Annotated in this window: 48 protein-coding genes (1 of these 48 running past the window's edge); 17 read left to right on the top strand and 31 right to left on the bottom strand. The window is 71.8% G+C overall.

The window, feature by feature from the left end:
- The 7 genes from AB0J58_RS25345 to AB0J58_RS25315 all read right to left on the bottom strand — a co-directional run.
- On the bottom strand, positions 1-548 hold the start of the coding sequence (locus tag AB0J58_RS25345) for an MmgE/PrpD family protein (RefSeq protein ID WP_364219617.1). 838 nt of this gene lie to the left of the window's left edge; 548 of the gene's 1386 nt are visible here — the first part of the coding sequence; its start codon is at positions 546-548; its stop codon lies off the left edge, out of view.
- Entirely contained in the window at positions 545-1765 is a 1221-nt protein-coding gene (locus AB0J58_RS25340) for a CoA transferase (RefSeq protein WP_364219614.1), read from the bottom strand. Before AB0J58_RS25340 ends, AB0J58_RS25345 begins: the two co-directional genes overlap by 4 nt.
- Positions 1762-2796 carry an LLM class flavin-dependent oxidoreductase gene (locus AB0J58_RS25335; protein WP_343963640.1) on the bottom strand — a complete coding sequence of 345 codons (1035 nt, stop codon included), beginning with the start codon at positions 2794-2796 and terminating at the stop codon, positions 1762-1764. The genes AB0J58_RS25340 and AB0J58_RS25335 overlap by 4 nt, the downstream gene beginning before the upstream one ends.
- Positions 2793-3329, bottom strand: a complete 537-nt coding sequence (locus AB0J58_RS25330) for a MaoC family dehydratase (protein WP_364219611.1) — start codon at positions 3327-3329, stop codon at positions 2793-2795. The genes AB0J58_RS25335 and AB0J58_RS25330 overlap by 4 nt, the downstream gene beginning before the upstream one ends.
- Positions 3330-3670: 341 nt before the next feature.
- Positions 3671-4444, bottom strand: coding sequence for a FadR/GntR family transcriptional regulator (locus AB0J58_RS25325; RefSeq protein WP_364219608.1), 774 nt, complete (start codon positions 4442-4444; stop codon positions 3671-3673).
- Between the two features lie 346 nt (positions 4445-4790).
- Positions 4791-6206, bottom strand: coding sequence for an MmgE/PrpD family protein (locus AB0J58_RS25320; RefSeq protein ID WP_364219605.1), 1416 nt, complete (start codon positions 6204-6206; stop codon positions 4791-4793).
- On the bottom strand, positions 6203-7027 hold the full coding sequence (locus AB0J58_RS25315; RefSeq protein WP_364219602.1) for a cyclase family protein: 825 nt from the start codon (positions 7025-7027) through the stop codon (positions 6203-6205). The genes AB0J58_RS25320 and AB0J58_RS25315 overlap by 4 nt, the downstream gene beginning before the upstream one ends.
- Before the next feature lie 158 nt (positions 7028-7185).
- On the opposite strand from AB0J58_RS25315, the gene AB0J58_RS25310 reads away from it, so the two are divergent.
- From AB0J58_RS25310 to AB0J58_RS25300, 3 genes are all read left to right on the top strand, one after another.
- Positions 7186-8013, top strand: a complete 828-nt coding sequence (locus AB0J58_RS25310; RefSeq protein ID WP_364219599.1) for an IclR family transcriptional regulator — start codon at positions 7186-7188, stop codon at positions 8011-8013.
- A gap of 30 nt (positions 8014-8043) precedes the next feature.
- Positions 8044-9483, top strand: a complete 1440-nt coding sequence (locus AB0J58_RS25305; protein ID WP_364219596.1) for a dihydroorotase family protein — start codon at positions 8044-8046, stop codon at positions 9481-9483.
- A 111-nt stretch (positions 9484-9594) separates the two neighbouring features.
- Entirely contained in the window at positions 9595-10614 is a 1020-nt protein-coding gene (locus tag AB0J58_RS25300; RefSeq protein WP_364219650.1) for a carbohydrate kinase, read from the top strand.
- A gap of 111 nt (positions 10615-10725) precedes the next feature.
- Here the strand turns inward: AB0J58_RS25300 and AB0J58_RS25295 are convergent, their stop codons facing one another.
- A complete protein-coding gene (locus AB0J58_RS25295; protein ID WP_343963622.1) occupies positions 10726-11046 on the bottom strand; it encodes a plasmid stabilization protein in 321 nt (106 codons plus the stop codon).
- 263 nt (positions 11047-11309) lie between these two features.
- On the opposite strand from AB0J58_RS25295, the gene AB0J58_RS25290 reads away from it, so the two are divergent.
- The 3 genes from AB0J58_RS25290 to AB0J58_RS25280 all read left to right on the top strand — a co-directional run bounded on the left by AB0J58_RS25290 (position 11310) and on the right by AB0J58_RS25280 (position 15444).
- Positions 11310-12149, top strand: a complete 840-nt coding sequence (locus AB0J58_RS25290; RefSeq protein WP_364219593.1) for a PIG-L family deacetylase — start codon at positions 11310-11312, stop codon at positions 12147-12149.
- A 215-nt stretch (positions 12150-12364) separates the two neighbouring features.
- Positions 12365-14461 (top strand): Gfo/Idh/MocA family oxidoreductase, encoded by a 2097-nt coding sequence (locus AB0J58_RS25285; RefSeq protein WP_364219590.1) that lies wholly within the window; start codon positions 12365-12367, stop codon positions 14459-14461.
- A 38-nt stretch (positions 14462-14499) separates the two neighbouring features.
- Complete coding sequence (locus AB0J58_RS25280; RefSeq protein WP_364219587.1) at positions 14500-15444, top strand: radical SAM protein; 945 nt, start codon at positions 14500-14502, stop codon at positions 15442-15444.
- 3 nt (positions 15445-15447) lie between these two features.
- Here AB0J58_RS25280 and AB0J58_RS25275 read toward each other — a convergent pair whose 3' ends face one another.
- Both AB0J58_RS25275 and AB0J58_RS25270 read right to left on the bottom strand, forming a co-directional pair.
- A complete protein-coding gene (locus AB0J58_RS25275; RefSeq protein ID WP_364219584.1) occupies positions 15448-19440 on the bottom strand; it encodes a trypsin-like peptidase domain-containing protein in 3993 nt (1330 codons plus the stop codon).
- Positions 19441-19455: 15 nt separating this feature from the next.
- Positions 19456-20142: a hypothetical protein gene (locus AB0J58_RS25270; protein WP_364219581.1), complete on the bottom strand. Its 687-nt coding sequence runs from the start codon at positions 20140-20142 to the stop codon at positions 19456-19458.
- 50 nt (positions 20143-20192) lie between these two features.
- Between AB0J58_RS25270 and AB0J58_RS25265 the strand changes: the two genes are divergently transcribed.
- The 3 genes from AB0J58_RS25265 to AB0J58_RS25255 all read left to right on the top strand — a co-directional run bounded on the left by AB0J58_RS25265 (position 20193) and on the right by AB0J58_RS25255 (position 22233).
- Positions 20193-20930, top strand: a complete 738-nt coding sequence (locus tag AB0J58_RS25265; protein ID WP_364219578.1) for a PIG-L family deacetylase — start codon at positions 20193-20195, stop codon at positions 20928-20930.
- 75 nt (positions 20931-21005) lie between these two features.
- A complete protein-coding gene (locus AB0J58_RS25260; protein ID WP_364219575.1) occupies positions 21006-21776 on the top strand; it encodes a hypothetical protein in 771 nt (256 codons plus the stop codon).
- Between the two features lie 28 nt (positions 21777-21804).
- Positions 21805-22233: a CU044_2847 family protein gene (locus AB0J58_RS25255; protein WP_364219572.1), complete on the top strand. Its 429-nt coding sequence runs from the start codon at positions 21805-21807 to the stop codon at positions 22231-22233.
- Between the two features lie 9 nt (positions 22234-22242).
- Here the strand turns inward: AB0J58_RS25255 and AB0J58_RS25250 are convergent, their stop codons facing one another.
- Genes AB0J58_RS25250 through AB0J58_RS25240 form a run of 3 tightly spaced genes read right to left on the bottom strand, consistent with a single transcriptional unit; the run spans position 22243 to position 29610 of the window.
- The gene (locus AB0J58_RS25250; RefSeq protein ID WP_364219569.1) at positions 22243-27360 is read right to left on the bottom strand and encodes an amino acid adenylation domain-containing protein; all 5118 of its coding nucleotides are present in this window, start codon (positions 27358-27360) and stop codon (positions 22243-22245) included.
- Positions 27350-29077, bottom strand: a complete 1728-nt coding sequence (locus AB0J58_RS25245) for a hypothetical protein (protein WP_364219566.1) — start codon at positions 29075-29077, stop codon at positions 27350-27352. Before AB0J58_RS25245 ends, AB0J58_RS25250 begins: the two co-directional genes overlap by 11 nt.
- Positions 29074-29610: a hypothetical protein gene (locus AB0J58_RS25240; protein WP_364219563.1), complete on the bottom strand. Its 537-nt coding sequence runs from the start codon at positions 29608-29610 to the stop codon at positions 29074-29076. Before AB0J58_RS25240 ends, AB0J58_RS25245 begins: the two co-directional genes overlap by 4 nt.
- A gap of 170 nt (positions 29611-29780) precedes the next feature.
- On the opposite strand from AB0J58_RS25240, the gene AB0J58_RS25235 reads away from it, so the two are divergent.
- The 3 genes from AB0J58_RS25235 to AB0J58_RS25225 all read left to right on the top strand — a co-directional run bounded on the left by AB0J58_RS25235 (position 29781) and on the right by AB0J58_RS25225 (position 33423).
- Positions 29781-31055 carry a diaminobutyrate--2-oxoglutarate transaminase gene (locus AB0J58_RS25235; protein WP_364219560.1) on the top strand — a complete coding sequence of 425 codons (1275 nt, stop codon included), beginning with the start codon at positions 29781-29783 and terminating at the stop codon, positions 31053-31055.
- Between the two features lie 103 nt (positions 31056-31158).
- Positions 31159-32787: a penicillin-binding transpeptidase domain-containing protein gene (locus tag AB0J58_RS25230; protein ID WP_364219557.1), complete on the top strand. Its 1629-nt coding sequence runs from the start codon at positions 31159-31161 to the stop codon at positions 32785-32787.
- Between the two features lie 45 nt (positions 32788-32832).
- Entirely contained in the window at positions 32833-33423 is a 591-nt protein-coding gene (locus tag AB0J58_RS25225; protein WP_343963609.1) for a phosphoribosylanthranilate isomerase, read from the top strand.
- A gap of 84 nt (positions 33424-33507) precedes the next feature.
- Here the strand turns inward: AB0J58_RS25225 and AB0J58_RS25220 are convergent, their stop codons facing one another.
- The 15 genes from AB0J58_RS25220 to AB0J58_RS25150 form a co-directional block, all read right to left on the bottom strand.
- Positions 33508-34560, bottom strand: a complete 1053-nt coding sequence (locus tag AB0J58_RS25220; protein ID WP_364219554.1) for an LLM class F420-dependent oxidoreductase — start codon at positions 34558-34560, stop codon at positions 33508-33510.
- On the bottom strand, positions 34557-36227 hold the full coding sequence (locus tag AB0J58_RS25215; RefSeq protein ID WP_364219551.1) for a thiamine pyrophosphate-dependent enzyme: 1671 nt from the start codon (positions 36225-36227) through the stop codon (positions 34557-34559). Before AB0J58_RS25215 ends, AB0J58_RS25220 begins: the two co-directional genes overlap by 4 nt.
- A gap of 110 nt (positions 36228-36337) precedes the next feature.
- The gene (locus tag AB0J58_RS25210) at positions 36338-37285 is read right to left on the bottom strand and encodes an acyl-CoA dehydrogenase family protein (protein ID WP_364219548.1); all 948 of its coding nucleotides are present in this window, start codon (positions 37283-37285) and stop codon (positions 36338-36340) included.
- Positions 37285-38457, bottom strand: a complete 1173-nt coding sequence (locus tag AB0J58_RS25205; protein WP_364219545.1) for an acyl-CoA dehydrogenase family protein — start codon at positions 38455-38457, stop codon at positions 37285-37287. Before AB0J58_RS25205 ends, AB0J58_RS25210 begins: the two co-directional genes overlap by 1 nt.
- The gene (locus AB0J58_RS25200) at positions 38454-39491 is read right to left on the bottom strand and encodes an acyl-CoA dehydrogenase family protein (RefSeq protein ID WP_364219542.1); all 1038 of its coding nucleotides are present in this window, start codon (positions 39489-39491) and stop codon (positions 38454-38456) included. The genes AB0J58_RS25205 and AB0J58_RS25200 overlap by 4 nt, the downstream gene beginning before the upstream one ends.
- Positions 39488-40654, bottom strand: a complete 1167-nt coding sequence (locus AB0J58_RS25195) for an acyl-CoA dehydrogenase family protein (protein ID WP_364219539.1) — start codon at positions 40652-40654, stop codon at positions 39488-39490. The genes AB0J58_RS25200 and AB0J58_RS25195 overlap by 4 nt, the downstream gene beginning before the upstream one ends.
- Positions 40641-41441, bottom strand: a complete 801-nt coding sequence (locus AB0J58_RS25190; protein WP_364219536.1) for an SDR family oxidoreductase — start codon at positions 41439-41441, stop codon at positions 40641-40643. The genes AB0J58_RS25195 and AB0J58_RS25190 overlap by 14 nt, the downstream gene beginning before the upstream one ends.
- The gene (locus tag AB0J58_RS25185) at positions 41442-43028 is read right to left on the bottom strand and encodes an AMP-binding protein (RefSeq protein ID WP_364219533.1); all 1587 of its coding nucleotides are present in this window, start codon (positions 43026-43028) and stop codon (positions 41442-41444) included.
- Positions 43025-43849, bottom strand: coding sequence for an ATP-binding cassette domain-containing protein (locus AB0J58_RS25180; RefSeq protein ID WP_343963590.1), 825 nt, complete (start codon positions 43847-43849; stop codon positions 43025-43027). Before AB0J58_RS25180 ends, AB0J58_RS25185 begins: the two co-directional genes overlap by 4 nt.
- Positions 43850-43854: 5 nt before the next feature.
- On the bottom strand, positions 43855-44595 hold the full coding sequence (locus AB0J58_RS25175) for an ABC transporter ATP-binding protein (protein WP_364219530.1): 741 nt from the start codon (positions 44593-44595) through the stop codon (positions 43855-43857).
- A complete protein-coding gene (locus tag AB0J58_RS25170) occupies positions 44592-45641 on the bottom strand; it encodes a branched-chain amino acid ABC transporter permease (RefSeq protein ID WP_364219527.1) in 1050 nt (349 codons plus the stop codon). Before AB0J58_RS25170 ends, AB0J58_RS25175 begins: the two co-directional genes overlap by 4 nt.
- The gene (locus AB0J58_RS25165) at positions 45638-46507 is read right to left on the bottom strand and encodes a branched-chain amino acid ABC transporter permease (RefSeq protein ID WP_364219524.1); all 870 of its coding nucleotides are present in this window, start codon (positions 46505-46507) and stop codon (positions 45638-45640) included. Before AB0J58_RS25165 ends, AB0J58_RS25170 begins: the two co-directional genes overlap by 4 nt.
- 31 nt (positions 46508-46538) lie before the next feature.
- Positions 46539-47738, bottom strand: coding sequence for an ABC transporter substrate-binding protein (locus AB0J58_RS25160; protein WP_343963582.1), 1200 nt, complete (start codon positions 47736-47738; stop codon positions 46539-46541).
- Positions 47735-48538, bottom strand: coding sequence for an enoyl-CoA hydratase/isomerase family protein (locus AB0J58_RS25155; RefSeq protein WP_364219521.1), 804 nt, complete (start codon positions 48536-48538; stop codon positions 47735-47737). Before AB0J58_RS25155 ends, AB0J58_RS25160 begins: the two co-directional genes overlap by 4 nt.
- Positions 48539-48600: 62 nt before the next feature.
- Positions 48601-50106: a class I adenylate-forming enzyme family protein gene (locus tag AB0J58_RS25150; RefSeq protein WP_364219518.1), complete on the bottom strand. Its 1506-nt coding sequence runs from the start codon at positions 50104-50106 to the stop codon at positions 48601-48603.
- Between the two features lie 125 nt (positions 50107-50231).
- On the opposite strand from AB0J58_RS25150, the gene AB0J58_RS25145 reads away from it, so the two are divergent.
- The 4 genes from AB0J58_RS25145 to AB0J58_RS25130 are packed head-to-tail and all read left to right on the top strand — an operon-like array spanning position 50232 to position 53955.
- Positions 50232-51050 (top strand): GntR family transcriptional regulator, encoded by an 819-nt coding sequence (locus tag AB0J58_RS25145; RefSeq protein WP_364219515.1) that lies wholly within the window; start codon positions 50232-50234, stop codon positions 51048-51050.
- A gap of 48 nt (positions 51051-51098) precedes the next feature.
- Positions 51099-51917 (top strand): enoyl-CoA hydratase/isomerase family protein, encoded by an 819-nt coding sequence (locus AB0J58_RS25140; RefSeq protein WP_364219512.1) that lies wholly within the window; start codon positions 51099-51101, stop codon positions 51915-51917.
- Positions 51914-52996 (top strand): CaiB/BaiF CoA-transferase family protein, encoded by a 1083-nt coding sequence (locus tag AB0J58_RS25135; protein ID WP_364219509.1) that lies wholly within the window; start codon positions 51914-51916, stop codon positions 52994-52996. The genes AB0J58_RS25140 and AB0J58_RS25135 overlap by 4 nt, the downstream gene beginning before the upstream one ends.
- 5 nt (positions 52997-53001) lie before the next feature.
- Positions 53002-53955 carry an LLM class flavin-dependent oxidoreductase gene (locus AB0J58_RS25130; protein WP_364219506.1) on the top strand — a complete coding sequence of 318 codons (954 nt, stop codon included), beginning with the start codon at positions 53002-53004 and terminating at the stop codon, positions 53953-53955.
- 28 nt (positions 53956-53983) lie between these two features.
- On the opposite strand, the gene AB0J58_RS25125 is transcribed toward AB0J58_RS25130, so the two are convergent.
- Together AB0J58_RS25125 and AB0J58_RS25120 are read right to left on the bottom strand one after the other, a co-directional pair.
- Positions 53984-55093 carry a CaiB/BaiF CoA-transferase family protein gene (locus tag AB0J58_RS25125; RefSeq protein WP_364219503.1) on the bottom strand — a complete coding sequence of 370 codons (1110 nt, stop codon included), beginning with the start codon at positions 55091-55093 and terminating at the stop codon, positions 53984-53986.
- On the bottom strand, positions 55090-55686 hold the full coding sequence (locus tag AB0J58_RS25120) for a TetR/AcrR family transcriptional regulator (protein WP_364219500.1): 597 nt from the start codon (positions 55684-55686) through the stop codon (positions 55090-55092). The genes AB0J58_RS25125 and AB0J58_RS25120 overlap by 4 nt, the downstream gene beginning before the upstream one ends.
- A gap of 70 nt (positions 55687-55756) precedes the next feature.
- Between AB0J58_RS25120 and AB0J58_RS25115 the strand changes: the two genes are divergently transcribed.
- A complete protein-coding gene (locus tag AB0J58_RS25115) occupies positions 55757-56938 on the top strand; it encodes an acyl-CoA dehydrogenase family protein (RefSeq protein WP_364219497.1) in 1182 nt (393 codons plus the stop codon).
- Here AB0J58_RS25115 and AB0J58_RS25110 read toward each other — a convergent pair.
- The coding region (locus AB0J58_RS25110; protein WP_364219494.1) for a cytochrome c oxidase assembly protein at positions 56910-57671 on the bottom strand (762 nt) is incomplete at its 5' end. The two genes, AB0J58_RS25115 and AB0J58_RS25110, sit on opposite strands and share 29 nt — an antisense overlap.

Below are 57671 nucleotides of genomic sequence, written 5' to 3'. Positions count from 1 at the left end.
TGGCTGCCCGCGATGCCCAGCGCGTCGGTGGTCCGGGCGACGTCCAGGCCGAGCAGCCGCGCGGCGACCAGAGCCGAGGAGAAGACGCCCGCGACCATCGTCGCGTGCAGGCCGCGCGCGTGGAATCCGTGCGGGGCGGCGGCGGCCACCCGGCAGGCGGTCTCGTACCCCGCCACGGCGGCGGTGAGCACCTCCCGGCCTGACGCGCCGACCTGCTCGCCGACGGCGAACGCCGCGGGCAGGACGACGGCGGTGGCGTGCACGAGGCCGCCGGCGTGGGTGTCGTCGAAGTCGAGGGCGTGCACGAGCGTGCCGTTGGCGAGGGCCGCGGCGGGCGCCGAGAGCCGGTGGCCGGTGCCGAGGACCGTCGCCTCGGCGGGGCCGCCGAGGTCTCGCGCCACGGTCAGCGCGGGGGCCGCGGCTCCGGTCCGGTAGGCGCCGAGCGCGGTGCCGACCCCGTCGAGCAGGTGCCGGGTGGCGGCCTGGCGGACCGATGCGGGAACGTCGGTCAGACCGAGCGCCCAGGCGGCCAGCTCCCGAGCGATCATCGGGTGGCCGCCCCGGTCACCTCGCCGAACGCGCCCTGGGCCGTCAGCTCGTCGATCGTCGCCTCGTCGTATCCCACGATGTCACGGACCACCAGGTCGAAGTCCTCGTTGCGGAGCGGGGCACGGCGGTAGGTCGGCGGCTCGCTGCCGACCCGCACCGGTGAGGCGACCTGTTCGACCGTGCCGAACCGGGGGTGCTCGGTGGTGACGCGCAACCCGCGCGCCCTGGTGTGCTCCTCCGCCAGCGCGGCCGCGACGTCGTTGATGGGCGCACAGGGGATCGAGGCCGGATACAGGACCTTCAGCCACTCGGCCACGGTGCGCTTCCGGAAGATCTCTTCCAGGAGTCCGAGCAGTTCCACACTGTTTCGCTGCCGGCCCGCGAACGAGCCGTAGGGGGAGTCCGGCTCGGCCCATTCGGGATGGCCGACGACGTCGGCGAGGCGCGCCCAGAACTTCTCCTTGGCGCAGCCGACGACCAGCCAGCCGTCACTGGCCTCGAACGCCTGGAAAGGCACCAGCGAGGGGTGGGCCGAGTGGCGGGTACGGGCCGGGGTGAAGCCCGCGTTCAGGTGCCAGGCAGCCGGATAGGTCAGCATCCCGATCGCGGTGTCGTACAGGCTGACGTCGCAGTCCATGCCCGTCCCGTCGCGTCGTGCCGCGTGCACGCCGGCCAGCAGCGAGAGGGCGGCGACCAGCCCGCCCGAGTAGTCGACCAGGGAGAGCCCGGACTTGGTGGGCGGCCCGTCGGGCTCGCCGGTGAGATCCATCCAACCGGCCAGGCCCTGGAGCACGTAGTCGTAGCCAGGCTCCTTCCGGCGCGGGCCGGTCATCCCGAAACCGGTGAGCGAGCAGCAGACGATGGCCGGGTTCAGATGCCTGAGGTCGTCGTAGGTGATACCGATCTTCGCCGGGACGTCGCCGCGGAGGTTGGAGTAGACCACGTCGGAGACCTTCACCAGGTCCTCGAAGACCCTGCGCCCGGCCGCCGAGGACAGGTCCAGGGACAGGCTGCGCTTGTTGCGGTTGAAGGTCTCGAAGAACAGCGAGTCCTCACCCTCGCCGTACGGCGGCACGTAGCGGCCGACGTCACCGCCCACCCTCGGGTCCTCGATCTTGATCACTTGGGCGCCGAGATCGGCGAGGTGCACGCTGCCGAACGGACCGGCCCCGTACTGCTCGACGGCGATGATCCGGATGTCTTCCAGAGGCTTCAAGAGGTGCTCCCTGCGATGTCTGCCATGAGCGACAGGATCTCGTTCTGAGCCGCGCGGATCTCGGCGGCGGTGAGCCCGTGGGTCGGCGGGCTGAGCTTCACCGAATCGGCCTTCCCCGCGTAACCGGCGATGCGTTCGGCCACCTGGTCGCGGGTGCCGGTCATGGTGAGCACGTCGACCATCTCCGGGGAGACGGAGCCGGCGAGGTAGTCCGCGCCCCGGCCCTGCCGGAACGCGTCGACGACCGCCCGCTGCTGGTCGGCCAGGCCGTGGAAACCGAAGAAGTCGGCGTAGGTGCGGACGCTGGCGTAGAAGCCGACGACCCCCGACACGCGGCGGACGGCTGTCCGCCGGTCGCCGGCGACGGAGCAGCAGGCGGACACCACGACGTCGAAGTCCGCGCGCCTCTTACCCTCGACCCGGGCGATCCCCGCCTCCAGCTCCGGCAGGACCAGCTCGTCCAGGTAGCGCGGGGAGCAGAGCTCGTGGCTGATCCAGCCGTCGCCGATCGTCCCGGCCAGCCGGGTCATCACCGGTCCCATCGCCGCCAGGTAGATCGGGATGTCCGTCCGCCGCACCCCGAAGGGCCGCTCGTAGCCCCGCATCCGCATCGGCTCGTACTCGCCGGTGAGGGCGATCTCGGCGCCGGTGGTGCAGGTCTCCCAGAAGTGGCGGATGTTCCGGACGGTCTCCCTCATGTGCCCGGCGGGCTTGCCGAAGCGGGCGTTGTGCCAGTCCTCGTTGAGCCGCCGCACACCGGTTCCCAGCCCCAGGACGAAGCGCCCGTCCGACAGCTCGTCGATGTCGAGCGCCTCCAGGGCGGTGATCATCGGGCTGCGGGTGAAGGCGAGCGCGATGGCGGTGCCGATCCTGGCCCGCCTGGTGGCCGTCGCGAGAGCCGCCGCGGTGACGGTGGCGCTGCGATGCAGCTCGGGAACCCAGATGACCTCGGCGCCCGCGGCCTCCGCCCTGCGGGCCACCTCCGTCAGCTCCCCGAGGGACTCACCCCAGGGGGCGAAAGTGATCCTCATGGGTGGGACGGCCCCTGGTCGCCGGTGAGCGGCTTCTTGCCGGTCGGGAAGAGGCCCTCCAGCTGGGGCGCGCCCCTTCTGTAGACGTAGAAGGTGCGCTTGAACGAGCAGACCTCGTCCCCGTCCTGGTTGAGCGTCCGGGTGCGCACGGTGACGATGCCCGCGTGGGGGCGGCTGCCGGACTCCCGCTTCTCCAGCACGAGCGACTCGCTGTACAACGTGTCACCCGCGAAGACCGGGTGGGTCATCCTGATCTCGTCCCAGCCCAGGTTGGCGAACGCGTTCTGGGTGATGTCGGTGACGCTCTGCCCGACCGCGATCGCCACGGTCAGGGTGGAGACGACGAGCGGCCTGGTGAACTCGGACCGCGCGGCGTACTCGGTGTTGAAGTGCGTCTGGTTGGTGTTCATCGTCAGCAAGGTGAACCACGTGTTGTCGGACTCGGTGACCGTCCGGCCCAGGGGATGCTGGTAGATGTCACCCACTTCGAAGTCCTCGAAGAAGCGGCCCTTCCATCCCTCTTTGATCGCCATTGCCTTCCCCGGATGCTCGCGTCGATAGATAATGTCAGACGTATGAAGCGTAGGGCAATGAGGTGGCCCTGTCTAAGGTGTCCGATGTCCAGGTGCCACCGGCGTGAGGTGCCATTCACATCGTTCAACAGGCAGAACAGGGATGCTCGTCGAGTCGGGCCGCCGTGCTGCCCGACGGCAGGAGTGCCGGGGAAAGCACCTGTGGCAAATACATCAGATATTTCAAGCGAGCCTTCCCCTCCGGGCATGTGGAAACCGGGGGGGAACCCGGGCCGGAACTCTCGGAGGCGTCCGGTCTCGCGGGTCCTCGACGCCGTGGAGCCCGTCCCCGGGACCTTCGCTCAGTCGTGGTAGGCGTCACGGATTCTGCTCAGGTGGACCTGCATGGCCTCGCCGGCGCCCTCGGCGTCGCCGGCGTCGATGCGATCCACGATCGTTTCGTGCTCCCGGTCGACCTGCGCCCAGAACTCGCGCGGCACGTCCGGGCTGAGGAACCGTGACTGCAGGACCCGGAAGACCGGCTCGGTCATCACGGTCAGCAGGCCGTTGCCGGTCGCCTCGATGATGATCCCGTGGAAGTGCCGGTGCTCGTTGAACCTCACGCTCCGGCCGCGACTGTGCTTCTCGCGCTCCATGGCGGCCCGCAGCGCGTCGACATGTCGTGGCTCGCGGCGCCTCGCCGCGAGCCCGGCGGCGCGGACCTCCAGCATCTCGCGCGCCTCCAGGATGTCCGCCAGGGTCAGGGTGTCCGAGCCCGACATCAGGCCGATGCTGGTCTCGAGGTAGTCGCTGACCTGGTCCGGCTCGACATGGGCGATGAAGGTTCCGCCGGTGGTGCCTCGAACCGTCCTGACGAGCCCCTGCGAGGCGAGAACGCGCAGCGCCTCGCGGACGGTGCTCCGGCTCACCCCGAAGTTGCCGCCGAGATCGGCCTCGGGAGGCAGGCGATGTCCCGAGACGAGCGAGCCGTTGAGGATCAGCTCGCGCAGCTGGTCGGCGACCTGCTGGTACGCCGGGCGCAGCCGGCTGACCGGCAACGGGGGCGGTGCCGCCGGAGGAGCCGCGCGCGTGGCGTCGTTCTGTCCCGCCGTGGACGGCGTGCTGCCCTGCCCCATGGTTTCGCCTTCTCAACCGATCGTCTAGCGGTCCGTGCCGTCCTGCGGAGGGAGCCGTCGGCGAACGAGCCGGGACAGCAGGTCCTGCCCGTGATCACGCCTCTGGTCAGGAATACATCAGACATCGACTATACCTGGATCAGAGCCGATCGGAGCACGCGATCACGCATCTGGCCAGGGAGCATGGGCCGTCACCCGGGCCGCACTCCCGGAGAGATGTGGTTGCGGAGGGAATGATACTGCTTGTTCCTCAAACAGTCTGACCTTTGGTCGCGGTGCACCGGGGCCGGATGACACCACCTCGGCCGCCGCCTTCCGCGATCGGTGGCGGCTGAGGCGTCCACGCCTAGGCGTGCGTGATCAGCGCCGCGTCGAGCAGGCCCGCGACGCTGCGGCGCGTCGCGAGGCCGCGCACCTCTAGGGCCAGCGCCTCGGCCGCCTCGGCCGGCAGCACACGAGAGGCGTTGAGGGTGTACTTCGTCTGCAGCTCGTCCATCGTCAGCGGATGTTCGGGCCCGCCGCGTGAGGAGTGAACCCGGTGCTCCAGGCGGCGTCCATCCTTGGTGCGGACCCGCAACACGGCGGAGAAGGCCCGGGGGAACTCCTCGGTGCACTCCGCGTCGGCCACGACGCGCACCTTGGCGGCCAGTGACAGCCGCCGCTCGTCACGGAAGGCGGACTCGGCGAAGTCGTCGAGGTGCAGTCCGAGGCCGCCCCCTCCGATCAGGGCGCTGGCCACGGTGTACGGGCCGGAGAACTTGGCGTGGTACGGCGTCCGGGGCCGGACCTTCTCCTCGTGCGGCTCCCCGATCGTCCGCAGCGGGGCGGCCGCCACGCCGAGCTCGATCTCCGCCACGTCCTCGGGCCGCAGACCTCCGGCGCGCAGGGCGAGGGCGGCGTCGATACCCGGATGGGTGAAGTGGTTGGAGGGGTAGGGCTTGTACACCGTACGCAGCAGCTCCCAACGCTCGCCCAGCCCGTCGGTGATCGCGGCCTCGTCGTAGCGCCCATCGAGGAACGCCTGGAAGAAGCCGAAACGTCCCTCGAAGACGGTCGGCGGCCCGGTCACCCCCTCGGCGGCCATGGTGGCGGCGACCACGCCCGAGTGGGCGGCCCAGCCGCAGTGCACCCGTTTCACGGTGCCGCCGGTGCGGTTGGCCTCGATGACCCCCGCTCCCATACTGGCGGCGATTCCCATGGCATGGGCGATGCCGTCGGCGGAAAGGCCCATCAGCAGGGCCGCTCCTGCGGCGGCGCCGACGGTCCCGCAGATCGACGTGGCGTGCCAGCCCTTCTCGAAGAAGAGGGAGTTGCGCAACTCGGGGATGTAGGACGCCATGCCCAGCCGGTTGGTGATCTCGTCGCCGACCGCCACCGCCTGGCAGAGCTCGGTGCCCGAGGCCCCGACGGACTCCGCGACGGCCAGGGTCGCGGGCACGACGGAGGCGGACGGGTGGAGCACCGAGGGCAGGTGGGTGTCGTCGAAGTCGAGCGCGTGCGCGAGGGTGCCGTTGACCAGCGCCGCGGAGGGCGCGGGAAGCGACAGCCGGTGGCCGAGCACGGAGGACTCTCCGACACCGCCCCACCGGCTCGCCATCCGCAGGGTCGCCTCGTGCGGCTCGGCCGGATCGGTGAGCTCCTGGGCGGCGAGGCAGTTGCCGAAGGTGTCGAGCACCCGGCCGGTCACGTCCGCGACGACCGCGGGAGGCAGGCCCGTACGGCCGGCGGCGGCGAATTCGGCCAGAGCCGAGACGACGCTCATGCGGTGAGCACCGCGAGCGGCCGCACGGGCGCGCCGGTGGCGCCCACGATGGGGAGAGGATTGAGGACCAGCAGGAACTCGGGCGTCCCGAGGCCGAGCAGCTCGGTCAGGCGCATCGTCTCGACGATGTGCACGCCCGCCTCCACGAGCAGGATCCGGTGTACGGGGAGCGTGGAGTGTCCGCGGCCCGCCGCGATGTGCTCGAAGGCGATCGTCTCGCCCCCGGCCACCGCGACGCCCTGCTCGACCAGCCAGCGAGCCGCGTCCGGCCCCGGACCGGGCACACCGCCCTCCTCACCGGTGAAACGGGCCGGCCGGTCCCACTCGCGTGACCAGCCGGTGCCGATCAGCACGGCGTCACCGGCGCGCGGCCGCACGCCCGCCCTGTGCGCCGCGGCTTCGAGATCCTCCGGGGTCACCTCGTATCCGGGCGGCAGAACGTCGACCCCGTGCACGGCGGTCACGTCGAGCAGCACGCCACGCCCGACGTACGGGGTGAAGGTCTCGATGCCGAGCCGGGACAGGCCCTGGTGTGACTGGATGCCCGCCGCCTCGACCTCGCCGTGGACGTACCCGTCCTGCGAGACGTGTCCGAGGGCGTCGACATGGGTGCCCACGTGCCCGCCGGTGAGGATGACCTCGTTCGCGGCCGAGCCGCCGTCCTCGCGGACCATGTCGCCGTGCCGCCGCTCGATGACCATCCTGAAACGTGGGTGGTTCGGCGACTGGGGCATGCCCGTGCGCATCGGCTGAGCGAGATCGACGATCCTGGAGCCGTCGAGGTGCCGCCACAACGACATCACGCCACTTTCCTCCTCCACGAGATCGGCCTCCTCGAAGTGTGCTGCGTTTATGGCCCGTCCGAAGCGCATCCCCGGGGGCTTCACAATCTATTGAAACAGCGTTACCGTCTGCGGAACAAGTCTGGTGAAGATTTCGAGCTCCGAAGGGGGAGCGCCCCTTTTCCCTGGAGGAACACATGCCGAAGGAAGACCGGAGCCCCGTGGTCGCCGACCCGCCGGTCCAGGAGAGCGGCAGGCAGGCCGTCGCCGCGGTCGAGCGGGCCGCCGAGGTGCTGATGCTCTTCACCGAGACGTCGTCGATGACGCTCGGTGTCACCGAGATCGCCGAGGCGCTCGGCATGTCGAAGGCCGCGGTGCACCGGATCCTGGCCTCGTTCCGGGTTCGCGGTCTCATCGAACTGGACGGGACGACCCGGCGCTACTCCCTCGGAGTCGGTGCCATGCGGCTGGGCCTCGCCTACCTGGACCGCCTCGACGTCAGGCGCATCGCCGCGCCCGAGCTGGTGGCGCTGTCCCGGCGGACCGACGAGACGGCGACGCTGTCGACCCGTGCGGGGTGGACGCGGATCTACGTGGACCAGGTCACCCCGCCCCGCGAGGTCATCATGAGCGTCACCCTCGGCGCGCCGTATCCGCTGCACGTGGGCGGCTCGTCCAAGGCGTTCCTCGCCTTCCTGGCGGAGGAGGAGATCGAGAGCTACCTGTCGAGCGGGCCGCTGGAGTCGCCGGCCGGCGGGACGGTGCCCGACGTCGCGAAACTGCGCAAGGAACTCGCGGCCATCCGCGAGTGCGGCTGGTCCCGGTCGTTCGCCGAGCGGATGTCGGGCGCGGCGTCGGTCGCCGCGCCCGTTCTCGACCACCGGGGGCGGCCGGCGGCCGTCGTCAGCGTCTGCGGGCCGCTGGAGCGGTTCCGCACCGAGGTCGACACGTGCGTCGAGGCGCTTCTGGAATCCACCGCACGACTGTCCGCCCAGATGGGGTGGACCACACCGGAAAGGGGGTGACGGCCGCCCCACAGGCCGGCCGTCGCGCGTATGTCCCGATATGACCTGTTGATCAAGGGGGGCACCGTCGTCCTTCCCTACCACGGAGAGATCCGCGCCGATCTGGCGGTCTCCGAGGGGAAGGTAGCGGCCATCGCCCACGACATCGCCGCCGCGGAGGCCGGCGAGGTGGTCGACGCCCGGGGGAAGGTGGTCCTTCCCGGGGCCGTGGACGCCCACTTCCACCTTGGCATCTACCGCGACCTGGCCACCGACGCCTTCGAGGAGACCCGATCGTCTCTCGTCGGCGGCGCCACGACCGTGCTGTCGTACTTCCGTACCGGTTCCCACTACCTGGACCGCACGGGCTCCTACGAGGAGATCTTCCCGGAGGTCCTCGCGGCGGTCTCCGGGCGGTCCTGGACCGACTACGGCTTCCACCTCGCGCCGATGACCGTGGACCAGATCGCCGAGATTCCCTACCTGGTGGCGGAGCACGGCGTCACGTCGTTCAAGTACTACATGTTCTACAAGGGCTTCGACCTGGCCGCGAACAGCCGGGACGCCCGCGCCTTCACCATGGGGGACGAGTACGACCTCGGTCATCTCTACCTCATTCTGGAGCAGGTGGCCCGGGTCCAGGACGCGCATCCCGGCCTGCGGCTGTCGCTGTCGCTGCACTGCGAGCAGTCCGAGCTGATGAGGGTGTTCATCGACCGGGTCCGCTCGCAGGGCGACCCGCAGACGCTCCGCGCCTATCACGAGGGACGTCCGCCGCTGACCGAGCGGGTCGCCATCGGCGAGGCGACCACGCTGGCGAACCACACCGGCAGCAGCGTCAACCTGCTGCACCTGTCCAGCAGGGAGGCGATCGAGGCCGTCGTGCTCGCTCGCGAGGTGAACGGCGCGGCCGACATACGGGCCGAGACCACGCTGCACCACCTCTGCCTCGACCACGACAGCCTCGACGCGGTGGGCGGCCTCGGTGGGAAGGTCAACCCCCCGATTCGCACCAGGGCCGACGGCGAGGCACTGTGGCAGCGCGCCGCCGACGGCACGATCGACTGGGTGGCCTCCGACCATGCCTGCTGCATGGAGGCGGAGAAGGGCGAGCGGCTCTGGCCGGCGCGCCCGGGATTCGGCGGAACCGCTCTGCTCTATCCGGTCCTGTTCTCCGAAGGGCATCTCAAGCGCGGGCTCTCCCTCGCCCGTATCGCCGAGCTGGCCTCGGCCAACCCCGCCAAGGCCTACAACCTGTGGGGCCGCAAGGGCAGCCTCGCCGTCGGCTTCGACGCCGATCTGACCGTCGTCGACCCCGAACTGGCGCAGACGGTGACCCCCGAGCTGTGCCTGTCGGGCCAGGACCACTCCCCGTTCGAGGGAGTCGGCCTGACCGGCTGGCCGGTCACCACGGTCGTCGGAGGTCAGGTGCGCTTCCGTGACGGTGCGGTCGTGGGCGAGCCCAGCGGGCGATACATGCGCCGCGCGTGACCGGGCCCGCCGGTGAGTGGGTTCGATCGAGGTCGGCGCACGAGGACCGGTCATCCGGCACCACCGGATGCACGGCGCGGTTCCCGATGAGAAGATCCATCGGTGGGTGACATGTTCGAGGACTCCTGTGGCCCCTCCCGCGGGGACGGGCCGGCAATGATCACCGTCATCGGCGAGTCGGTCGTCGACATGGTCGCGGAGGGCGGCGGCCGGGCCTACACCGGGCATCCGGGCGGCAGCCCGCTCAACGTCGCGGTCGGCCTGGCCCGCCTGGGCGATCCCGCCGCGTTCGTCGCCCGTCTCTCCACCGGGGTGCTTGGCCGGACGCTGCGCGCGCACGCCGCGGCGAACGGGGTGGACCTGCGCTGGGCGGTCCCGGCGAGCGAGCCGGCCACCCTCGCCATCGTCTCCGTCGACGAGGCGGGCCAGGCCGCCTACGACTTCTACGTCGAGGGCACCGCCGACTGGCAGTGGGGGGACGGCGAGCCGCACCTGCCGGCGGAGAGCCGGGTGGTCCACACCGGGTCCGTGGCCGCCTGGCGGCCGCCAGGCGGTGACCGGATCGCCGGCGCCGTCGCGCGGGCGAGGGCCGAAGGCCAGGTACTGATCAGCTACGACCCGAACATCCGGCCCGCCCTGCTCGACGACCCGGCGTCCGCGCGCCCGCTCATCGAGCGGTACGTGACCCTCGCCCACGTGGTCAAGGTGAGCGAGGAGGACCTGAGCTGGCTCTACCCGAACCGGCCGGCCGGCGAGGTGGCCCGGGAATGGCTGGGGTCGGGCCCCGACCTGGTGGTGGTCACCTACGGAGGCGAGGGCTGCCTGGGGCTGACCCGAGGCGGCCACGCGCTCCGGAGGCCGGCGATCCCGGCCCAGGTGGTGGACACCGTCGGTGCCGGAGACGCCTTCACCGCCGGCCTGCTCGACGGGCTGCTGCGAGGCGGCCGCGCCACCCCGGCCCTGATCGGCGGGTTGTCCGAGGCGGAACTGACCGGCATCCTCGACCAGGCGGCCTGGGTGGCGGGCCTCACCTGCCAACGGGCGGGAGCCGACCCGCCCACTCGTGCCGAACTACAAGCCGCCCAGGAGCCGGGCCACTCGGTACCGCCGGGACAGCGGCACCGGAGGTAGGTGACGCGGGCGGTAGGGCCGATCAGTGGCCGGAGACGGACCCGGCCGGACGCGACCCCGCCGCCTCCGGTCGCCATGAGGCTCCGAGTGCGGGGCGCGCCCGCCGGATCCTCAGCGGAGGGCCTTCTCCAACTGCGCCTTGCTCATGGTCGAGCGGCCCTTGATGTTGCGGCGCTTGGCCTCCGCGTAGAGCTGCTCCTTGGTGCGGCCACCGGCTCCGGAGTGCGAGCGCAGCCCGCCGCGCCGGGACGAGGAGATGTCCTGGGTCGAGGTGCGGCTCGCGGTGCGGGACTCCCCGGCGCGGGCACGTTCCTTGTTGACGGTACGGGCCGCGATCTCCTCGGCCCGGCTCTCCTTCTCCCCGCGCCGTCGCGCGCTCTCCTTGATGTGCCTGTACTGCCGCTCGCGCTTGGAATTGGAACCACGCGGCATGGCGATCACCTCTTCGCATCGTTCACTTCTGCCTTACCACTCCGCTACCCGCGCCGTCACGCCTGACACCGGTACCACCGCCGTCCCGGACCGACTCTTGACGATGCCCATGCCGGGACCATCCCCGCGCACGTGTGGACGGTCCCGCGGAGAGCGACGCGGTGTCTCCGGCCCGCGGCGGGACGACCGCCGGTTGGGAGTGTCGGCGGGGCGTCGTAGGGTGAGGCGGTTCGCTGGGTTTTCCTACGGAGGGAGCGGTGTCGGTGAGTGACGGGCTGACGTTGATGGCGGTTCATGCTCATCCCGATGACGAGGTGATCGGGACCGGCGGGATCCTGGCCAGATACGCGGACGAGGGCATCCGCACCGTCCTGGTCACCTGTACGAACGGCGAGCAGGGTGACGCGCCCGGCGGGGCGAAGCCGGGGGAGCCCGGTCACGACGAGGCGGCGGTGAGCGCGCTGCGGCTGGAGGAGCTCCGCGCCTCGGCGGCCCACCTTGGTATCTCCCACCTGGAGTTGCTCGGCTACCGGGACTCGGGCATGGTCGGCTGGGCCGGAAACGAGGCCGAGGACGCCTTCGCCAACGTGCCGTTCGAGCAGGCCGTGGGCCGGCTGGTCGCGCTGATGGAGCGCTACCGCCCGCAGGTCGTCGTCACCTACGACGAGAACGGCGGCTACGGCCACCCCGACCACATCCAGGCACACCGGATCGCGGTCGCCGCGACCGAGGCCAGCGGGATTCCCGGCAAGCTCTACTACACGGCGGTGCCCCGCGAGCGGATCGCCGAGATGTTCGCCTATCTCCGCTCGACCGGCGCCGCCTCCGAGGACCTGGAACTCCCCGAGGACTTCGGCGTCCCCGAGGAGCAGATCACCGCCGTAATCGACGTGGCCGACCAGGTGGAGCGCAAACGCAAGGCGCTGGAGGCGCACGCGAGCCAGGGCGAGAACATCTTCCTGCTGCGGATGCCCGCCGAGGCCCAGCACCGGGCGTTCGCGCAGGAGTCCTTCATCCGCCACCTCAACCGGGTCCCGGCCGCCGCCGATCGCGAGGACGACCTCTTCGACGGTCTCCGCCAGGGGACTTCCGGCCGGTCATGAGCGGGGTGACCCGGTCCGGCCCGCGGACCGGGTCACAGTGATCTGCGGGATCCCCGGGCGAGGTGGTGTGCCTCTTCCTCCAGCCGGATGGCGGGATGTTCGCCGGGCCGCCCGGCCCGGGGGCGCGTCTTGACGGCGGGATCGATATGGGAGTCGATGGTGGTGACGCGGGCGGATCGCGCCGTGGAGCCCAGCGAAACCCAGCGGAGGCAGGCGTGTCGGGTGTTCCGGAGTTTCCCGCTCCGCTCGTGGCTCGGGCGGTTCGCTGGCCGAGGCCGGGAGTGGCGACGGTCGACGACGGCGTCGTCGTGGCCGAGCCCGGGGCCGGGGAGGTCCTCGTCGAGGTGGCCGTCAGCGTGATGAGCCCGGGGACCGAGCGTGCCCGTTTTCTCGGGTTGCCGAACGCGCTCGTCTCCTTCCCGCACGACCCGGGGTATCTGGCGGCGGGATCGGTCCGCAGGCCCGCACCGGGTTTCCCCGCCGGAACCGCGGTCGCGCTCCGGGGGGTCGCGCATCGGAGCCTGGCGGTGGTGCCGGTCTCCGCGGTGCACACGGTGCCCCGGGGAGTGGCTCTGCAGGACGCGGCCCTCTGGCAGTTCGCCCTGACGGCCATGCACGGCCTGGCCATGGGCGGGTACGAGCCGGGTGAACCGGTGGCGGTCGTCGGGGCGGGACTGCTCGGCATCATGGCGCGCAGGATCGCGGCCGCCAGGGGGACCACCGACTGCCTGGCCGTCGGCGAGTCGGCGGCCAGGTCCTGGGCGGCGCGAGCCGAGGAGCACACCCGCTTCACGACCGGGACCTCGGTACCGGCCATGGCCTACCCGCTGGTTCTCGACGTGACCGGTACGCCGGAGGGGCTCGCCGTCGCGGTCGCCGCCACGGCGGAGGGCGGGCGCGTGGTGGTGCTCGGATCGCCGCGGGCGGTGCGAGCGCCGATGCCCGTCGGGGCGATCTACGACCGTGGGCTGTCCGTCGTCGGGGCGCATGTCGCCACCCTCGCCGACGGCGCCGCGGAGGAGTTCACCCGGGAGTTCTTCCACCACCTGCGGGAGGAGCGGCTCTCCTGCACGGATGTGCTCTCACCGTACGCGGCCGGGGACGCGCCGCTGGCGTACCGGCGGCTCGCGTCCGACCGGTCCTTCGTGGCGGCGGCCCTCACCTGGCGGCCGGAGGACCGGCCGGACCTCCGGCCGGTCCCGCCTGCGGGCCGCCGCGCCCCGGCCGGGCCCGTCAGACCGGTGCGGTTCGGGCTGGTCGGATGCGGTGACATCGGAATGGTCAACGGGACGGCGGTGGCGGCCGCCGAGCACGCGGAACTCGCGGCCTGCTTCGATCCCGTCCCGCGTCTCGCCGAGGAGGTCGCCCGCCGATGCGGCGGGCATGCCGTCACCTCCCTGGCGGAGCTCCTCGACCGGGACGACATCGAGGCGGTGATCGTCGCGACCCCGCACGACACGCACGAGACGCTCACCGTCGCCGCGCTGGATGCGGGCAGGCACGTTCTTCTGGAGAAGCCACTCGCCGCCGACCTGCCGTCGGCGCTGCGCATCGCCGCCGCCGCGAAGTCCGCGTCGAGCAGGGTGGGGCTGCTCTTCCCGCTGCGCCTCGACGACAGGGTCCTGCGTGCGGGGGCCGCGATCCGGGCGGGGTTGCTGGGGGCGCCGGTGGGAGCGGTGTCGACGTACCTCATCGACAAGCCGCCGTCCTACTACTTCGGGGGGTTCAGCCACCGGGCCACGTCGACCTGGCGGCTCTCGAAGAGCCGGTCGGGCGGGGGGTTCATGATGATGAACCTGATCCACCACCTCGATGTGATCCGCGCGCTGCTCGGCCACGAGGCCGACCAGGTGTACGCGCAGACGCTGCCGTCGGAGGTGGCGCCCGACATCGAGGACCTGGTGAGCGTGGTCGTCCGGTTCGGCGAGACGGTCGCGACCTTCATCGGGGCCGCGAGCGTCACGGGCGGACCGGGGGCGGCGATCCGGCTCTGGGGGAGGGCGGGGCAGGTGCAGATCCTGCCGGAGTCGTCGATCTCGTCGCTGCTCGCCGTACCCGAGGGCCTGCGTGCCGGAACGCGGGTGCCGAGGCTGGCTTCGGCGACCGACCTCAAGGCGCTGGCGGTCTCCCGGTTCGTGGCGGCGCTGAGGCGCGGGGAGGCGCCGGACGTCGGGGTCGAGGACGGGGTGGCGGTCCAGGCGATGATCGCGGCGGCGTACGCGTCGGCGGCGTCGAACCGGCCGGTGTCCCCGTCGTCGTTCTTCGAGGTGCCCGAGGGGGCTCAGGATCCGGCCGCCAGGGAAGCGATTTGAGCCTTGCGGTGTCGGCGGATTGCGCATTCCATCGATTCATGGCGCAGACTCCCGCCGAGCGGGTCACGTTCGTCCCCTGGTCACAGGTCACATTCCGGCGTCCCTACGACATCGAGGCCGACTGGGTGCTGATGAGCACCTGCAACTACCGGTGCGCCTACTGCTTCTGGGACGCGGGCGCGCTGGGGGCGAAGATCTCGACTCCGGCGGGGACGGATCGGCTGGCGTCGTTCTTCGACCGGACGGGGCTCACCTGGCTGCTCCACCTGACCGGTGGCGAGCCCTTCATGTATCCGGGATTCCTGTCGTTGTGCGCGTCGCTGACCCGGCGACACCACATAAGCATAAACACCAACGCCGATTCGGTACGGATACGGTCGTTCGCCGAGACGATCGACGCAAAACATGTGGATTTCATTCATTGTGGGGTTCATGAGCAACAGCGTCAGTTGAAATCGGGAAAAGAGCGATTCATCGGAAATGTCACCCTGTTGCGGGAGGCCGGATTCCAGGTTCTCGCGTCCTGTGTCATGGACCCCCTGCTGTTCCCGGAATTCGACGAGATGTGGCACGAATACGCCGACCGAGGCGTGGTTCTGATCCCGAAGGCGCTACGCGGCCCCTATGCGGGCCGCGACTATCCCCGCGACTACTCCGACGAGGAACGCGAGCTGTTTCTCACCTACTCCCGGCGCGCCGCGGAATTTTACGCGGGGTGGTTCTCCCGAAGGGGTGAGCCACCGTCGATCAACCCGTTCATGGACGGCCCGCTCTTCCTGCGCGACCGCCCCGACTACCGGGGCGACCTGTGCGAGGCGGGTAACCGTTTCGTCCGGATCATGCCCGACGGTGCGATCTACCGTTGCGGCCCCGCAGACCTCATCGGCAACGTCGCGGAAGGCTGGTTCGAGCGCCGGCAGGGCCCCTCCCGCTGCGCGGAGAAGGAGTGCCCGTACTTCTGCGAGAAATACCGCGTGCCATGAGGTTCAGCCGGGTTCGTCGAGGATCCGCCGCGCCTCACCGGCCACGAGTTCGCCCAGCTCGGGGTGTTCCACCAGGCGAGCGTGCGCGACGCGTAGCCAGTCGCGCCAGGTACCCAGATCCCACAGGCGAAGCGTGGAGTCCATTCCCGCGCTGATCGCGTACCGGCCGTCGGGCGTGACGGCCACGGAGTTCACCCATCCGCTGTGCCCGCGCAGGGGCAGGCCGAGTGGTGTGCCGTCCAGCGCCCACACGCGCACGGTGCCGTCCTGCGCGGCGCTCACCACCATCGTTCCGTCGGGGCTGAACACCACGTCGCGGACCTCGCCGTCATGGCCGATGAACGGGGCGCCGACCGGCCGGCCGTCGATGTCCCACAACCGGACCGTGCGGTCACCGGCACAGCTCACCACCAGCGACCCGTCGGGGGAGACCGAGACCGACTCGACCTCGCCCTCATGACCGGAGCAGGTGATGACCGGATTCCGGCTGTCCGGAGCCCAGATCCTGACGGTCCCGTCTCTGCCGCCGCTGACCACCCGCCTGCCGTCGGGGTGGAAGGCGACCCCGGTCACCGGCCCGTCGTGGGCGCTGAAGGGGGCGCCGACCGCGCGACCGTCCAGGTCGGAGAACCTGACCGTGCCGTCATCGGACGCGCTGGCCACCAGCGACCCGTCGGGGTGGAAGGCGACCGCGTTCACCGGAGCGTCGTGCCCGTCGAAGGCGAGGCCGTCGAGCCGGCCCGCGCGGTTCCACCGCCGCACCGTCCTGTCGCTGCTGGCGCTCGCGGCGAGCCGCCCGTCGGGGCTGACGGCCACGCCGCGGACGCTCCCACCGTGGCCGCCGATGGGGTCGGCCGCCAGGACGCCGTTCAGATCGGAAAGGCGCAGGGTCCTGTCGTCGCTGCCGGTCGCGATCAGGCGGCCGTCGGGGCTGACGGCCAGGTCGTGGATGAACTCGCGGTGCACCCGCCAGGCCGGCCGCGCCTGGAAGCCCCCCGCGTCCCAGCGGCGGGCCGCCTCCACCTCACCCGCCTCCGCGGCGGCCAGGGCGGTGGACGGCCCGTGCGCGGACGGCTGCTCGTGCCAGTCCCAGGTCCGCAGGGTCCGGTCCAGGCCGCCGCTGACGATCAGCGTGCCGTCCGGAGCGGCCGCGACGGCGGTCACGGCGCCGGTGTGGCCGACCCACGGATCGCCGACCTGCCTCCTGGCGTGGCTGTCCCAGATCCGGACCGTGGTGTCCTGGCCGCCGCTGATCAGGAAGTCGCCGTCCAGGCCGAAGGCCAGGGAGGTGACGAACCCCTCGTGCCCGGCCAGCGGCGCGCCGCGAGCGAGCAGCGCGCCTCCCCTGACCGTCCACAGCCGGATCACCCCGTCGCCTCCGGCGCTGGCCAGCAGGCCGCCGTCGGGGCTGAAGGCGAGCGCGCTCACGAAGTCGTCGTGCGCCCGCACGTCATCCCGCAGGTCCCGGCCGGAGGGGACGAGGTCCGGGCGGTTCCAGCGCTGGAGGCGGCCGTCGTGGGTCCCGGTGACCAGCAGCCTTCCGTCCGGGCTGACGGCGAGCGCGGACGAGGCGTCGCCGAGACGGAGGGGGACGCCCCCGGCGAGCTGGAACAGGGTCATGCCGTCGTCGCCGGCGGCGGCCAGCAGCCGGCCGTCGGGGGTGAAGCACAGGGCGTTGACGCTGTCCTGGTGGCCGGTCAGTGGTTCTCCGTGCGGCCGGCCGTCCCGGTCCCACAGGCGTACCGTGCGGTCGTCTCCCGCGCCGGCCAGCAGCCGGCCGTCCGGGGCGAAAGCCACGGCGCGGATCGCCCCCGGCGTGTCACGGACCCGGCGCTCGCGCGAACGGAGCGTCGCGGACCGTAGCGCGGCGACGACGACGCCGAGCGGCGGCTCACCGGGCAGGTCCCTGAGATTGGCCGAGAGCGTCTGGACCGCGAGGGCCAGGGCTCTGGCGGGCTCCAGGGGGATGAGCCCGGCGACCCGCGTGGCGCGCTCCCGCAGCGCGCGTTCCAGCTGCGAGCGTTCGTGCCGGACCGCCGTCTCCCTGAGCAGGCGCCGCTCACGTTCCTCGGCCTCCCACGCCGCGCGGCTGGACTCGACGAACTCCCGCTCGCCGACGCTCAGCTCGTCCCGGCTGCGCTCAAGATGGCCGACCGCCGTGCTGAGGACCGTGCCGCGCAGCAACCGCTCACCGGCACCGGGGTCGGCCCGCCACGCCCGCTCCTGGCGGGCGAGTTCCTGCCGCCACGACAGGAACTCGCGGCCGCTCTTGAGCCAGCCCTGGAGCTCCGCCCACTCGCGCAGCAGCACGTCGTGGATGAGTTCGGCGGTCTCCTCGTGGCCGGGCCCGTCCGCGGCGGTGACCAGCAGCCTCCGGTCGGCGAAGGCCGCGATCACGGCCTGCACGGCGGTCGCTCTCTCAGGGCTGCGGATCAGCTCGGAGACGCGCCGCTTCCACCGGCTGTCGGGGATGCCCCGCAGCTCGTCGCCCAGATGGACGAGATCTGTGAAGACCTGGCGGGTGGTCTCCCGCAGCGCGGCGGGCAGTGCGCGGTACGCCTCGTCCGCCCAGTTCGTCAGCCCCCCGGTGACCCCTCCGATATCGCGGTACACCTCCCACAGCAGGACGCCGTCCCGGCGCAGCTTCCACAGGTCGCCGAGGGCGAACTCAAGGAGGGGCAGCACGGTGCCGCCGGCCCTGGGTTCCGCGGGGTCGTCGGGGTCGTCCTCGCGCGGGCGGCCCGCCACGGCCGCCCGGATGGCGTCGTCCACGATGGCCTCGGCGAGGCCCGGCTCGAAGCTGAGCCGCACCGCCTCGGCCGGCTGCTCGACGATGGCGATCAACTCGTCCCTGCCGAGGAACGAGGGCACGTTGACCAGTCCGTGTTCGACCCATTCCATGAGATCGGGGGCCTCGCTCGCCAGGCGGCTGTAGAAGTCGTCGCGCATCACCACGATGAGCGCGCAATCACCGTCGTGGTCGAGCAGCCGGTCGAGTTGCCCGATGAACCTGCCCCTGGCGGTCTCGGCGAGGGTGACGAACAGCTCCTCGAACTGATCGAGCACGAGCACCGTGCCCCGCGGTCTCGCCTCCACCGCGCCGACCAGGTCGGTGGTGAACCCGGGCAGCTCGCTCTCCAGTGCGCCGAGATCGGCCGGGCGGCCGAGGACGCAGTCGTACCCGGCGAGCCTGGGCACCCGGCCGGCCCGGATCTCCGGGATGAGACCGGCTCTGACCGCGGAGGACTTCCCGCTGCCGGAAGGGCCGATGACCGCGAGGAAGCGCGGCTGCCTGCGCAGCCGGCCGACCATCTTGCGGACGAAGGCCTCCCTGCCGAAGAAGAACCGCGCGTCGGCCTCCTCGAAGGGCGCCAGCGGCCGGTATGGGCAGACGTCGGAGAGCAGCAGTGCGGGCCACGCCTCCCGCAACTCCTCGGCGGGGGTGGCGAGCGCGACACCGGTCTGCCTGCCGTACCGGTCCTCGCTGAGGATCTCGCGGATCATGCCGATGACGTGGCCGGTGGAGAGGTCGACCACGGGGCCCCCGCTGAAGCCGGTGGTGACGTCGTTGCTCCTGCCGAGCTGGATCACCGGCGAGCCGCCGAGAGGCTCGGGTACCGGGCCGAGCACCATGCCCGTGGCGCGCAGTCCGTGCGTCGGCGAGGCGTCGGGATAGCCGAACGTCGCGAAGTCGGCCCCGGTGGTCCCGGCCGACGACGACAGCATGAGCGGCGGCACGTCGAGCGCCTCCCCGAGCAGGATCACCGCGGTGTCCGCCTCGCCGGGAGCGCGCCAGTGCTCGGCCAGCACGAGCCCGCGGACGACCTCGCCGCCGACCCCGAGGTCGACCTCCTGGCCGGGCCCCGATCTCGCGCCGACGACGACATGCGCGCAGGTGAGGACGAGTTCACCGGCGGAGATGACGAAACCCGCGCCCGCCGTGCGTCCGTGGGGGTCAAGGATCCGGATGACGGATTTGGTGAAATCCACCCTCATGACGTGGCCACCGGTTCAGGCGTAGCGGACAAGGAGGCACCCGATCCGGGCGCGTGGTGTGTCGATCCAGCCCGCGAGCGCGTTCTTCGGGCGGGAGAAGATCGAGCCGGTGAACCTCGCGGGGCCTTTCGGCACGTCGATGTCAAGCCTGACCAGGAGCGGATCGTCGGCGTCGATCTCTCCGGAGACGCCGTACGGCCCCGTGCCCGCCTGCAGCCAGGCGCCGCCGAGCCGGCGCTCCCGCACCTGGTCGAGGACGAGCGTCGCGGGGCCGCCGTCGCAGCGCACCGAGAACGTGCCCGCGAAGTCGGTGGGGACGGGCTCCCCGCGCCGGAAGGCCGGCAGCAGCAGGGGCGCCGACTTCTTGGCGAAGAACGCGTACCGTTCCTGCCGCCAGTAGGTGACCCCGGCGATGGTGTTTCTCCGGGCGGCGGAAAGGTAGCCGGTGAACTCCTGGGCGCTGAGCCCGTTGAAATCGTGAATGCTCAGCCGGATCTCATGTGGCCGTTCACCGCCAAAAACAGCGGTTACTTCGTGTTCAGATTGAAAACGGTAACTGAAGTATGAACCGCGCAGTGGGAATTCCCCGCCGGCCGCGGTGAGTTCGAGCCGGCCGAGCCAGCCGTCGTCGTGCCACATGTATTGACCCGCGAAGTCGTCTACCTGAAGGATGGGTGGCGGGTCCGCATCGAAGACACTCATTGATTTGAAGATAGGGCTATCGGCAGGACGGCACAACGGGCGGGAGCGCGGTGAGCGGAAACGACCGGGACAGGGATCGCACCGTGGTCGTCTCACCCCATCCCGACGACGCGGTACTGTCCGCCTGGCACGTTCTCACCCGCCAGGACGTACGCGACGTGGTCACCGTCTTCGCCGGGATTCCCCCGGCGGGGGCGCGTCCCTCCCCCTGGGATCGGCTGACGGGCTGCGCCGAGCCGGCGGTCCGGGCCGCCGAACGCAGGAGCGAGGACGAGGCCGCACTGGGGCTGGCCGGATGCGCACCCGTCCATCTCGACTTCGTCGGCGCGTCACACCGCGGCGGCCGGCAGCTGGACGAGGCCGCCCTGCGAGAGGAACTGGCGGCGGCACTCGGCGCGGCGGCGGTCGTCTGGATCCCCGCGGGGATCGGTGGCCACCCCGACCACCTCGCCGCACGCGATGCCGCGCTGGCGGCGACACCGGGCGCGCTGCGCCTGCTCTACGCCGACCTGCCGTACGCCGCGCGCTTCGGCTGGCCCGGCTGGGTCGACGCGACCACCCCCTCGGAGGCAGGCGGCCTGGACGTCGACGGCTGGCTCCGGGCCCAGCTCGACGGCCTCGGCCTGGGGCGGGCGCGGGTGCATCGGCTCACCGAGGAGTCCCTGGCGGGGAAACGGGCGGCGATCGGCTGCTACCGCAGCCAGGTCGCCGCACTGGCCGCCGACGCGGCCGACGACTTTCCCAACGGCCGGACCTGGGCATTCGAGGTGACGTGGGAAATCCGCTGATCTTCCCCCCGGGACCGGAGCCCGGGGGCCGCACGCTCCGGGAGATGTGATGAACACGACACGGGAGGCCGCGTGATGAGCCGGATCGACCTGCGCGTGGACGCCGAGCACGGCGCCAGATGGACCTCGCTGCGCGGCCCCGACGGCAAGGAGTGGCTGTGGCGCAGGGACGCCCCCGAGCGCGACCTGGTACGGCCGGGTGACGCGTTCGTGGACGCGGGCGGCCTGGAGGAGTGCTTCCCGACCGTCTCGGGAGAACCCGACCACGGCGACGTGTGGTCCCGGCGCTGGGAACCCGACGGCGACGGGCTCACGGTCCGGGGCGAGGACTACCGGCTGCACCGCTCGATCCTCCTCGACGACGGGGTCACCGCCTCCTACCTGCTGCGGGGCGAGCCGGGCCGCCGGTTCATCTGGGCCGCCCACGCCCTGCTCGACCTGTCGGACGCGGCCCGGCTCCTGCTGCCCGAGGGGCATCCGATGGACGTCAGCACCGACGACGCGGACTTCACGGCCCGATGGCCGGACGCGGGCGGGGTCGACATGAGCGAGTTCGGGCCCTCCGACGGGACCGTGACGTTCCTCATGCTGGCCGGGCTCGACTCGGCGACCGTGCGCGACGGGGCGAGCACGCTCACCATGAGGCTGACCGCCGAGGGGCAGCCGACCGCCATCGCGGTCTGGCGCAACCTCGGCGGCTGGCCGGAGGCCGGCCCCTACCGGTCGATCGGGGTCGAGCCCATGATCGGTGCCAGGGCCGGGCTGATCAGGGCCGAGCCGGGCCGGGCGGGCGTCATTCCCCCGGACGGGGAGGTCAGATGGACCCTGCGCGTCACCGCGTCGTGACGAGCCGCGGAACAGAGGGAGGTTCCTGGTGCGAGACTTCGTCGAGGTACCACTGCCCGACGGGACCACGCTCATCGTGGAGGCCGCGACCGAGCCGCGCGGCGGCGGCGTCGTGGCCGCCGGACGCCTGCACGACGTGGCCACGGCCGCGACGGAGAGTTTCGAGACGGCGATCGCCCGGCTGCAGTCGGCGGCGGGCGCGGTCACCGGCCGGATGCGGGACATGGCCCAGCCGCCGAGCGAGGTCACCGTCGAGTTCGCGGTGAAGCTCGCCACCCAGGCGGGCGTCGTCATCGCGAACACGAGCGCCGAGGCCAACCTCAAGGTGACCCTCCGGTGGACCGCGGACACGCTGACGCTCCCGGCGGTGGCTGACACCGGCGAGGACGACGGCGAGGACGACGGCGAGGACGACGGCGAGGACGACGGCGAGGACGACGGCGAGGACGCGGTCTGAGCGGCCGGCCTACCGCGTGAGCCACCGCCCCAGTGCCTCGATGGTCGGGGATCGCAGGAACATGCGCAGCGGGAGCGGGACCCCGAATTCGGCCTCGATCCTGGCGGCCAGGACCGCGGCCCGCAGGGAGTGGCCGCCCACGTCGAAGAAGTCGTCGTGCACGCCGACCCTCTCGATCCCCAGCGCCTCGCGCCACAGCCCGGCGAGTCTCTCCTCGGCGGGGGTGCGCGGGGCGACGAAAGCGGTCTCCAGCTCCGGCCGTGACCCGCCCCTGTCCGGCAGGGCGGCCCGGTCCACCTTCCCGCTGGGGAGCGTCGGCAGGGCGTCGAGCACCACGAACGCGTCGGGCACCATGTAGCCGGGCACCCGTGCCCGAAGGTGAGCGCGCAGGTCGGTGAGACGGAGGCCGGGCTCGGCGCACACGATGTGGGCGACGAGCTCGTGCGGCGTGGTCCCCGAGGAGCCGTTCTGGCCGCCGCCGCGTTCCGGCCGCACCGACACCACCGCGCGCCGGACCCCGCGGTGGGCCTCCAGCGCGGCCTCCACCTCGCCGAGCTCGACCCGGTTTCCGCGCACCTTCACCTGCTGGTCGCGGCGGCCGAGGAACTCCAGGTCGCCGCCGGGAAGCCGCCGCACGAGGTCTCCGGTGCGGTAGAGACGCGCGCCCGGAGTGGCGGCGTACGGGTCGGCGGGGAAACGCTCGGCGTTGAGCCGAGGCCGGTCGAGGTAACCCAGGCCGACGCCGGCCCCGCCGACGCACAGCTCACCCACCACGCCCACCGGGACCGGGCGCAGCGCCGCGTCGAGCACGTGGACGCGCACGTTCCCGATCGCCTTCCCGATCGGGACCTGCCGCCTGCGGCCGTCCTCGGGCGTGCACGCGTACGAGGTGGAGTCGATTCCCGCCTCGGTCACCCCCCAGTGGTTGTAGAGGCGGGGTCCGCCTTCCCCGACCGCCTCGTAGTACCGCCCGACCAGGCCGGGGGTGAGGGGTTCACCGGAGGTGAAGACGGCGCGGACCTCGCCCAGGGAGCCCGGATCACGCCGGACGTGCGCGACGACCGGCGCCAGCATGCTGGGGACGAGGAACAGGTAGCGCGCCCGGTGCGCGCGGGCGGCCTCGACGATCGCCGAGGGACTGCGCTCGTCCCCGGCGTCCAGCACGGCGACGCAGCCGCCCGAGGTCAGCGGCCAGAAGATCTCAACGACGGCGTCGTCGAAGGAGAGCGCCGTCTTGTGCAGCACCCGCTCACCGGGATCGAGACGATGGTCGCGGCGCATGCACTCGATCCGGTTGACCCAGTTGCGGTGAGTGATCTGCACGCATTTCGGCTCGCCGGAGGAGCCCGAGGTGAAGTAGACGGCGGCGAGGTCGTCCGGGCCGGTCTCCGCGACCTCCGGCGGCCGGTGCCGGGCGGGTGCCCGATGCTCCCCGGGATGGACCAGCGGGACCGGGAGGTCGAGGCCATGGGCGGCGACGCACACCTTCGCGCCCGTCCGGGCGAGCAGCAGCGCCAGGCGGCCGGCCGGATGAGCGGGATCCAGCGGCACGTACGCCCCACCGGCCTTCAGCACGGCGAGCACCGCCACGACCAGTTCGGCCGAGCGCGGCACGCACACGCCGACCCGGACCCCGGGGCCGACCCCGAGCTCCCGCAGCCGCCCCGCCAGCGCGCACGCCCACTCCTCCAGCTCAAGGTAGGTCAGCCGGCGGTCACCGACGACAGCCGGCGCCTCTGGGCGGGACCTCGCCTGGCGCGCCACCAGCTCGTGCAGGCATTCCTCGGGGTACGGCATCACCGCACCTTCTCCCTCCGGTGCCAGGCGCGCCCCCTCGCCGGCTTCGATCAGGGGGATCGTCGCCAGCGGGAGGTCGGGGTCGGCCACGACCGCGGCCAGCGCCGTCTCCAGCTGCTCGGTCAGCGGCCGCAGCGTCGCCTCGTCGAACAGCGCGACGTCGTACTCCAGGCAGCCCGTCAGGCCCCGTCCGTCCCGCCGCAGTGTCACGGACAGGTCGGCCTTGGCCGTGCCCGTATCCACCTCCAGCCTGGTCGCCCGCAGCCCGGCCAGCCCGAGCGGCGACGGCTCGCGCTCCACGTCGAACAGGACCTGGGCCAGCGGATGTACCCCTTCGTGCCTCGGCGCCACCTGGCCGACCAGCACGTCGAACGGCACATGGCGGTGGGCGAGCGCCGACAGCACAGCCGCCCGCACCCGGCCCAGCAGCGTCCGGTATGACGGCCCGCCGCCCAGATCGATGCGTATCGGCAGCAGGTTCATCAGGCAGCCGACCAGCCGTTCGTCCTCCACCCGGTCCCGCCCGGCCACCGGAACGGTGATCACCAGGTCGTCCTGGCCGCTCCAGCGCGCCAGCAGCGCCGCCCATCCGGCGAGCGCGGCCATGAAGAAGGTCGCCCCCTCCCGGCGCGCCAGCCGCTCCAGCCCTTCCGCCGGCCCGGACGGCATCCGCCACCGCAGGACCGCGCCGCCCGCGTCGGGCACGGCCGGGCGCGGGCGGTCGGCAGGCAGGCCGACCAGGGCCGGCGCCCCGGCCAGCCGCGCACGCCAGAACTCCAGCGCCGCCTCCGTCTCCGGCCGCCGCGCCAGGGCACGCTGCCAGGCGACGAGGTCGGCGGGGCGGGTGGTCACCGGCGGCAGCTCGCCGATCTCGCCGGTTCCCGGCCGGCCGTACGCGAGGGCGAGCTCGTCGAGCAGCACCTCCAGGCCGCGGGCGTCGACGACGATGTGGTGCGCGGTCAGCAGCAGCACGTGCGTCTCGGGCGCGATCGCGAACAGCGCGACACGGAGCAGCGGTCCGGTCCGCAGGTCGAACGGCAGCCGTGTCGCGTCGTCGACGAGTGCCGCCGGGTCCGCGCCGGGGTCGACCGCGCGCACCCGGACGACGACCCGCAGGTCCTCGCGCACCACGGCACCGGGGCCGGTCGCGTCGTCGACGAACACGGTCCGAAGCGCGTCATGACGTGCCACGAGACGGTCGACCGCCCGCTGCAGTGCCGTTACGCCGACCGCCCCCTCCAGCCGCCAGGCGGCGGCGACCGTGTAGAGCGGGCTCCCGTGGGCCAGCCGGTCGACGTACCACAGCCGCCGCTGCGCGTCGGAGAGCGGCGAAGGGCCGTCGTGCCCGGCGGGCTCAGGACCGGGGGGTGAGATGCCGGATCCCGCTCCGGGCAGCGTGGCGGCCAGCGCGGCGACGGTCGGGTGCTCGAAGGCGCTCCGCACCGGGACGTCGGCACCGAGGCGGGCCCGGATCCGCGCCAGCGCCCGGATGAGCAGCAGGCTGTCGCAGCCGAGGTCGAACACGTCGTCGTGGACGCCGACCCGGTCGACACCGAGCACCTCGCACCAGATCTCGGCCAATGCCCGCTCGGCCGGGTCACGGGGGGCGGTGTACGCCTCGTCCAGTTCCGGGCGGTGGTGACCGGGGGCGGGCAGGGCGGCGCGGTCGATCTTGCCTCGGGCGGTTCGCGGCAGGGCGTCGAGCATGACGTAGCGGGCCGGCACCATGTGGCCGGGCAGCCGTTCCCCGAGGAAGGCGCGCAGTCCCGCCGGGGTGAGCGCCGCGTGCCCGGTGGGCACGAGGTAGGCCACCAGCCCGGGCCCGGAATCCGGGGAGGAGAGCACCACGACGGCCTCCGCCACCTGTTCGTGCCGGTGGAGCGCCGCCTCGATCTCGCCCAGTTCCACCCGGAAGCCGCGCACCTTCACCTGGTGGTCCCTGCGGCCCACGAGCTCGATCGAGCCGTCCGGCCGTCGCCTGGCCAGATCTCCGGTTTTGAAAAGCCGCCCGCCGGAGGGGGAGAAGGGGTCGGCGACGAACCTCTCCGCCGTCAGGCCCGGCCGGTTGAGGTACCCCCGGGCCAGGCCGGTCCCGCCGATGTGCAGCTCACCGACGGCTCCTGGCCGCACCGGGCGGAGGTCGTCGGTCAGCACGCGCGCGCTCGTGTGCGGGATCGGACCGCCGATCGGCACCCTGCCCTCCAGCGGGCCGTCGTCGCCCGGGCTCCACCACAACGAGGTCATGGCGCATTCGGTCAGACCGTACTGGTGGACCACCCGGACGTCAGGGCCCCAGCGGCGCCGCGCGAGGGCGAGCAGGCCGGGCGGGAGGGTCTCACTGATGATCATCACGAGGCGCAGGGTGGTCGCACCCGATTCCGGCCAGGCCTCGAGCAGGGTGCGCAGCAGGCTGGGAAAGCAGGAGAGCACACAGGTGACCCCGGCGGTGAGCCGCCCGACGACGTGTTCGGGGGATCGCAGTGACTCGTCGGTCAGCAGTTCGACCGCGGCTCCGTGCAGCAGCGGCCCGAAGAGATCGCGGATCGAGGCGCTGAAGGAGGGGTGCGCGAGCTGGAGCGCCGTGTCACCCGGCCCCAGTCCCCAGCGGGCCCCCATGTTCCAGAGGTAGTTCACCGCCGAGCGGTGGGAGACCATGACGCCCTTGGGAACCCCCGTCGAGCCGGAGGTGTACATGATGTAGGCGAGACCGTCCGCGGACGGAGGGCTCTGCGGGGCGAGCCGCTTTCGCGAGGCGGACTCCCGAACTGTGACGACCGGGATCGCGGGATGGCCCGCCTCGGCCGCCGTTCCCGGCGTCCCGACGATCACACGGGCCCCGGTGTCCGCCAGGATGAAGCCGAGCCGCCTGGCCGGCTGCGCCGGATCCAGCGGCACGTACACACCGCCCGCCTTCAGCGTCGCCAGCGCCGCGACCACCAACTCGGCCGAACGCGGCAGGCACACGGCCACCCGCACCTCGGGCGCCACCCCGAGCTCGCGGAGCCGCGTCGCCAGCGCCTCCGCCCAGACCTCCAGTTCGCGGTAGGTCAGCCGCCGGTCACCGGTCACCACCGCGATCGCGTCGGGACACGTCCTGGCCCGCCATGCCACCACCTCGTGCAGGCATCGGCTCGGTCCACCCTCGGGCCCGGGGAGACCGACGCTCTCGAACCGGTGATCATCCAGCAGGTTCACGTCGACGATGTGGTAGGCGCCCCCGCGCAGCCCGTTGACGATCAGGGCGGCCTGCTCGGCTATCGGCTGGTCCGCCGAGCGCACGTTCACCCGCCCGATGCGAACGGGCTCCTCGTCCCGGGGCTCATCGGTCACCGTTCGATCCTCCTTCGAGCCAGGCCGTCGTCTGGCCGCTGATGAAGTCGCCCAGCCCGCGCAGTGCCAGCCCGGCCGCCGCCAGCCAGGCCGAGACGTCCCTGAGGTAGGCGTCAAGGCGGCCGGCCGAGGTGACGCCGGACAGGTCGAGGTAGATCGCGGGTACGGCCATCTGCTCGCGGAGCCGCTCCAGGCGGTAGCGGAGCTCGCCCGGCCGGGTCTCGGTCACCTTCAGGTGGTGCAGGCGGACGGGGAGCAGCCCCTGACCGCCGAGGTGATGGCCGCGCAGCCAGTCCCGCAGCTGCGGGCCCGCCTGATCGTCGTAGTCGTCCCGTTCCGGCAGGAACAGCACGCGGACGCCCTCGGCGTGCAGCGACGCGGGGGTCAGGTCGATGCCGGGGGCGACGTCCAGCAGGAGGGCGGCCGTCGGGGCCTGACGACTCCGGTCGTGAGGCGACCTCTCGGCGGGGCGCCCGGACCCGTCGCCGGGGGCGGGCGCCGACACGTCCACGCCCACGCGGGACACGCCGGGCAGGGCGGCCGCCGCGACGGCGTGGCGCTCCGGCGTGTCCAGGCCGCCGGCGAGCAGGAAGACCCCCGGGGGCGCCGGGCGCCCCCAGGGGTCGGCGTGCAGGCGAACCTCCTCCAGCAGCGCGGCGGCGATCTCGCGCTGGGCGGGCCGCAGGGTGACCGGGGGAGTCCGGGGTGGGGCCGTCAGGCCCGCGAGGACGAGCGCGCCGAGCCGATCCACGTCCTCGCGGTCGCTCACGTCGATGCCGTCCCGCGCGGCGAGCCGGCGGCCATCCCCCCACTGATCCTCGGCGGTGTTGTGCCCGGGGACGAGGACGAGCCGGGCAGGGCCGGAGACCGCCTCGTGCAGGGAGTTGAAACCGGGCCTGATGACCGCGACCTTCGCCAGGTGCAGCAGCGCGGCGAGTGACCTCTCATAGGAGACGGTGGTGATGTTGCCGAGCTCCGGTGGCGCGGCACCCGCGTAGTAGGGCCCGGTGACGAACACGAATCGCGCGGGCACCGACCGTTCGAGGAATTGGGCCGCGACCGCGGAGAGGCTCATGAAGAGCCGTTCCGTATATCCCTGGTCTCCGGTTTCGCCGCCCGCGCCGGCCGCCACCACCACCAGTGGCTCCGCACCGTATCGCCGCTCGACATCGGCGATCTCCGAAGGGCCGGGAAGGTGGAAGACCGGTTCGAAGAAGTGGAAGCGTGACGAATTCCCGGCGAGCAGCAAGCTGTCCGGTGAATGGCCGCCGGCGGTGAATCCCGCCCAGTCCTGCGCGACCAGGATCCGGTCGTAGTGCCGCAGTTCGCCCCGCCGGCGCATGCGCTCGAAGAAGATCCCGCTGAGTTTCCTCAGGACCAGTGCCTTTGGCACCTCGCGGGCCGCGGGAAGGAACAGGTGATTCGGATCGGGAAAGGTGTCCTCGACGATCAGCGCCGGGTCGATCTCGGCGATCACGTCGTTCAGCAGTTTCCGGAGCGCCGTCTCCATGGCGTCGTTGGGCAGCCGGTTCATGTGCGGGAAATTGATCACCCGGTGCGGGGTCTCCCGCAGGGGAAGCAGTGAGCGCACCTGGCCCACCAGAAAGATCTCGGCCGTCGGCTCCAGCGCGCGCAGCGCGTCGGCGATCAGCAACGTCCGGCGCACGTGCCCGAAGCCGTGGCGCGCCTTGAAGAAGAACGCGATGGTCGAGGTCACCGCTCGTCCCACGGCCGCAGCCGCTCCAGCGCCCAGGAGAACCGCTCCAGGCAGCTTCCCGTGGGGACGGTGGCCCCGGTGGCCCACGGAACCCCGACGACGGTCAACCCCCGCACGTGGACGTCCTGGTACGTCCTGACCATGAGGGCGGAGGCCGTCGGCCGGGCGGCCAGTACGACGGTGCCGAGCCTGGCCACCCGGGAGAGCGCGTCCGCCACGGCGCGCGCGGACCCGGTGGTGTCGACGATCACATCCGGGACGCGGCCGCCCGCCTCGGGAAGCGCCCTCCTGACGAGCGAGGCGAGCACGCCGGTGCCGACGACCTCGGCCGCCCGCACCCCGCCTTCCCGCGCGCGGCCGACCGCGGCGCACGCGGTGGCCACCCACTCGGAGGCGGCTCGCACCCGTGCGTCGCCGGTCGAGGGAAAGCCGCACCCCCAAGGGCTGTCCCCGCCGTCGGCGAACACCACCCGGTCAGGCGGCGGGTGATGTCCCGCGCCGTCGTCACGAGTGATCCGGACCCACGAACTCATCAGAGGCCTCCAGCAGGCTCGGCCGTCGGTGATTCCCCGTTTGACTCGGTTACCATTTCTGGACTTCCAGCGTCGGTGACGCCGTATCCGGTTAATTCTCGACTCGCCCCAAACGTCATGGTACATTCGCGGCGGTGCGCCGCCTAGGTTCGCGAAAGACGGGGAGACTCGTGGACGTATTTGACGCGATCGAGTCCAATGTCCGCGCTTATTGCCGACGCTGGCCGACGGTGTTCAGCACCGCGGCGGGCACCAAAGTGACCGACGAGCGAGGCAGGGAATATCTGGACTTCTTTACCGGAGCCGGAAGTCTGAATTACGGTCACAATCATCCGGTGCTGGTCGAGGGAATGATCGATTATCTCCGGTCGGGTGGCATTCTTAACAGCCTGGACACCATGACGCCCGCGAAACGTGACTTCCTGCGGATTCTGGCGGATCACATCCTGGGTCCGCGCGGGATGTCGTACCGGGTGCAATTCACCGGCCCCGCGGGCACGACCGCCGTCGAGGCCGCCGTCCGACTCGCCCGCATAGCCACCGGCAGGGAGAGGATCGTTCACCTGTCGGGCTCGTACCACGGGATGACCAGGGACTCCATCGGTGTCTCCGGCCTCGGCGCCCCCCGCGGGGTCCCACCGGCCATCCGCGGTGTGACCACGGTCCCGCACGAGTTCGAACAGCCGTCTGCAGGGCGCGCCGCCGAGGAACTGGAGCGCGCGTTCACCGCTCCCGGCTCGACGCCGCCCGCGGCCTTCATCGTCGAGACCGTCCAGGGCGAAGGTGGCGTGCGGCCCACGACGACGGCGCGCCTGCGGGAGATCGAACGTCTCTGCAGGGCCCACGGAACGCTGCTCGTCGTCGACGACGTCCAGGCGGGGTGCGGCCGGACCGGACCGTTCCTCTCCTTCGAGTCCGACGGGGTCGAGCCCGACGTCGTCTGCCTGTCGAAGTCGTTGAGCGGAGTCGGTCTCCCGATGGGCCTCGTCCTCATCCGGCCCTCCCTGGACGTCTGGGATCCCGGTGAGTACTCGGGCACGTTCCGGGGCAACAACCTGGCGTTCGTCACCGCGCGACTCGCGCTCTCCGAGTGGTGGAGTGACGGCGCTCTGCGGCGGTCGGTGTCGCAACGGTCCCGGCCCCTGGTCCAGGGGCTCGCCGCCATCGCCACCCGCCACGACTGGCTCGCCCCGCCGACCGGCCGTGGCCTGATGCTGGGCCTGCCGTGCGCCGACCGCCACGTCGCCGATCTCGTCTCGACGCTCGCCTTCGCCCAGGGCCTGCTCGTCGAGACCTGCGGCAGGCGTGGCGAGGTGGTCAAGCTCCTCCCGCCCCTCACCGTGACCAAGGCCGAGGTCGAGGTCGCCCTGCAGATCCTGGAGCACGTCACGGACCAGGTGGCGGGCTCACGCCCCGTCGGGTCCACTCTCCCGGCCGCGACATGACACTGCGGTACCGAAGTCCGAAAAGCCTGGTTCGCCGACGCTCATCACCTTTACGATCTTTTTGCTGGTTGGCAACCGTGGAAACCCAGGGGAGCAAACGGTTATGCGGGATCGACGGCTCCTCGTGCTGGCCGCCCTGGCGGTCGCGATCGTCGCCTTCGGCGTGTACGGGGTGATGGCGGCACCGGGGGCCGTGGTGGCCTCGCCGCGGTCCACCCCCACCGGGGAGCCGCGGCCCGGCCAGAAGCTGACCCTGTCCGATCCGGCAGCGGCCACCCCGACACCGACACCGACAGCGACACCGACAGCGACACCGACCCTGACACCGACCCCGCAGGACGGCCCCGCGCAGGCCGGGGCGAGATACCTCGCCGCCTGGCAGGCCGGTGATCTCGCCGCCATGGCGGACCTGGTCGCCGACCCCCCGGCCGACTTCGCCGACCGGCACCGCAGGTTCGACGCCGATCTGCGGGCCTCGTTGTCCTCCCTCGCCCCCGGCGAGCTGCACCGCGAGAGCGAGGCGGCCGAGCTGTCCTTCACCGGGGTGAGGGAGGTCGCGGGTCTGGGCCGCTGGCCGTTCACCTCGGTCCTGCGCCTGGTGATGCGGGCGGACACCTGGAAGGTGCTCTGGAGCCCGGAGACGATGCACCCGGCGCTCAAGGACGGCGGGCGCCTGGTGCTGAAGGAGACCGAGGTCCGGCGCCCGGCCACGCTGACCCGCGAGGGGTTGCCGTTCCCCCGCGACAGCAGGGCGGGCGACTACTTCACCGGGCTGGGCGACACGGTCCTCGATGTGAAGCTGGAGGAGGAGGGCTCCGGCCGGGTGCTGCTGGCCTCCTCGCCCCGGCCGCCCTCGGGGAGGAGGACCACGATCTCCCAGCCGGTCCAGGCCGCCGCCGCCCGTGCCCTGGACGGTGTCGGGCAGCCCGCCGCGATCGTGGCGATGGACATCAGGACGGGCCAGGTGCGCGCGGTGGCGGACGGGCTGGGGGGCAGGGCGGCGTTCAACGGCCTCTACCCGCCGGGCTCGACGTTCAAGGTGGTGACCGCGGCCGCGCTGTTGCACAACGGCCTGACTCAGGAGTCGCAGGTGGCCTGCCCGGCGGGCTACACGATTCCGAACGGCCGGAGTTTCACCGACTCCGACGGTGTCGACCACGGCGTCGTGAGCCTCACCACGGCCTTCGCGCTCTCCTGCAACACCACCTTCGCCCAGCAGGCGTACGAGCGGCTGCGCGACGACCGGCTGCGGGCCGAGGCGGCGGACCGGTTCGGGTTCCGGGAGAAGCCGGGACTGAGCTCCTGCCGGATCCAGGCGTACCAGAGCCCGGACCAGCTGGGTTCCGACGCCATCGGCCAGAACTCGGTGCAGGCCAGCCCGCTCTGCATGGCCGAGGTCGCCGCCGCGGTCGCGAGCGGCGTGTGGAGACCCGCGATCACGACCGCCGAGCCCCCCGCGGACTCGCCGCAGCCGGTGCCGCTGGGCGATGAGGTGGCCTCGGGCCTGCGGACGATGATGGGCGCCGTGGTCGGCCGGGGTACGGCCGCCGGGGCGGGCCTCCCGCCGGACACCGCCGGCAAGACCGGTACCGCCGAGGTCGAGGGCGGAGAGGACCACGCCTGGTTCATCGGCTACCGGGGCTCCCTGGCCTTCGCGGTGTTCGTCCGGCACGGCGGCGCCGGGGGCACGGTCGCGGCGCCGATCGCCGCGAGATTCCTGAACGCCCTCTGACGGCGGAGGCGGCGACCGGCCTGGAGAACGGGCTAACGTACGAGGGTGTATGTGAAGATCTGCGGGCTGCGTGAGCCCGGACATGTGGCGACCGCCGTCGAGGCGGGCGCCGACGCCATCGGATTCGTCCTCACCAGGAGTTCACGGCGGGTCACCCCGGCGCGGGCGCGCGAACTGGCCTCGGCGGTCCCCCCGCACGTGCTGACCGTGGCGGTGTTCGCCGGCGAGCCCACCGAGGAGGTCAGGGCGGCCACCCTGGAGTCAGGGGTACGCGCCGTCCAACTGCACGGCGAGCACCCGCACGCGGACTTCACCGCGCTGAAGGACCTCGGCGTCACGCTGGTCCGCGCCGGGGCCGCGAGCACCGATCTACGCTGCGGCGCCCTCGACGAGGACCTGCTCATCGTGGACGCGCCCAGGCCGGGCTCGGGGGAGCCGTGGGACTGGGCGGCCGTGCGCGGGCGCCCGGAGGGCCGCTGGATGCTGGCCGGGGGCCTGACCCCGTCGAACGTGGCCGAGGCGATCACCGCGGCCCGGCCCTGGGGGGTCGACGTGTCGAGCGGCGTGGAGGTCGCGCCCGGGGAGAAGGACTCCGGGCTCATCAGGGATTTCGTCACCGCGGCCCGCGCGGGGTGAGAATCGTTCAGGCTGATCGTTGTGACGACCCCGCGGACTTGGTCAACCTGGCACTTGAGGAGGTCCGTCCGATGGAGGCCCGCCTCATCCTGCGGATCCTCGCAGGGCGGTGATGTCCTTGACGCGGTGCCGGTGGGTGGTGGCGAGTGGGGTGGCGTTGAGGGTGGTCACGCCGGACTCGGCGAATGCGGCCAGGCGTTCGGATACCCAGCCGGGAGGGCCGACGAGGGCGACGCCGTCGATGAGTCGCCGGGGGATCGCGGCCGCTGCCTCCTTCCTGCGGCCGGACAGGAAGAGATCCTGGACTCTGGAGGCGGTCCCGGGGAAGCCGAAGCGTACGGCGAGGTCGTTGTAGAAGTTCCTTCCCTTCGCGCCCATGCCGCCGATGTAGAGGGCCAGGTGCTCGCGCACCTGCTGCCTGGCCGCGGCCAGTTCGGCCTCGTCCTCGCTGATGAGCACCTTGGCGTCGACGATGACGTCCAGCGGGGGCAATTTCGCGGATCGCTTCGATCGCCCTGCTCGCAGCGCGTCGGCGAACGCGTCCTTCGCCCGCTCCGGAAGGTAGAAGAGCGGTTCCCAGCCGTCGAACAGCTCGGCGGCCAACTCGACGTTCTTCGGACCGAGGGCGGCCAGCACGAGGGGGATCCGGTCACGCAGCGGGTGGTTGATGAGCTTCAGCGGCTTTCCGAGACCCGAGCCGCCCTTTTCGGGGGAGAGGGGGATGTCGTGGTGCCTGCCGTGGAATTCGACCGGCTCGCGTCGCCACACCCGGTGGCAGATCTCCACGACCTCGCGGGTTCGTGCCAGCGGGGCGTCGTGTCGTAGCCCGTGGAAGCCCTCGATCACTTGGGGGCCGGACGCGCCGACGCCCATCGTGAAGCGCCCGCCTGAGACGTAGTCGATCCCGGCGGCGGTCATGGCCAGCAGCGTGGGGGTGCGGGAGTAGATGTTGAGGATCGAGGAGCAGAGTTGCAAGGTCGAGGTTTTCGCAGCGATGTAACCCAGTTGGCTCACCGCGTCGAAGGTGTACGCCTCGGGCAGGAAGACGACGTCCAGGCCGGCCGCCTCGTACTCCCGTAGGGCCTCGACCGTCTCGTGGAAGTCGCGCGCGTAGTTGATGGGCATGCCGATCCTCACGGGTGTCCTCCTGCGCGCGCGGCGGGAGGGACCCGGTGGAAATCCATCGGGATCCGGTTCGGATCGAGTTTGACGTCGACCAGAAGCGGCCAGGATCCGGCGGCGATCGCGTCCGCGACATGCTGGAAGTCGGCGGATCGGCGGACCTCCACCCCGTGTCCGCCGAGGCTGCGCGCGACCGGGGCGAAGTCCGGCCAGTCGAAGTAGGTCGTGGCGGGGTCGTGACCTCGCTTGACGAAATGGTGGTGCTCGGCGCCGTAACAGCCGTCGTTCAACACGACGACGAGCAGCTTGAGTCGCCGGCGGACAGCCGTCGTGAACTCCGACAGACCTCCGAGCATGAAGCCCCCGTCACCGCTGACCGCGACCGAGAGCCGGGCCGGGTCGGCGACGGCCGCCCCCATCGCCAGGCTGAGACCGAGCCCGATGGATCCCATGCTCATCGTGTGCACGTAGTCCCTCGGCGACGCGACCGAGATGCGCCGCACCGATTCGAAGAAGATCCGGCCGCCGTCGACGGTCAGCAGGCGATCCGGGGGCAACAGCGAGTCCAGGAGTTCCAGGCTCTCGATGTACTCGACTGTGCCGGGACGCCGATCACCGGACGGCGCGGCGGAGATCTCCGCGCGTGCCGGTTCCGGCTCGGCGGAGCCGGCTACGTCCCAGAGCGGCCGGTCGGAATCGACGCCCTGCGCCGCCAGCTCCTCCAGCAGTGCCCGCGCGGTCGCCGCCGCACTGCCGTGAACGAAGGGCGTGGAGCGGGCCTTCGCCGCGTCGACGTCGATGTGGACGAGATGCCTGCCGTGCGTCGCGGCCCCCTGGTGGGTGGTGTAGGAGTTCAGACCTGCCCCGACGGCCACGATCACGTCGGCCGCGTCGAAGTACACGGCCGACCGGCCGGACCGGAGACCCCCGAAGATTCCGAGGTCGGCGGGTTCGTCGCGGAACAGCTCCTTCGCCCGGAGGGTCGTCGCCACCCGGGCGCCCAGACGGCGGGCGAGGGCGAGCGTCGCGGTACGGTCCGCCTCGGCGATCGCTCCGCGCCCGGCCAGGATGAGCGGGCGACGCGTCCGCAGGAGCACCTCCACCGCGGCCCGGACCGCGTCTCGGGCGGGCACCACCTCCTGCGCGAGCCCGGAGAGTGACCCGGACAGTGACCCGGACAGTGCGCTGGACAGGGAGCAGGGTTCGTGCGTGTGGTCCGTGGGGATGCCCACGACGACGGGCCGCGCGGAGCGGCGGGCGCGGCGGAAGGCGAGGGAGAGGACGTCGTCGGCGTCCGCCAGGTGTTCGAGCCGCAGATACTCCGCCCCGGACGAGCGCACGATCGCGTCCGTGGGGACGCGCTGCACGTTGTCGTCGTCCCAGGACGGCGTCTCCCCGGCGAACAGCACGAGCGGCAGGCGGGACCGCGTCGCGTCGGCGAGCGCCGTGACGGCGTTGGTGATGGCCCCCTGCGTGACGGTGGCCAGGCCCACCCGGTCCGAGACGCTGGCGTACCCCGCCGCCATCAGCACCGCGGCGCCCTCGTGGGTCACGGCGACATACCGTCCCCCGCGACGCACGAACGAGTCGACGAAGAACAGGTTGCTGTCACCCGTCACTCCGAAGAGCGGCGTCTCCAGCTCGGCGCACACCCGAGCGAGTTCCGCATGGAACGAATTCACCGTTGTCGACCTTTCCTCAGTGAACCACAACGAACTGAGCTGAGATCCCGGGCGGCAGGAGAACCCCGCGCGGGAGCCTGCGAGGACACGCCACCCGGGTGCGGACCGGCTCAGCGCGCGGTCCGCTCTTCCGCGGGGGAGAAAGGCCCGGCGAATCCGAATTCCTCGATCGCGGTACGCAACAGCGCGATCGTCGCCCCGCGGTCGGTGGGGAGCCGCAGCCCCGGCTGGGCGTGGCGTACCAGAACCGAGATGTCGTACTCGTCGGCGAAACCGGACGCGCCGTGAAACTGCTGCGCCGTGCGCAGCGTGTGCTTGACGACCCGCTGCGCCTCCAGGCGCACGCTCAGGGCGTCCACCAGCGACGGGGAGGTGTCCGTGAACGTGCTCCACAGGCTGAAGCGGCACAGCAGGTCCAGCCCCTCCAGCCCGACGGACAGATCGGCCAGGCTGTGCCGGATCACCTGGAAGTCGCTGAGCGGCTGACCGAACTGTTTGCGGACCTTGGTGTGCTCGATCGCCACCTTGAGCGCCCGTTGCCCGATCCCGAGCAGATGGTAGGCCCCGAGCACCAGGCCGAGCCGCCGGTCGAGCACGGAGGCCGCGCCGCCCGCCACGGGCCGCAGCCGGACCGTCATCGCGAACGGCGCGACCTTCGACTCCACGGCGGCGACGGGCTCCGCGTCGAACAGGTCCCCCTCGATGGTGGCGGCCGTCCAGGTCTCGGCGGCCCGGGCGTGGTCGATGATGGGATGGCGGGCGTCGACGAGCGAGAAAGGCGTCTCGGCGGACGTCCGGAGCAGGACCCCGGCCAGGGGGAACGGCACGGCGTGGCTCCCGCCCACCCGGCAGAGCTCGGCGGCGGCCACGGCGTCGTCGAGGCCGCCGCGTGGGTCGATGTCGTACAGCCCGATGCTCGCCAGGCACTCCCGCGCCCTGGCCGCGGCGCCCAGGTCCGACTCCGCGCTCCGCGCCAGATCCACGCCTCCCAGGTCGCGCAGCGCGCCGTCGGCGACCCGGCCGAAGTCCAGCGCGGCTTCCGGAAGTTCGATCCGCATCAGCCCACCGCCTGGCGGCCGAGCAGCTCACGCGACACGATCTCGCGCTGGATCTCAGTGGTTCCCGAGGCGACCGTCGCGGCCTGGGCGTACCGCCAGTGGTCTTCGAACGCCCCGTACGACGGTGCGCCGGCCGCCGGGCCGAGGAGCGAACGCGGCCCGAGCAGCTGTGACATCACCTCGGCCACCAGCTGGTCGCAGGCGGTGGACGCGATCCGTGCCTGACTGGCCTCCAGGTCGACCACGTTGTTCCCTTCCTGGCGCTCGACGACGCGGTAGGCCAGCAGGCGCGCCACCCGGACCTGGACGAGGGCACCGGCCCAGTCGTTCCTGCCCCCCTCGTCGAGCTCTCCCCACTCGTGGCGGAGTACGTCCCGCAACGACCAGAGCAGCCGTTCGCAACGCGCGTACCTGGCGATACCGACGCGCTCATGGGCGAGAGCCGTCTTCATGACGCTCCAGCCCGCGCCGGGCTCGCCCAGCAGTTCGCCGTCGGTCGCGACGACGGAGTCGAAGAAGCACTCGTTGAGGTGGTGCGGGCCGAGCATGGCGCGCAGCGGCCGGACCGTGATGCCCTCGCGGTCCATCGGGATCAGGAAGAGCGAGATGCCCCGCCGGCCGCTGTCCTTGGCCCCCGTACGGGCGGCGAGCACGCACCAGCCGGCCATGCCGGCGTAGGAGGTCCAGATCTTCTGCCCGGTGATCTCCCAGTGGTCGCCGACCCGCACCGCGCGCGTCTGGAGGGAGGCGAGGTCCGATCCGGCTTCCGGTTCGCTGAAACCCTGGCACCAGATCGTCTCACCGGTCGCGATGGGAGGCAGGTGCCGGGCCTTCTGCTCCGCCGTCCCGTACGCCATGATCGCGGGCCCGACCCAGTTCAGGCCCATGTACTGGGCCCCCCGTGGCTCGTGGTGTGCCCACATCTCCTCGCGGACCACCGTCTGTTCCCAGACCGATCCGTCGGAGCCGCCGAACTCGCGGGGCCAGGCCACCGTCAGCAGTCCCTCGTCGGCGAGCAGACGCGAGAAGCGCTGTGTCATCGCCAGGTCGGCCGGATCGTCGGTGAAGGCCCCCAGGAAGTCCGGTGGGAAGAACTCGGCCACCATCCGCCGCAACCTGCCACGAAGCTCGGCGGCGGACTCTCCCGTGGTGAAGTCGAGCACGGCAGTCATCTCCTCTCACCATGCGATGGGATGTTCAGGAGCAGGCCGTCGGCCACGGCGCGCCGCAGCGACCGGGTGCTCCCGCCGAGGGCCTGGTTGAGCTTGGCCCGCCGTACGAGCAGGTGGCAGGGGTGCTCCCAGGTGTAACCGATGCCGCCGTGGGTCTGCAGGGCCAGCCGCGTGACCTCGGCCGCAGCGTCACAGCTCGCCGCCTTGGCCATGGCGACCGACGCGGCGCCGGACGGGCCGAGCGGCTCGCCAGAGGCCACCGCCGTCACCGCCGCCTCCACCAGGACGTCGGCGGTCTCGACCAGGACGAACATGTCCACGCAGCGGTGCTTGACCGCCTGGAAGGAACCGATGGGCGCCCCGAACTGCTCCCTGATCTTCGCGTACGCCACGGTGAGCGCGAGCGCGCTCCTGGCGATCCCGAGGCTGTCGAGCGCGAGGCCCACCGAGATGCGCCGCTCGACCGCGCGCATCAGCACGGTCGCCTCGTCGCCTCGGGCGAGGATCTCCGGCTCGCCGGGCGGAACGCCGTCCATGACGAGGCGCCAGAACCCGCGCGTCGGGTCGGAGCCGGTCATCGGCTCCAGCCGGGAGCCTTCACCGCGCGGCCTGACCAGGGCGGCCACGGGCTCGCCCGCCTGCTCCGCGAAGACGAGCACGTGCTCCACGTCGTCCCCCGCGGCCAGGCACCAGGAGACCTCACCCGCCAAACCGCCTCGCAGCGGACCGGAGCCGCTCCACGAGCACGCCACCCGCCGGGGATCCGCCAACCCCGCGATCACCGGATTGACGCACAGGCCCTGCAGCAGCTCGCCCGGGCCGAGGGCGCCGCCCAGTGCCTGGACGGCGATCGAGGCGAACTCGAACCCGCCGTCCTCGTCCTCCAGCTCCCACCAGCCCAGCTCGTCCGACACCTTACGCAGCCGCTCCGCGTTCGGCGGAAGCGCACCGGAGGCGTACTCGGCCAGCGGGGGCCACGAGTCGGCCAGCACCCGCTGCACGACCTGCCGGAAACTCGAACGCTCGTCGGTCATCGGGAGCCTCCTCGCGGCAGGCCCAGGATGCGCTCGCCGACGACGTTGCGGAGGATGTCGTTGGTGCCGCCGCCGATGGTCCACTCCCAGGACCGCAGGTAGTCGTCGAACCAGTCCCCGGTCTGCCACGTGCCCGACCAGCCGTGCCGTCCTTCGTGCCCGGCCAGTCCCGCCATGGCCAGCCCCTCCCTGCTCATGTCCTGCAGCAGCTCGCTGTAGACGAGCTTGAGGATGGAGGCCGCGGCGGTGTCCGCGCCGTCGACCGAGGCGTCCAGGACGCGGGCGACCAGCAGCCGGAAGGACTCCACCCGCTCGGCATAGGCCCCCAGCGCCTCAAGGGCGGCACCCCGCTCCTCGGGTGGCAGCGCGGCCACCGCCAGCGTCAGGTACCGCAGGCCGGCGACCATCTCCTCGGAACGCTCCAGCATGGTGAGCCCGCGCTCCTCGCCGAGGGTGGCGTTCGCGATCCGCCAGCCCTCGTTCTCCGCGCCGACCAGGGCCGTCACGGGAACTTCGACGTCGGTGAGGAAGAGGTCGCAGAACTCGTCCTGCCCGCTCGCGTTCCGGATCGGCCGGACGGACACGCCGGGCGAGGACAGGTCGAGCAGGAAGTAGGAGATGCCGGACCGCCCCGGACCGCCCGTGCGGGCGAGCAGCAGGCACATCTCCGCGAACTCCGCGCTGCTGGACCACGTCTTGTGGCCGTTGACGACGTAGTGGTCGCCGCGCCGCTCGGCGCGGGTGCGCAGGCTCGCCAGGTCGGAGCCCGCGCCGGGCTCCGAGAACCCCTGGCACCACCGCTGCCCGTCGCGGATCGCCGGCAGGTACGCCTCCCGCTGCTCGTCCGAGCCGGCGATGACGAGCGTGGCCGCGGCGTGGTGGAGTGCGACGAAGTACATGTCCAGCCGGGGGGCGCCGGCCCGGATGAGCTCGCGGGCGATGGTGAGCTGATCGGCTCGCGACCGGCCGCCACCCCAGGCCGCGGGCCAGTGCGGGACGGCGTACCCCTGTGCGGCCAGCAGGAGCAACCACGCCCGCTGCAACCGGGCCCGCTCCGCCGGATCCGCCGCGCTCATGCGGTCGCGCCAGCCGGCGGCGTCCTGGGACCGGCACCAGTCCCGCACCTCGCCGGCCAGATCCGTACCCTGCTCAGGGAGTGACACGAATCGTCCCCCCGTCCACCTGGAGCGACGCGCCCGCGATCCACGACGCCCGTTCCGAGCAGAGGAAGGCGATGGCATCCGCGATCTCGCGGGCCTCGCCGACCCGTCCCGCCGGGATGGGCTGGAGTTCGAGCATGCGGCGCTCGACCTCCTCGGGGGTCGAGCCGAGGCGCTCCGCCTGTGCCTGGTAGCCCGCCACGATGCCCTCGGTCCTGGTCAGGCCCGGATGCACGCAATTGGTGAGGACCCCGTCCTTGGCGTAGGCGAGGGCCAGCGACTTCGCCGTGTGCAGGAGCGCGGCCTTCGCCGCGCCGTACGCCGCCCAGCGCGGGTCGGCCTCCCGCGCGGCGGTCGACCCCACGAAGAGGACGCGGCCCCATTTCCGTTCACGCATGGCCGGTACGCACTTCATCGCCAGAGCCACCGCGCTGAGCACGTTGAGCTCGTACAGCCGGATCCACTCCTCCCAGCTGAAGGTACGCAGCGGGCCGTGCCCGCCGCCGGCCACGCACACCGCGATGTCCACCTGGCCGTACGCGGCGATCGCGGCCTCGTACACGCCGTCGACGGCACCGGGCCGGGCGGCGTCGGCGACGTGCGCGACGGCGTCGATCCCGGCGTCCCGCAGCCGGTCCACCGCGGCCGTCAGTTCGGATTCCCCCCGAGCCGACAGAAGCAGCCTGACGCCGGCCCGGCCGAGCTCCTCGGCGGCGGCCAGGCCGATGCCCTTGCTGCCGCCGGTGACGATCGCCACCCGGCCCTTGATGTCCAAGTCCACTTGGTTCACTCACCTGTCCGTTGAATCGTTGCTTGTCAGGCGGTCCACCACGCCGGAGGTCAGTCCCTCCGCCCGCAGGCGCGCCTTCTCCACCTTGTGGGTCGGCGTCCGGGGGAGCGTGGGCAGCACCCGCCAGTACCGGGGGAGCGCGTAGCGGGGCATGTCCTCGGCGGCACGCGCGATCACCTCGTCCAGGTCGGCCCCGGACGCCAGCACCAGGGCCACCATGACCTCCTCCTCGGCGACGTCGTTTCCGCCGGACTCGCCGGAGGCGTCCGGGCGGGTGGCGTACACGGTGCAGTCCATGACGCCGGGCTGCGCGAGCAGCACGGTCTCGACCTCCCAGGCCGAGATGTTCTCCCCCTTGCGCCGGATCGCGTCCTTGATGCGGTCGCTGAAGAACAGATCCCCGTCCGGATTGAGCCAGCCCGAGTCGCCCGACCAGAACCACAGGTCCCGGGTGGCCGTCACGGTGTCCCCGTCCCTGCCCAGGTACCCCCGCATGAAGATGTCGGGCCGCTTGGGGCGGAGGCAGATCTCGCCGATCTCGCCCGGATCCGCCTGCCGGCCGTCCGGCCGCATCACCCGCACCTCGAAGAGGTCCCCCTCGCGGCCGACGGACCCGACGGGGGAGGGGTCGGAGGAGCGGTTGATCGTCGCCATCGGCGCTTCGCTCAGCCCGTACACCTCGGTGATGGCCACGCCGAAGCGGGCCTCGAACCGGGCCCAGACCTCGCGCTGCGCGCCCGCGCCCCAGGCGAGCCGGACCGGGTGGTCACGCGCCTGCGCGTCACCGAGCTCCTGCGACGACTTGAGGATCATCCCCAGCACCGAGCCCAGGTAGTTGAACGCGGTGATCTCGCCCGCGCGGCAGATCTCCCAGAACCGCGAGCTGCTGAACGTGCGGTCGAGCTGGAAACCGCACCCGGCGACGAGCGCGGCGGCGACGCCCGTGTACCGGGCGTTCTGGTGGTACAGCGGGAAGAAGTTGAGCAGGGTGTCGCCGGGACCGTAGCCGTTGAGCCGCGCGACGGCGCGGGCCAGCTCGACGCACGACTCCTGCGAGTGATGTACGCCCTTGGACGGCCCGGTGGTGCCGGAGGTGTAGAGGACCACACCCGACGCCGTGGCCGAAGCGAACCTCCCGAAGTCCGTCGCACCTGACGGGGGAGCCAGCGCGTGGACCGTAGCCCTCCCCTGGACGTCTTCGGCCGCGCCGCCGGACACCAGGACGTGGCGGACATCGGTGCCCGCCACGCACGCCAGCACGGTGGCCAGGTGCTGGGCGTCGCAGCAGACGACCTCCGCTTTCGAGTCGCGCAGCAGGTAGGTGAGGAGCTCACCGCGGTAGTTGGTGTTGAGCGGTATCTCCAGACAGCCGAGCAACGCCGAGGCGAACCAGACGGCGATCGCCTCCTCGCTGTTGTCCATGAGGGTCGCGACCCGGGACGAGCCGTCGATCCCGAGCGAACGCAACTGCTCGCCGACCGCGCACACCCTGTGCAGCAGCGACGTCTCCGGCACGTCGGCGCCGTCCACCCGGAGTGCGGCACCACCGCCCAGCCAGGTGTCCAGAAGCCGCGGAATGGGATTCACTCGCTGCCCGCCTGTTCTTCCGAGCGGCTGTCGCCGCGTCCGATATAGGCCGCGACGACCTCCGGCGAGTTCAGGACGGTCTCCGGCGGCCCGGCCGCGAGCACGGCCCCCGCGGCCAGCACCACCACGTCCGAGCAGAGCTGGTTGATCACCCGCATGTCGTGCTCCACGACGACCAGGGTCGGCCCGCCGTCCACCCGGAGACCGGCGAGCACCTCCACCACCTCCTCCTTCTCCGCGCGCGAGAGCCCGGCCATCGGCTCGTCCAGCAGGATGCACCGCGGGTCGCTGACCAGCGCCCTGGCCAGGTCAACCCGCTTCTGGACGCCGTACGGAAGCTCCTTGACCGGCCGCTGGGCGTACTGCGACAGACCGACCCGTTCGAGCGCGTGCAGCGCGCGGTCCCGGGCGGCGCGTTCGGCTCTGCGGGCACCGGGCAGGCCGAGAGCGGCCGAGACCAGGCCGGTGCGCAGGCCCACGTGGTCGCCCACCATCACGTTGTCCACCGCCGGGAGCTCGGCGACGAGCTGGGCGCCCTGGTAGGACCGGCCGATCCGCAGGATCGCGAGCTGGTGTGGTTTGATCCCGGTCGTCCTGTCTCCGTACAGGTAGACCTCGCCCGAGCCGGCCGGGACCAGGCCGCTGATGCAGTTGAGCAGGGTGCTCTTGCCCGCGCCGTTGGGGCCGACCAGGCCCGAGGTCGCGCCTGCCGCGAACGCCACGGTGACGTCGCGCACGGCGTGCGTGCCGCCCAGCCAGACGTTAAGGGCCTCGGTCCGCACCGCCGAGGAGCCGGACATGTTCTTCGATTCCGCCGACATCGTTCTCACATCTCCAGGCCGAGGTAGGTCTGCCGTACCCGCTCGCTGCCGAGCACCTCGTGCGCGGGACCGCTGAGCACCACCGACCCGGTCTCCATCACGTACGCGTTGTCCGAGATGCCCTGCGCGGCGCGGACGTTCTGCTCGACCACCAGCAGGGTCGTCCCCCAGGACGCCACCACCGAGCGCAGCATGTCGAAGACCATCTCGACGGCGATCGGCGACAGGCCCAGCGAGGCCTCGTCGACCATCAGCAGCCGAGGCTTCAGCAGCAGCGACCGCGCGATGCCCAGTAGTTGCCGCTCCCCGCCGCTGAGCTGACCGGCGATCAGTCCCATGCGCTCGGCGATGAACGGGAACATCGAGGTGACCTCGTGCACCAGCGCCTTGCGCGCCGCCCTGCCACCGGCCATGGGAACGGCCCGGAGGTTCTCGTCCACCGTGAGGCTCGCGAAGACCTTGGCCTCCTCAGGGACGAGCACCAGCCCGCGCTTGGCCATGGCGCGCGGCGACAGGCCGGTGACGTCGGCGCCGCCGAACCTCACCCGTCCGCCGCGCACCCGTCCCGACTCGCTGGAGGCGAATCCGCCGATGCCCCGGAGCAGCGAGGTCTTGCCCGCTCCGTTGGCGCCCAGCACGAGACAGACCTCGCCCTCGCGTACGACCAGGTCGACCCCGTCCGCCGCGACGCTGTCCCCGCCGTAGGAGACGGTGAGGGACTGGACCTCCAGCAACGGGCTGCTCATCGCGCCCCCTTTCCGGACCGCACCCGCAGGGTCGCCAGCCTCTGGCCGAGACCGGCCAGCCCGTCCGGGCGCCAGATCAGGAAGACGACGACCAGGGTGCCGTAGATGATCAGCTGGAAGTCGCCCAGGTTCTGCTGGAGGAACCCCGCCACCACGGCGTCGGAGGGCAGCAGCGCGATGGCCCGGGACAACATGGGCGGCAGCAGGACGACGAAGCACGCGCCCGCGATGGCCCCGCCACTCGATCCCATTCCGCCGATGATGATCATCGCGATGTACTGGATCGCCAGCTCCAGCGTGAAGTTCTCGATGTAGACCGCCTGCTGGAAATAGGCCAGGAACGTTCCCGACATCGAGATGATCGCGGAGGAGACCACGAAGGCCGCCAGCTTGTAGGCCGGCAGCGAGATCCCCTGGCTGGCCGCCGCCAGCGGCGTGTCCCTGATCAGCATCCACGCCCGGCCGAACCTGCTCTTCTTCAGGTTCTCGACCAGCCGCCAGGTGGCGAGCACCACCACGACGAGCACGACGTACCACTCGATGGCCGTGTCGATGGTCAGCCCGCCGATCGAGGCCGCCGGGAGGAAGAATCCCGCCGACCCCACCGCCCGGGTCTGGTACTCGTTGAACACGAAGATGAGGATGAAGTGCAGGGCGAGGGTGGCGATGGCCAGGTAGATCCCCGACACCCGGAGCGCCGGCAGGCCCGCGAGGAGCCCGACCGCGGCGCCGACCAGCACCGAGCCGACGAGCACGACCAGGAAGGGCAGCTCCAGTTGCACCGCTCCGATCGCCGCCCCGTACGCGCCGAGCGCCAGCAGCGCGCTGTTGCCCGCGGTCACCAGGCCGACGAACCCGGTGACCAGCGTCAGGGCGAGCGCGCCGAGTGCCGCGATCAGGGCGGTGGTCACCAGGGAGAGCTGGTAGTCGCGCAGGGCGACCGGCAGGACGCAGACCAGGGCCAGGATCGCGACGCGCCGCAGCGCGAGGCCCCGTCCTTCGCTCGTGGTCGCGGCGGCGTCGAAGAGGGTCCGTACCGTCGTCATACCCGCTGCACCTGCTTGTCTCCGAACAGTCCCTGGGGCCGGATCAGCAGCACCACGAGGATGACGATCCAGGCGGCCACGTCCTGCACCGGTCCGCCGAAGAACTTGGTGCCGAACGTCTCGGCCAGGCCCACGATCAGGGCGCCGGGAATCACTCCCCTGATGCTGGTGAGGCCGCCGATCAGCGCCGGGGCGAGACCGCGCATGCCGAGTGCCTCCACGCCGTGGAAACTCAGCGCGGTCTGGTAGGCGTACATGATCCCCGCGACGGCCGCCGCGGTGAGCGCCATCGCCCAGCCCAGGACGTAGACCCAGTCGACGGCGATGCCGCCCTGTGCGGACAGCACGGGGTTCTCGGCCGCGGCCCGCATGCGGATCCCGACGGAGGAGAACTTGAAGAAGGTGTGCGCCGCGGTGAACACCAGGACGGCGGCCCCGAGCCCGCACAGGCCGTAGAGCGTGGTCGACACGTCATCGCCGAAGGCGATGACGTGGCTCGGCACCGGTTCCCGCATGACGCGCGCCTCGGTGCCCCAGATGAGCGAGCTGACGCCCTTGAGCGCGCTCGCCAGGCCCAGCGTGGCCACCACCAGCGCGAACTCGGGCTGTCCGGACAGCTTCCTGAACACCACCCAGTGCGTCACGGCGCCGAGGGCGGCGACGGTGGCCAGAGTGCCGAGCACCACCACCGGCCACGGCAACCCCCAGCTGGTGGCGTACTGGTTGAAGATGAACGCGCCGAGCGCCAGCTGGGCGCCGGTGGCCAGGTTGAGAATGCCGTTGGTGCGCCGGAGCAGTACCCAGGCGAAGCCCACCAGGGCGTAGACGGCGGAGAGCGTCAGCGCGCCGAGCAGGAGGGTCAGCATCGGCGGACCCTCCGCGGCGGGGGGAGAGCGATCACGAGACGGCCTTGACCCAGTCCGTCAGCGGCTTGGCCTGGTCGGTGCTCTGGTCCCAGCTGAAGAAGCGCACGGTCTTCACCAGTTCGTGGCTCTCGGCGCTCACCTGGAGCGGCCCGGAAAGGCCGTTCGTGTCGATCTCGCCGAGCTTCTCCAGGGCGTCCCGGAAGCTCTGCCCGGTCGAACACTCCGCGCCGCAGGCCTGGAGGGTCTTCTCCAGCAGGGAACCGGCGACCCAGCCCTGGGTGAAGTAGGGGTTGGTCATGTTCTTCGCCTCGCCGGCCTTGGTCGCCGCCGCCTTCATCGCGTCGACGGCGGCGTTGCCGGTCTCGGTCGGGCTCGCGTAGGTGCGGAACGCCGCGTACCTGTCGCCGAGCTGCTTGAGGGTGGCGTCGGAGGAGCCCGCCCACTGGTTCACCACGGGCACGTCCACGCCCTGGGCGCGCAGGCCGCGCACCGCCACGAGCGACCCGGCGTCGTTGTGGCTCATCAGGACGTAGTCGGGCTTGCTTCCCTTGATCTCGGAGGCCTGCGCGGTCACGTCGGTGGGGGCGACGGGCATGTACTGGACCGTCGAGACCGTCCAGCCCCGGTCGGTGACGTCCTGGGTGGCGAGCTTCACCATGTCGCGGTTGGAAGGTGTGTCGACGGAGAAGACGGCGATACGCGGCTTCTCGATCCCGTCCTCCTGCGCGCGCGTGGCGAGGTAGTTCAGGATGGCCGACTCCAGGCGCTCCGCCCTGAGTTCGTAGGAGAAGTAGTAGGACTGGACCGGGTCGAAGAGGCTGGCCGGCCCGCCCAGCCCGACGATCGGCATCTTGCCCTGGGTGGCCACGGGCAGGGTGGCCAGGCTGAGGTTGGAGAGGATGAAGCCGAACGTGGCCAGCCGCTTCTCGGACACGAACTGCTGGACGTTGGCCCTGCCCTTGGCGACGTCGGAGCCGTCGTCGAGGACCTTGAGATCGATCTTCTTGCCGTTCACCCCGCCCCGGCTGTTGAGGTCGGCGACGTAGGCCTGGAATCCGGCCGCCGCCGGCTTGCCGTTGAAGGAGATCGCGCCGGACAGGTCCATGGACATCCCGATGGGGTAGTCACCGGACGAGGATTCGGCCGCGCCGCCGCCGCAGCCCGCCAGAACCATCGTCGCCACGAGGCCGCCCACCACCGCGGCGGCGGTCCTCGTCTTCTTGTGAATCACTGGTCGATCCCTTCATCACCTTGTGGAACTTCTGGGACATCCGGCTTCACTCTCGCCCCGAACCTTTGGAGATGAAGTCGTGCTTCCTCGCTCAGGAGCGAGTCGTAGGCATCACTCATGGACGGCAGGGGCATCGCCTCGTTGAAGATCGACTTCAGCTTCGCGACGGCCGTCCCCGAGGACTCCTTGAGCTGGCCGAGGAGGGTGCGCACCCTGCCCTCCAGGTCACCGGCGTCCGTGGCGACCTCGGAGAGCAGTCCGGCACGCATGGCCTCCTCGGCCGTGAACGGCGCGCCCGTGTACATCCAGCGCCGCAGCACGGCGTCCGGAACCCGCCCCCGGAGCAGGCGCGGCAGGTGTCCGTCCACGATCCCCACCCGGGCCTCCGGGATGGCGAAGGTGGACGTCGCGGTCGCCAGGCGCAGGTCGCACATCATGGCCAGGGTGAGACCGCCGCCCATGCACAGGCCGTCGATGACCGCGACGGTCGGCTTGGGCACCTGCCGCAGCGCCTCGAACGGCAGATCGTCCTCGTACGACAGGATCGCCGCCGGGTCCGCGGACGAGAGCAGCGCCAGCATCTCCTTGAGGTCGCCGCCCACGGCGAAGGACCCCGCGGAGCCCTGGACGACGAGGGCGTCGATCGAGGTGTCGGTGCGCACGGCACGCGCCACGTCGCGCACCGCCGCGTACATCTCGCGGTTGAGGGCGTTCTTCGCCCGCGGGCGGTCGAGCGTCAGCCACGCGACACGATCCGCCACCTCGACGTGGACGAAGGTCGACGAGGGCCTGGATATCACGATGTGGCTCCTCTGGCTTGTGAGGTTGGTGACGGCTATCTAAGCTATCTTTTAGAAGATAGTCAACGGTTGGTGGCGAAGCACCCGGGCCCGCAGACCGGGTGCGCGGGACCGAGCAGGTCGCGCTCCACCTTGCCGGTAACGCCTCTGGGGAACTCCTCCGCCGTCAGCACGTGCACCGCCTGAGGGCGCTCGAAGCGGGCCAGCGTCGCCGTCGCGGCCTCCACCACCTCGCGTGCGTCGGTCGGATACGCCAATGCCAGGTAGGCCGCGGGCACCTGCCCGAACCGCGGGTGGGAAGCCGGCACCACGGTCGCCTCGACAACGGCGGCATGGCCCAGCAGGGCCCGCTCGATCGTGGCGGGGTACACGTTCTCGCCGCCGCACTTGAACATGCGCCCGCGCCGTTCCACGAAGGCGAGCGCGCCGCCGTCCCCGCTCCGGACCAGGTCGCCGGTCCTGAACCAGCCGTCGGTGAACTCCGCCCTGGACAGGCCGCCGGCCGACCAGTAACCGCTGAACAGCGTCGGGCCGCGCAGCCACAGCTCACCGGCCGAGCCGGGGTCGACGTCCCTGCCGTCGGCGTCCACCACCCGGTGCTGGCAGAACAGCGTCGGGCGCTTGTCGAGCAGTGGCCGGTCCCCGGCCCAGACGACCGCCGAAGCGCCGGGGACCAGGCCCGCCTCGGTGCTCCCGAAGGTGTTCAGGTAGGGCGCGCCCAACCGGCGCTCGGCTTCGCGGAGCTGTTCGGCGGGGACCAGGTCCGCCATCGCGCCCGCGCATCTGAGCGAGCGGGGACGCCGGTCCCCCAGCGCGCCGAGCACCTCGTCGATCACGCCGGGAATCAGGAAGAGCCAGCCCACCTCGCGGTCGACCAGCTCATTCGCGATGACTTGCGCGTCGAAGCGTTCCAGGAGTACGAAAGTGCCGCCCAGGACGAGGGTGGCGTACAGGTAGTCGGACGAGGAGATGTGGAAGAGCGGTGCCCAGCCGATGAAGGCGTCGGAGGGCTGGACGCCCAGTTCGGCGTGGAGCACCAGCGCGCGGGACACCATCGCGTGCTGGGAGATCGCCACGCCCTTGGGCCGCCCGGTCGATCCGCTGGTGGACATGATGGCGATCAGATCGGCGCCGCGGACCGCGTGGGGGGCGATCCCGCCGGTGGGCCCGAGCCCCAGCCACCGGGGGTCCCCGTCGTCCAGGTCCACCACCGGCACGTCCGTGGCGGCCCGCGCCACCTCGGCGAACGCGCCGGCCGCGAAGACCGCCTTCGGTGCGAGATCCGCCACCACCGCCGTGGCCGCCTCGGCGGAGAGCCGCCAGTTCACCGGCGCGACGGCGACGCCGGCCGTGCCGGCGGCCACCATGAGCAGTGCCACTTCGAGCCGGTTCGGCGCGAGCACCGCCACCCGATCGCCGCGTTCGACCCCGAGTTCGCGAAACGCCCGGCCCACCACCCCGGCGCGGTGGTAGAGCTCTCGGTAGGAGAGCCGTACCTCGGAGGTGGCGAGTGCCGGCTGGTCGGGGCGCTCGCGGGAGCGTTGCCAGAACGCGTGCGCGAAGGTCATCGGAGTGCAACCTTCAGTCGTCATCATCGTCTCCTAACCGATCAGCTCCGAACAGCAATCTGTGTTATCTTTGTACAGTAAGTTTCCGTGACGGTGGAAGACTGAGGAAAGCCGAAGGAGGCTGCGTGAGCAGCGACTCCGATCTACTCCGGCAGACTGCCGGAACCCTTCCGCAGATGGCGCAGCCCGCCATCGCGGAGATGGTGGCGGACGCGATCCGGAACAGGATCATCAGCGGGGAACTGCCGGAGGGCTCGCTCCTGCCGAGGCAGGAGGAGATGATGCGCGAGCTCAACGTGAGCCGGCCGTCCTATCGGGAGGCGCTGCGCATCCTGGAGGCCGAAGGGCTCGTGTCGGTGCGCCGCGGGAACCAGGGCGGGGCGGTGGTTCACGCGCCCTCCCAGATCGGCACCACCTACAGCCTGGGACTCCTGCTCCGCTTCAACCAGGTCACCGTCGGCGACCTGGCCGACGCCATCAGTGAGATCGAGCCACTCTGCGCCGGGGTCGCGGCGTCCCGCCCCGACCGGCACCACGAGGTCGTCCCGCAGCTCAACGACCTGGTGGACAAGCAGGAACGCGCGCTCGGCGTCGCCCACCAGTTCACCCTCGTGGGCCGGGAGTTCCACGAGACGCTCGTCCAGCTGTGCGGCAACGCGACGCTCACGTTGACGGCCGGAGCCCTGGCGGGCCTCTGGTCGACCCAGGAGCTGGAGTGGGCCGACGTCGTCGCCATCACCTCCGGTTACCCCGCGCTGGAGCAGCAGCGTCGCGTGCTCCAGACGCACCGCATGATCATCGCGGCCATCGCGGCGGGCGACCGGCACCAGGCGACGACGCTGATGCGTGCCCACTCCCTGGCGTTGCACCACCACGTCCTGGAGGAGAGGCGGGACTTTCCGGTCACGCCTCTGACGCACTCCAGGGCGGCCGGCGGCCGGTGACCGGTCCGTGCCACCCAGAATCACCCCAGAGAGTCCCAGGAGTTCCCCATGCCTGTGCCGTTCGGTGACCTGCCCGAGGGCGTCGACGCCGATCTGCTGTTCGATGTCGCCGACGGCATCGCGCGCATCACCCTGAACCGTCCCGCCCGGGGCAACTCGATCACCGTGTCGATGTTCCCGAGCTTCCGCGCCGTCTGGGAGGAGGTGCGGATGAACAACGACATCCGTTGCGTGATCATCACGGGCGCGGGCGACAGGCACTTCTGCACCGGGGTCGACGTCGACTCCGTCGCGGAGAGCGGGCAGGTCGCCATGGGCAGCGGCAACATCACCGACGAACTGCACTTCACCTCCCGCCAGAACCGTGTGTGGAAGCCCGTCATCTGCGCGGTCAACGGGCTGGTAGCCGGCGCCGGCCTCCACTTCGTGGTGGACAGCGACATCGTGGTCGCCGTCGAGCACGCGCAGTTCCTCGACAGCCACGTGAACGTGGGGCAGGTGGGCGGCATCGAGAACACCGGCCTGGCCAGGCGGCTCCCGCTCGGCACCGCCCTCCGCATGACACTCCAGGGCCGCAACTTCCGGCTGCCCGCGGCACGGGCGTACCAGCTCGGCCTGGTCGAAGAGCTGACCGCGCCCGACCAGCTCATGGAGACGGCGCTGCAGATCGCCAGGGACATCGCCGCCAACTCGCCGCAGGCCGTGTCCCTCTCCCAGCAGGCCGTGTGGGCGTCGACCGAGATGCCCTATTCGCAGTCCGCCGAGTACGGCTGGTCGCTGGTGCGGTCCCACTGGTCGCATCCGGACTTCGTCGAGGGCCCCCGCGCGTTCGCCGAGCGCCGTGAGCCCCGGTGGACGGTCGGATGAGCTCCGGACCTCTGGCGGGGATCGTCGTCGTCAGCCTGGCCGAGCAGTACCCCGGGCCCTTCGCCACCATGGTGCTGGCCGACCTCGGCGCGCGGGTGACCATGGTCGAGCGGCCGACCGGGGACCCCACCCGGCGTCATCCGGCCCTCTTTCGCGCGTTGAACCGCAACAAGCGGTCCGTCGCGCTCGATCTCAAGACGGCGCCGGGGCGGGCGGCCCTCCGGTCCATGCTGGCCGACGCCGACGTCCTGATCGAGGGCTTCCGGCCCGGCGTTCTGGAACGACTGGGCCTCTCCCCGGAGCGGCTTCGGCTGGATTTCCCCGACCTGGTGGTCGTGTCGGTGTCGAGCTACGGCCAGAGCGGGCCGGATCGTGAACTCGGCAGCCACGACCTCACCGTGCAGGGGCGGGCCGGGTTGCTGGACGGGGCGCAGGACGGCGTCGGCGTGGTTCCGGCCGCCGATCTCGTGGCGGGAGCCTTCGCCGTCATCGGGGTACTGAGCGGCCTGCTCGCACGTCAGGCTCGCGGTGGGGCGCACGTCGATGTCTCCATGCTCGACTGCCTGGTGGCCTGGCAGGCGGTACGGATGGGGGGACACCTGGCGGGCGAGGAGACCACGGGTTATCCGCCACGGGAACCGGCGTACGGGATGTTCCGGTGCGGGGACGGTGGTGCGGTGACGCTCGCGATCGCCGGGGAGGACCGGCAGTGGGCCGCGCTCTGCGACGAGCTGGGGCTGGGCGACCTGGGCGGCCTCTCCACCGGCGAACGGGAGAGTCGCGCCGACCGGTTGCGAACACTCCTGTCCCGCGCGCTCGCCGCGCGGCGGTCCGATGATGTCATCGGCCGGTTGGAACGACGGGGTGTCAGCTGCGGCCACGTTCGCCGTGTCCCGGAGGTGTTCGACGATCCGCAGGTCAAGGCGCGCCGACTGCTGCTCGACCTCCCGTCAGGTCACCGGTCCGTACGGCAACCGCTGCTCTTCGACGGACAGGCCATCACGGAGTGTCCCGATGTCCCGGCGCTGGGCGAGCACAACGAGCTCTATGGCCTCGATCCGCTTCAGGCCGACCGGTGACGGCCGTGGGGACGACCGCGCCGCGCAGGACCTGCGCGGTGGGGATCGCGATCCAGCCGGACCTGCTCACCGCGCCCGCCACCGATCTCGCCCGGTTCGCCCGGGCGGTCCGCGACGCCGGCCTCGACCATGTGTCGGTAGGTGACCACGTCAGCTACCGGGGAGGTCAGGGCATCGACGGCCTCCTCGCGGCGGCGGCGCTCCTGGCGGCCGGGCCCGAACTCCGCGTGGTCGTCGGCGCCTTCCAGCTGGCGCTCCGGCACCCGTTGATCGCCGCCCGTCAGCTCGCCACCGTGACCTCGTTCGCACCCGGACGTCTCGTCCTTGCCGTAGGGGCAGGCGGCGACGACCCCAGGGAGGCCGCCAACTGCGGTGTCGACCCCCGAAGCCGCGGAAAGCGTCTCAACGAGAGTCTCGACGTGCTGAGCCGGCTCATGCGCGGCGAGGTGGTCGACCACCATGGCGTGCATTTCGACCTGGAGCAGGCGTCGATCGCGACGACGGGGCCCGCTCCGCCCCTGGTGATCGCCGGGGCGGGGGAGGCGGCGGTCGAGCGCGCGGCCACCTATGGATCCGGCTGGCTGGGGCTGTTGTGCACGCCTCGCCGGTATCGCGAGACCCGTCAGGAGATCGTCCGGCGTACGGCGGCCCTGGGCCGCCCTGCTCCGGACTGGTTCGGGCTCAATGTCTGGTGCGCGTCCGCCGGCCAGTCCGGGCAGGAGCTGGAGTCGAGCCTCGGCCGTTGGTTCGGCCCCGCCGCTCCTCGCCTGCTCCACCTGTGCGGCGTGGGGGAGGACCACCGGATCGCCGCCTGGCTGGCGGAGTACGTCGCGGCCGGCGCGACCCGGCTGAGCATCTCGGTTCCGGCGGCCAAGGCGGTCGAAGCCGTCGAACGGGTCGCCGTGCTCGCCGAACTGCTGACCGAGCAGATCGAGGGCGCCGCCGCGCCACCCGGCTGACACCCGGCGGGGGAGTTCGGCGCACCGGCTACGCCCACCGCGCGAGAGCCTCCGCCGCGGTCAGCGCCCGGCCGTCGACCGGTTCGGGTCGCGCGTTGGGAGTTCTGGAGAACCTCGGCGCGGGCGCCGCCTGAACCACCCCGCCCACCTCGACGTACGTGGCGCGTGCCGCCAGATGGGGATGCTCGGCCGCCTCGGCGAAGGTCAGCACGGGGGTGACGCACGCTTCGGTGCCCGCGAACCGCGCGGCCCACTCCTCACGCGTACGAGACGCGAACGTGGTGGTGAAGCGCCCTCTCATCTCAGGCCAGCCCGCGCGGTCGTGCTGCGCCCCGAGGTCGTTCGCGTCGATGCCCAGCCCGTCCAGCAGCGCCGAGAAGAACTGGGGTTCCAGAGCTCCCACCGCCACGTACCGCCGGTCCGCGCACTCGTAGGTGTCGTAGAACGGGGCACCGCCGTCGAGCAGATTGCTCTCCCGCCGGTCACGCCACACTCCCATGCCGCGAAGCGCCATGGCCATCTGGCTCAGGAGCGCGGTCCCGTCCACCATCGCGGCGTCGACCACCTGCCCCCTGCCCGACAGTGAGCGCTCCCAGAGCGCGGCCAGCACGCCGACCAGCAGCAGCATGGATCCGCCGCCGAAGTCGCCGACGAGGTTGAGCGGGGGAGCGGGCGCCTGGCCGGCCCGGCCCATGGCGTGCAGCGCGCCGGTCAGCCCGATGTAGTTGATGTCGTGACCGACGTCCCCGGCCAACGGCCCGTCCTGACCCCACCCTGTGATCCGCCCGAAGACCAGCCGGGGGTTACGCGCCAGGCACTCCTGTGGCCCGACGCCGAGCCGCTCCACCACGCCGGGCCGCAAGCCCTCGATCATGACGTCGGCGCGCTCGGCGAGATCCAGGACGAGAGCCCGCCCTTCCGGTTCCTTCAGGTCCACGGGGATCGAGCGCCGGCCGCGCAGGACGGCATCGGCGTCGCCGGGGCTCCCGAGTTCCAGAGCCCGGCCCCTCGGCCGATCCACCCGGACCACGTCGGCCCCCAGGTCCGCGAGCACCATGGCCGCGTGCGGAGCGGGCCCCAGCCCGGCGAGCTCCAGGACGCGCAGGCCCGCCAGCGGCCCGCCCTTTTCGGTGGTCACGGTGTCGTCCTCTCCTTCGGATCGGTCAGGCTGGTCATGACCAGGTCGGCGAGTTGCCGGTACGCCTCGGCGGCGTCGAGCCCGGTGCTCGCCTGGATGGTCCCGCGCTGGATCGCGCCCATGACCTCGGCCGCGGCGGCTCCCACGAACGACGCGTGCACCGGGCGCAGCGCTCCGGCCCGCACTCCCTCGGTCACCAGGGCCTGGACCCGCCGGGCCGCGTACCGGGTGTTCTCCTGGTACACGTCGTTGGCCGGGCCGAAGCCGGCCAGGTCCGCGAAGAACACGGCCGAGGCGGGCTGGAGTTCCGAGGCGACGGTCTCCAGGTAGATCGCCAGTCGTCCGGCCGGGTCGTCGGAGGCCGCGACCCGGGCCTCGACATGTTCGGCCGCGGACTTGAAGAACGAGCGCACGGCCGCGACCACGATCTGCTCCTTGCTCGGCGCCACGGCGTACAGGGTGGTTCTCGAACACCGCAACCGTTCTGCCAGGTCTCCGATGTTGAACGAAGAGAATCCCTCGGTCAGGAACAGCTCCCGGAGCTGAACCAGCATCTCCTCGCGGCGCGCGCGAGCCTTCCCTGGAAGTGGCATGCCGCCGACTCTATGGCAGAGTACCAGATCTGATACTGTGGTACTCGAATTAGTCCTCGGAGGATCACCCATGCCCGCGTCGCGTGTCATGCCCACCAGCGAGAGCGCTGATCTGATCAACCTCGTCCGGGACCTCGTCGGCAAGGAGCTCGCGCCCCGGGCCGCTCGGGCGGAGGCCGACGAGGAGTTTCCGCGTGAGGTCTTCAGGACCCTCGGCGCGGTCGGCGTCCTCGGGCTGCCCTATCCCGAGGAGTACGGTGGCGGAGGCCAGCCGTACGAGGTGTACCTGCAGGTGCTCGAGGAGATCGCGGCGGTCTGGTCGAGCATCGGCGTCGGTGTGAGCGTGCATGCCCTGTCCTGCTTCGGGCTCGTCGATTTCGGCACGGCGGAGCAGCGGGAGGAGTGGCTGCCCGGCATGCTCGGCGGTGACCTGCTCGGCGCGTACTGCCTGAGCGAGGCGCACGCGGGCTCCGATCCCGCCGCCATGCGCACCCGCGCCGTACGGGACGGGGACGACTACGTTCTCGACGGCGCGAAGGCGTGGACGACCCACGGCGGGCACGCCGACTTCTACCAGGTGATGGCGCGGACCTCCGACGATCGCAAGGGCATCTCCTGCTTCCTGGTCCCCGCCGGCGCGGAGGGCCTGAGCGCCGATCCGCCCGAGCGGAAGATGGGCCTGACCGGATCCGCGACCGCCACCATGCGCCTGGATCACGTCCGTGTCCCCGCCCGGCGCAGGATAGGCGCGGAGGGCGACGGTCTCAAGATCGCGCTGGCCGGCCTCGACTCCGGCCGGCTGGGCATCGCGGCGGTCGCCACCGGCCTGGCCCAGGGGGCGCTCGACCAGGCCGTGGCGTACGCGAAGGAGCGGGAGAGCTTCGGAAAGCCGATCATCGAGCACCAGGGCCTTGCCTTCCTGCTCGCCGACATGGAGGCGGCCGTCCAGAGCGCCCGCGCGACGACCCTGCACGCCGCGCGGCTGAAGGACCGGGGCCGCCCGTTCAGCCGGGAGGCGTCCATCGCCAAGATGGTCGCCACCGACAACGCCATGAAGGTCACCACCGACGCCGTGCAGGTCCTCGGCGGGTACGGCTACACCCGCGACTTCCCGGTCGAGCGCTACATGCGCGAAGCGAAGGTCATGCAGATCTTCGAGGGCACCAACCAGATCCAGCGCCTGGTCATCAGCCGCGCACTCGCCGGGGACGCCGGTGGGACGATCACCACCTCCGGTGGGGAGCAGGACTGATGGAGGTCGTCAACCGCGCGGGCGTCGTCCCGCCACGCGCACCCAGGCGTGTGGCGGGGGGCGGGCGCCAGGTGGTGACGAGGGCGACGGCCAGGAGGAGTTCGGCGACGTCGCCGCCGTAGTACATGAGTTCGGCGCCGCCGCGGATCTGGGTGATGGGGGCCTGGACGCCGATGAGGAACCCGGCGTACAGGAGCTGGGAGGTGACGGCGTGGGCGGCGATCGCGACGCCCAGGACGACGAGGCGAGCCGGCACGCCCGGGCGGCCGGGGGTGGGATCGGGGCCGGCGATGACCCAGGCGAACAGGCATCCGGCGGCCAGGAAGTGCAGATGCAGGAGCGTGTGCAGGGCGGGGCGGGTGGTGGTCGCCTGGTACAGGGGGGTGAAGTACAGGACGCCCAGGCTGCCGGTGCTCAGCGACAGCGCGACCCAGGGGCGGGTCAGGGCGCGGGCGGGGCGGCCGCGCAGGAGACGGATGAGGCGGCGGGCGTGGGCGGCGGGCAGGGCGAGCAGCAGCACCGTGATCGGCGCGCCCAGCACCAGGGCGAGCGGCGCGTACATGCCGATGAGGAGGTGCTGGAGCATGTGGCCGCGGAAGTCGAGTTCGGCGAACGCGTGCGACGGCCCGGACAGCGCCGCCGCTGCGGTGCTGGACGCCCTCCGGGACATGTGCCGCGTTGCGGTGCGCGTGTTCCGGGCCGGCAGGTGGGTGTGGCGGCGCCTGGTGTGGCC

The sequence above is a fragment of the Streptosporangium sp. NPDC049644 genome, assembly GCF_040675205.1.
GTDB classification, from domain to species: Bacteria; Actinomycetota; Actinomycetes; order Streptosporangiales; family Streptosporangiaceae; genus Streptosporangium; species Streptosporangium fukuiense.
This window is presented reverse-complemented; position numbering and strand designations above follow the sequence as displayed.

Excerpts from the sequence above, each read along its gene's own strand:
- AB0J58_RS25300 (WP_364219650.1), top strand. The coding sequence starts at position 9,595 with ATGTTCGAGGACTCCTGTGGCCCCTCCCGCGGGGACGGGCCGGCAATG.
- AB0J58_RS25275 (WP_364219584.1), bottom strand. The coding sequence starts at position 19,440 with ATGAGGGTGGATTTCACCAAATCCGTCATCCGGATCCTTGACCCCCAC.
- AB0J58_RS25135 (WP_364219509.1), top strand. The coding sequence starts at position 51,914 with ATGAGCTCCGGACCTCTGGCGGGGATCGTCGTCGTCAGCCTGGCCGAG.
- AB0J58_RS25240 (WP_364219563.1), bottom strand. The coding sequence starts at position 29,610 with ATGAGTTCGTGGGTCCGGATCACTCGTGACGACGGCGCGGGACATCAC.
- AB0J58_RS25165 (WP_364219524.1), bottom strand. The coding sequence starts at position 46,507 with ATGCTGACCCTCCTGCTCGGCGCGCTGACGCTCTCCGCCGTCTACGCC.
- AB0J58_RS25295 (WP_343963622.1), bottom strand. The coding sequence starts at position 11,046 with ATGCCGCGTGGTTCCAATTCCAAGCGCGAGCGGCAGTACAGGCACATC.
- AB0J58_RS25280 (WP_364219587.1), top strand. The coding sequence starts at position 14,500 with ATGGCGCAGACTCCCGCCGAGCGGGTCACGTTCGTCCCCTGGTCACAG.
- AB0J58_RS25305 (WP_364219596.1), top strand. The coding sequence starts at position 8,044 with ATGTCCCGATATGACCTGTTGATCAAGGGGGGCACCGTCGTCCTTCCC.
- AB0J58_RS25230 (WP_364219557.1), top strand. The coding sequence starts at position 31,159 with ATGCGGGATCGACGGCTCCTCGTGCTGGCCGCCCTGGCGGTCGCGATC.
- AB0J58_RS25150 (WP_364219518.1), bottom strand. The coding sequence starts at position 50,106 with ATGACCTTCGCGCACGCGTTCTGGCAACGCTCCCGCGAGCGCCCCGAC.
- AB0J58_RS25335 (WP_343963640.1), bottom strand. The coding sequence starts at position 2,796 with ATGAGGATCACTTTCGCCCCCTGGGGTGAGTCCCTCGGGGAGCTGACG.
- AB0J58_RS25140 (WP_364219512.1), top strand. The coding sequence starts at position 51,099 with ATGCCTGTGCCGTTCGGTGACCTGCCCGAGGGCGTCGACGCCGATCTG.
- AB0J58_RS25320 (WP_364219605.1), bottom strand. The coding sequence starts at position 6,206 with ATGAGCGTCGTCTCGGCTCTGGCCGAATTCGCCGCCGCCGGCCGTACG.
- AB0J58_RS25115 (WP_364219497.1), top strand. The coding sequence starts at position 55,757 with ATGCCCGCGTCGCGTGTCATGCCCACCAGCGAGAGCGCTGATCTGATC.
- AB0J58_RS25170 (WP_364219527.1), bottom strand. The coding sequence starts at position 45,641 with ATGACGACGGTACGGACCCTCTTCGACGCCGCCGCGACCACGAGCGAA.
- AB0J58_RS25175 (WP_364219530.1), bottom strand. The coding sequence starts at position 44,595 with ATGAGCAGCCCGTTGCTGGAGGTCCAGTCCCTCACCGTCTCCTACGGC.
- AB0J58_RS25200 (WP_364219542.1), bottom strand. The coding sequence starts at position 39,491 with ATGACCGACGAGCGTTCGAGTTTCCGGCAGGTCGTGCAGCGGGTGCTG.
- AB0J58_RS25120 (WP_364219500.1), bottom strand. The coding sequence starts at position 55,686 with ATGCCACTTCCAGGGAAGGCTCGCGCGCGCCGCGAGGAGATGCTGGTT.
- AB0J58_RS25180 (WP_343963590.1), bottom strand. The coding sequence starts at position 43,849 with ATGTCGGCGGAATCGAAGAACATGTCCGGCTCCTCGGCGGTGCGGACC.
- AB0J58_RS25310 (WP_364219599.1), top strand. The coding sequence starts at position 7,186 with ATGCCGAAGGAAGACCGGAGCCCCGTGGTCGCCGACCCGCCGGTCCAG.
- AB0J58_RS25205 (WP_364219545.1), bottom strand. The coding sequence starts at position 38,457 with ATGACTGCCGTGCTCGACTTCACCACGGGAGAGTCCGCCGCCGAGCTT.
- AB0J58_RS25330 (WP_364219611.1), bottom strand. The coding sequence starts at position 3,329 with ATGGCGATCAAAGAGGGATGGAAGGGCCGCTTCTTCGAGGACTTCGAA.
- AB0J58_RS25210 (WP_364219548.1), bottom strand. The coding sequence starts at position 37,285 with ATGCGGATCGAACTTCCGGAAGCCGCGCTGGACTTCGGCCGGGTCGCC.
- AB0J58_RS25260 (WP_364219575.1), top strand. The coding sequence starts at position 21,006 with ATGAGCCGGATCGACCTGCGCGTGGACGCCGAGCACGGCGCCAGATGG.
- AB0J58_RS25270 (WP_364219581.1), bottom strand. The coding sequence starts at position 20,142 with ATGAGTGTCTTCGATGCGGACCCGCCACCCATCCTTCAGGTAGACGAC.
- AB0J58_RS25325 (WP_364219608.1), bottom strand. The coding sequence starts at position 4,444 with ATGGGGCAGGGCAGCACGCCGTCCACGGCGGGACAGAACGACGCCACG.